Source organism: Thiobaca trueperi (assembly GCF_004342175.1).
GTDB classification, from domain to species: Bacteria; Pseudomonadota; Gammaproteobacteria; order Chromatiales; family Chromatiaceae; genus Thiobaca; species Thiobaca trueperi.
Genome location: NZ_SMAO01000012.1, coordinates 1 through 55262, shown reverse-complemented (window position 1 = coordinate 55262; position 55262 = coordinate 1). Strand labels below are relative to the sequence as shown.

At 60.5% G+C, this 55262-nt stretch carries 62 protein-coding genes; 27 read left to right on the top strand and 35 right to left on the bottom strand.

All coding sequences use genetic code 11. The annotated features are described in order from the left end of the window. The first annotated feature begins 100 nt into the window (after window positions 1-100). The gene (gene bchI / locus EDC35_RS17550) at window positions 101-1129 is read left to right on the top strand and encodes a magnesium chelatase ATPase subunit I (protein ID WP_132978565.1); all 1029 of its coding nucleotides are present in this window, start codon (window positions 101-103) and stop codon (window positions 1127-1129) included. Next, window positions 1126-2949: a magnesium chelatase subunit D gene (locus EDC35_RS17545; RefSeq protein ID WP_132978564.1), complete on the top strand. Its 1824-nt coding sequence runs from the start codon at window positions 1126-1128 to the stop codon at window positions 2947-2949. The genes bchI and EDC35_RS17545 overlap by 4 nt, the downstream gene beginning before the upstream one ends. A gap of 42 nt (window positions 2950-2991) precedes the next feature. Here the strand turns inward: EDC35_RS17545 and EDC35_RS17540 are convergent, their stop codons facing one another. Then, window positions 2992-3435 (bottom strand): hypothetical protein, encoded by a 444-nt coding sequence (locus EDC35_RS17540; RefSeq protein ID WP_132978563.1) that lies wholly within the window; start codon window positions 3433-3435, stop codon window positions 2992-2994. A gap of 136 nt (window positions 3436-3571) precedes the next feature. Here EDC35_RS17540 and EDC35_RS17535 point away from each other — a divergent pair, with 136 nt between their 5' ends. Then, complete coding sequence (locus EDC35_RS17535) at window positions 3572-4114, top strand: hypothetical protein (protein WP_132978562.1); 543 nt, start codon at window positions 3572-3574, stop codon at window positions 4112-4114. A gap of 113 nt (window positions 4115-4227) precedes the next feature. Here EDC35_RS17535 and EDC35_RS17530 read toward each other — a convergent pair whose 3' ends face one another. Further along, window positions 4228-5445, bottom strand: coding sequence for an ATP-binding protein (locus tag EDC35_RS17530; RefSeq protein WP_243651769.1), 1218 nt, complete (start codon window positions 5443-5445; stop codon window positions 4228-4230). Between EDC35_RS17530 and EDC35_RS18630 the strand changes: the two genes are divergently transcribed. The 7 genes from EDC35_RS18630 (at window position 5444) to EDC35_RS17505 (ending at window position 10437) form a co-directional block, all read left to right on the top strand. Continuing rightward, window positions 5444-5689 carry a hypothetical protein gene (locus tag EDC35_RS18630; protein WP_165903466.1) on the top strand — a complete coding sequence of 82 codons (246 nt, stop codon included), beginning with the start codon at window positions 5444-5446 and terminating at the stop codon, window positions 5687-5689. The two genes, EDC35_RS17530 and EDC35_RS18630, sit on opposite strands and share 2 nt — an antisense overlap. 107 nt (window positions 5690-5796) lie before the next feature. Beyond that, window positions 5797-7071 (top strand): glutamate-5-semialdehyde dehydrogenase, encoded by a 1275-nt coding sequence (locus EDC35_RS17525; RefSeq protein ID WP_132978560.1) that lies wholly within the window; start codon window positions 5797-5799, stop codon window positions 7069-7071. Window positions 7072-7134: 63 nt separating this feature from the next. Next, a complete protein-coding gene (locus EDC35_RS17520; protein ID WP_132978559.1) occupies window positions 7135-8592 on the top strand; it encodes an NAD(P)/FAD-dependent oxidoreductase in 1458 nt (485 codons plus the stop codon). 51 nt (window positions 8593-8643) lie between these two features. Continuing rightward, the gene (locus EDC35_RS18625; protein WP_165903476.1) at window positions 8644-8811 is read left to right on the top strand and encodes a hypothetical protein; all 168 of its coding nucleotides are present in this window, start codon (window positions 8644-8646) and stop codon (window positions 8809-8811) included. Between the two features lie 72 nt (window positions 8812-8883). Beyond that, entirely contained in the window at window positions 8884-9531 is a 648-nt protein-coding gene (gene nadD, locus EDC35_RS17515) for a nicotinate-nucleotide adenylyltransferase (protein WP_132978558.1), read from the top strand. 35 nt (window positions 9532-9566) lie between these two features. Continuing rightward, window positions 9567-9923 (top strand): ribosome silencing factor, encoded by a 357-nt coding sequence (gene rsfS, locus EDC35_RS17510; RefSeq protein ID WP_132978557.1) that lies wholly within the window; start codon window positions 9567-9569, stop codon window positions 9921-9923. A gap of 1 nt (window position 9924) precedes the next feature. Further along, entirely contained in the window at window positions 9925-10437 is a 513-nt protein-coding gene (locus tag EDC35_RS17505) for a dihydrofolate reductase (RefSeq protein WP_132978556.1), read from the top strand. A 9-nt stretch (window positions 10438-10446) separates the two neighbouring features. On the opposite strand, the gene EDC35_RS17500 is transcribed toward EDC35_RS17505, so the two are convergent. Beyond that, the gene (locus tag EDC35_RS17500; protein WP_132978555.1) at window positions 10447-11280 is read right to left on the bottom strand and encodes a symmetrical bis(5'-nucleosyl)-tetraphosphatase; all 834 of its coding nucleotides are present in this window, start codon (window positions 11278-11280) and stop codon (window positions 10447-10449) included. A gap of 30 nt (window positions 11281-11310) precedes the next feature. Next, window positions 11311-11682, bottom strand: a complete 372-nt coding sequence (gene apaG, locus EDC35_RS17495; RefSeq protein WP_132978554.1) for a Co2+/Mg2+ efflux protein ApaG — start codon at window positions 11680-11682, stop codon at window positions 11311-11313. Window positions 11683-11840: 158 nt separating this feature from the next. On the opposite strand from apaG, the gene EDC35_RS18620 reads away from it, so the two are divergent. The 3 genes from EDC35_RS18620 to EDC35_RS17485 all read left to right on the top strand — a co-directional run bounded on the left by EDC35_RS18620 (window position 11841) and on the right by EDC35_RS17485 (window position 14560). Further along, complete coding sequence (locus EDC35_RS18620) at window positions 11841-12017, top strand: hypothetical protein (RefSeq protein ID WP_165903475.1); 177 nt, start codon at window positions 11841-11843, stop codon at window positions 12015-12017. A gap of 46 nt (window positions 12018-12063) precedes the next feature. After that, the gene (locus EDC35_RS17490) at window positions 12064-13038 is read left to right on the top strand and encodes a Gfo/Idh/MocA family protein (protein WP_132978553.1); all 975 of its coding nucleotides are present in this window, start codon (window positions 12064-12066) and stop codon (window positions 13036-13038) included. A gap of 64 nt (window positions 13039-13102) precedes the next feature. After that, window positions 13103-14560, top strand: coding sequence for an O-antigen ligase family protein (locus tag EDC35_RS17485; protein WP_165903474.1), 1458 nt, complete (start codon window positions 13103-13105; stop codon window positions 14558-14560). Here the strand turns inward: EDC35_RS17485 and EDC35_RS17480 are convergent, their stop codons facing one another. Beyond that, complete coding sequence (locus EDC35_RS17480; protein WP_132978551.1) at window positions 14561-16633, bottom strand: HD domain-containing phosphohydrolase; 2073 nt, start codon at window positions 16631-16633, stop codon at window positions 14561-14563. 196 nt (window positions 16634-16829) lie between these two features. Here EDC35_RS17480 and EDC35_RS17475 point away from each other — a divergent pair, with 196 nt between their 5' ends. After that, complete coding sequence (locus EDC35_RS17475; protein ID WP_132978550.1) at window positions 16830-17495, top strand: transglutaminase-like cysteine peptidase; 666 nt, start codon at window positions 16830-16832, stop codon at window positions 17493-17495. A gap of 61 nt (window positions 17496-17556) precedes the next feature. Here the strand turns inward: EDC35_RS17475 and EDC35_RS19025 are convergent, their stop codons facing one another. The 5 genes from EDC35_RS19025 to EDC35_RS17450 form a co-directional block, all read right to left on the bottom strand. Beyond that, window positions 17557-17679, bottom strand: a complete 123-nt coding sequence (locus EDC35_RS19025; protein ID WP_279388010.1) for a hypothetical protein — start codon at window positions 17677-17679, stop codon at window positions 17557-17559. Between the two features lie 77 nt (window positions 17680-17756). Further along, window positions 17757-18845 (bottom strand): GDP-mannose 4,6-dehydratase, encoded by a 1089-nt coding sequence (gene gmd / locus EDC35_RS17465; protein ID WP_132978549.1) that lies wholly within the window; start codon window positions 18843-18845, stop codon window positions 17757-17759. A 2-nt stretch (window positions 18846-18847) separates the two neighbouring features. Further along, window positions 18848-19831: a GDP-L-fucose synthase gene (gene fcl, locus EDC35_RS17460; RefSeq protein WP_132978548.1), complete on the bottom strand. Its 984-nt coding sequence runs from the start codon at window positions 19829-19831 to the stop codon at window positions 18848-18850. A 93-nt stretch (window positions 19832-19924) separates the two neighbouring features. After that, complete coding sequence (locus EDC35_RS17455) at window positions 19925-20383, bottom strand: DUF29 domain-containing protein (protein WP_341539449.1); 459 nt, start codon at window positions 20381-20383, stop codon at window positions 19925-19927. A 2-nt stretch (window positions 20384-20385) separates the two neighbouring features. Continuing rightward, window positions 20386-20646: a hypothetical protein gene (locus EDC35_RS17450; protein WP_132978546.1), complete on the bottom strand. Its 261-nt coding sequence runs from the start codon at window positions 20644-20646 to the stop codon at window positions 20386-20388. Between the two features lie 426 nt (window positions 20647-21072). Between EDC35_RS17450 and EDC35_RS17440 the strand changes: the two genes are divergently transcribed. Continuing rightward, entirely contained in the window at window positions 21073-21225 is a 153-nt protein-coding gene (locus EDC35_RS17440; RefSeq protein ID WP_243651768.1) for a hypothetical protein, read from the top strand. Between the two features lie 315 nt (window positions 21226-21540). Here EDC35_RS17440 and EDC35_RS18930 read toward each other — a convergent pair whose 3' ends face one another. Then, window positions 21541-21825, bottom strand: coding sequence for a hypothetical protein (locus EDC35_RS18930; RefSeq protein WP_243651767.1), 285 nt, complete (start codon window positions 21823-21825; stop codon window positions 21541-21543). 51 nt (window positions 21826-21876) lie between these two features. On the opposite strand from EDC35_RS18930, the gene EDC35_RS17430 reads away from it, so the two are divergent. Beyond that, a complete protein-coding gene (locus EDC35_RS17430; RefSeq protein ID WP_132978544.1) occupies window positions 21877-22188 on the top strand; it encodes a DUF4351 domain-containing protein in 312 nt (103 codons plus the stop codon). Between the two features lie 176 nt (window positions 22189-22364). Here the strand turns inward: EDC35_RS17430 and EDC35_RS17425 are convergent, their stop codons facing one another. Further along, on the bottom strand, window positions 22365-23336 hold the full coding sequence (locus tag EDC35_RS17425) for an Rpn family recombination-promoting nuclease/putative transposase (RefSeq protein WP_132978543.1): 972 nt from the start codon (window positions 23334-23336) through the stop codon (window positions 22365-22367). Then, the gene (locus EDC35_RS18925; protein ID WP_243651770.1) at window positions 23258-23527 is read right to left on the bottom strand and encodes a hypothetical protein; all 270 of its coding nucleotides are present in this window, start codon (window positions 23525-23527) and stop codon (window positions 23258-23260) included. Before EDC35_RS18925 ends, EDC35_RS17425 begins: the two co-directional genes overlap by 79 nt. A 378-nt stretch (window positions 23528-23905) precedes the next feature. Here EDC35_RS18925 and EDC35_RS17410 point away from each other — a divergent pair, with 378 nt between their 5' ends. The 6 genes from EDC35_RS17410 (at window position 23906) to EDC35_RS17385 (ending at window position 29926) form a co-directional block, all read left to right on the top strand. Continuing rightward, the gene (locus EDC35_RS17410; RefSeq protein WP_165903473.1) at window positions 23906-24631 is read left to right on the top strand and encodes an FkbM family methyltransferase; all 726 of its coding nucleotides are present in this window, start codon (window positions 23906-23908) and stop codon (window positions 24629-24631) included. Continuing rightward, complete coding sequence (locus EDC35_RS17405) at window positions 24628-25665, top strand: Rpn family recombination-promoting nuclease/putative transposase (RefSeq protein ID WP_132978541.1); 1038 nt, start codon at window positions 24628-24630, stop codon at window positions 25663-25665. The genes EDC35_RS17410 and EDC35_RS17405 overlap by 4 nt, the downstream gene beginning before the upstream one ends. A 110-nt stretch (window positions 25666-25775) precedes the next feature. Next, window positions 25776-26708: a beta-1,6-N-acetylglucosaminyltransferase gene (locus EDC35_RS17400; protein WP_132978540.1), complete on the top strand. Its 933-nt coding sequence runs from the start codon at window positions 25776-25778 to the stop codon at window positions 26706-26708. Between the two features lie 130 nt (window positions 26709-26838). Further along, the gene (locus tag EDC35_RS17395) at window positions 26839-27918 is read left to right on the top strand and encodes a glycosyltransferase family 4 protein (protein WP_165903472.1); all 1080 of its coding nucleotides are present in this window, start codon (window positions 26839-26841) and stop codon (window positions 27916-27918) included. 89 nt (window positions 27919-28007) lie between these two features. After that, window positions 28008-29105, top strand: a complete 1098-nt coding sequence (locus EDC35_RS17390; protein ID WP_165903471.1) for a glycosyltransferase family 4 protein — start codon at window positions 28008-28010, stop codon at window positions 29103-29105. 17 nt (window positions 29106-29122) lie between these two features. Next, window positions 29123-29926, top strand: a complete 804-nt coding sequence (locus EDC35_RS17385; protein ID WP_165903470.1) for a class I SAM-dependent methyltransferase — start codon at window positions 29123-29125, stop codon at window positions 29924-29926. 141 nt (window positions 29927-30067) lie between these two features. Here the strand turns inward: EDC35_RS17385 and EDC35_RS17380 are convergent, their stop codons facing one another. The 22 genes from EDC35_RS17380 to EDC35_RS17275 all read right to left on the bottom strand — a co-directional run bounded on the left by EDC35_RS17380 (window position 30068) and on the right by EDC35_RS17275 (window position 51245). Next, window positions 30068-31318, bottom strand: a complete 1251-nt coding sequence (locus EDC35_RS17380) for an O-antigen ligase family protein (RefSeq protein ID WP_165903469.1) — start codon at window positions 31316-31318, stop codon at window positions 30068-30070. Continuing rightward, the gene (locus EDC35_RS17375; protein ID WP_132978535.1) at window positions 31308-32648 is read right to left on the bottom strand and encodes a lipopolysaccharide biosynthesis protein; all 1341 of its coding nucleotides are present in this window, start codon (window positions 32646-32648) and stop codon (window positions 31308-31310) included. Before EDC35_RS17375 ends, EDC35_RS17380 begins: the two co-directional genes overlap by 11 nt. Further along, on the bottom strand, window positions 32648-33628 hold the full coding sequence (locus tag EDC35_RS17370; RefSeq protein WP_132978534.1) for an aldo/keto reductase: 981 nt from the start codon (window positions 33626-33628) through the stop codon (window positions 32648-32650). Before EDC35_RS17370 ends, EDC35_RS17375 begins: the two co-directional genes overlap by 1 nt. Further along, window positions 33625-35217 (bottom strand): FAD-dependent oxidoreductase, encoded by a 1593-nt coding sequence (locus EDC35_RS17365; RefSeq protein ID WP_132978533.1) that lies wholly within the window; start codon window positions 35215-35217, stop codon window positions 33625-33627. Before EDC35_RS17365 ends, EDC35_RS17370 begins: the two co-directional genes overlap by 4 nt. A gap of 193 nt (window positions 35218-35410) precedes the next feature. Continuing rightward, the gene (locus EDC35_RS17360; protein WP_132978532.1) at window positions 35411-35653 is read right to left on the bottom strand and encodes a hypothetical protein; all 243 of its coding nucleotides are present in this window, start codon (window positions 35651-35653) and stop codon (window positions 35411-35413) included. Between the two features lie 28 nt (window positions 35654-35681). After that, window positions 35682-36077 (bottom strand): type II toxin-antitoxin system VapC family toxin, encoded by a 396-nt coding sequence (locus EDC35_RS17355; RefSeq protein ID WP_132978531.1) that lies wholly within the window; start codon window positions 36075-36077, stop codon window positions 35682-35684. After that, the gene (locus EDC35_RS17350; RefSeq protein ID WP_132978530.1) at window positions 36074-36316 is read right to left on the bottom strand and encodes a hypothetical protein; all 243 of its coding nucleotides are present in this window, start codon (window positions 36314-36316) and stop codon (window positions 36074-36076) included. The genes EDC35_RS17355 and EDC35_RS17350 overlap by 4 nt, the downstream gene beginning before the upstream one ends. Window positions 36317-36815: 499 nt before the next feature. Further along, on the bottom strand, window positions 36816-37760 hold the full coding sequence (locus EDC35_RS17345; protein WP_132978529.1) for an Rpn family recombination-promoting nuclease/putative transposase: 945 nt from the start codon (window positions 37758-37760) through the stop codon (window positions 36816-36818). Next, window positions 37757-39007: a glycosyltransferase family 4 protein gene (locus EDC35_RS17340; RefSeq protein WP_132978528.1), complete on the bottom strand. Its 1251-nt coding sequence runs from the start codon at window positions 39005-39007 to the stop codon at window positions 37757-37759. Before EDC35_RS17340 ends, EDC35_RS17345 begins: the two co-directional genes overlap by 4 nt. A gap of 88 nt (window positions 39008-39095) precedes the next feature. Beyond that, window positions 39096-40559 (bottom strand): undecaprenyl-phosphate glucose phosphotransferase, encoded by a 1464-nt coding sequence (locus tag EDC35_RS17335; RefSeq protein WP_132978527.1) that lies wholly within the window; start codon window positions 40557-40559, stop codon window positions 39096-39098. A gap of 160 nt (window positions 40560-40719) precedes the next feature. Beyond that, entirely contained in the window at window positions 40720-41442 is a 723-nt protein-coding gene (locus tag EDC35_RS17330) for a hypothetical protein (RefSeq protein ID WP_132978526.1), read from the bottom strand. Window positions 41443-41448: 6 nt separating this feature from the next. Beyond that, a complete protein-coding gene (locus EDC35_RS17325) occupies window positions 41449-43725 on the bottom strand; it encodes a GumC family protein (protein WP_132978525.1) in 2277 nt (758 codons plus the stop codon). Window positions 43726-43752: 27 nt separating this feature from the next. Further along, entirely contained in the window at window positions 43753-44280 is a 528-nt protein-coding gene (locus tag EDC35_RS17320) for a polysaccharide biosynthesis/export family protein (protein ID WP_165903468.1), read from the bottom strand. Window positions 44281-44305: 25 nt separating this feature from the next. Beyond that, entirely contained in the window at window positions 44306-45589 is a 1284-nt protein-coding gene (locus EDC35_RS17315; protein WP_132978523.1) for an outer membrane beta-barrel protein, read from the bottom strand. A 95-nt stretch (window positions 45590-45684) separates the two neighbouring features. Beyond that, on the bottom strand, window positions 45685-46458 hold the full coding sequence (locus EDC35_RS17310) for a hypothetical protein (RefSeq protein WP_132978522.1): 774 nt from the start codon (window positions 46456-46458) through the stop codon (window positions 45685-45687). A 171-nt stretch (window positions 46459-46629) separates the two neighbouring features. Further along, on the bottom strand, window positions 46630-47292 hold the full coding sequence (locus EDC35_RS17305; RefSeq protein WP_132978521.1) for a hypothetical protein: 663 nt from the start codon (window positions 47290-47292) through the stop codon (window positions 46630-46632). Between the two features lie 106 nt (window positions 47293-47398). After that, window positions 47399-47782, bottom strand: a complete 384-nt coding sequence (locus EDC35_RS17300) for an Mth938-like domain-containing protein (protein ID WP_132978520.1) — start codon at window positions 47780-47782, stop codon at window positions 47399-47401. Between the two features lies 1 nt (window position 47783). After that, window positions 47784-48719 (bottom strand): 5'-nucleotidase, encoded by a 936-nt coding sequence (locus tag EDC35_RS17295; RefSeq protein ID WP_132978519.1) that lies wholly within the window; start codon window positions 48717-48719, stop codon window positions 47784-47786. A 12-nt stretch (window positions 48720-48731) separates the two neighbouring features. Further along, window positions 48732-49196: a hypothetical protein gene (locus tag EDC35_RS17290; RefSeq protein ID WP_132978518.1), complete on the bottom strand. Its 465-nt coding sequence runs from the start codon at window positions 49194-49196 to the stop codon at window positions 48732-48734. 81 nt (window positions 49197-49277) lie between these two features. Continuing rightward, window positions 49278-49910 carry a ParA family protein gene (locus EDC35_RS17285; protein ID WP_132978517.1) on the bottom strand — a complete coding sequence of 211 codons (633 nt, stop codon included), beginning with the start codon at window positions 49908-49910 and terminating at the stop codon, window positions 49278-49280. 63 nt (window positions 49911-49973) lie between these two features. Continuing rightward, window positions 49974-50744 carry a hypothetical protein gene (locus EDC35_RS17280; RefSeq protein WP_132978516.1) on the bottom strand — a complete coding sequence of 257 codons (771 nt, stop codon included), beginning with the start codon at window positions 50742-50744 and terminating at the stop codon, window positions 49974-49976. 105 nt (window positions 50745-50849) lie between these two features. Next, window positions 50850-51245: a hypothetical protein gene (locus EDC35_RS17275; protein WP_132978515.1), complete on the bottom strand. Its 396-nt coding sequence runs from the start codon at window positions 51243-51245 to the stop codon at window positions 50850-50852. Window positions 51246-51519: 274 nt separating this feature from the next. On the opposite strand from EDC35_RS17275, the gene EDC35_RS17270 reads away from it, so the two are divergent. The 5 genes from EDC35_RS17270 (at window position 51520) to EDC35_RS17245 (ending at window position 55100) form a co-directional block, all read left to right on the top strand. Further along, complete coding sequence (locus tag EDC35_RS17270) at window positions 51520-52002, top strand: HMA2 domain-containing protein (protein WP_132978514.1); 483 nt, start codon at window positions 51520-51522, stop codon at window positions 52000-52002. A 67-nt stretch (window positions 52003-52069) separates the two neighbouring features. Further along, the gene (locus EDC35_RS17265) at window positions 52070-53116 is read left to right on the top strand and encodes a permease (RefSeq protein ID WP_132978513.1); all 1047 of its coding nucleotides are present in this window, start codon (window positions 52070-52072) and stop codon (window positions 53114-53116) included. Window positions 53117-53317: 201 nt separating this feature from the next. Next, a complete protein-coding gene (locus EDC35_RS17260) occupies window positions 53318-53560 on the top strand; it encodes a thioredoxin family protein (protein WP_132978512.1) in 243 nt (80 codons plus the stop codon). A 572-nt stretch (window positions 53561-54132) separates the two neighbouring features. After that, window positions 54133-54654 carry a hypothetical protein gene (locus EDC35_RS17250; RefSeq protein ID WP_132978511.1) on the top strand — a complete coding sequence of 174 codons (522 nt, stop codon included), beginning with the start codon at window positions 54133-54135 and terminating at the stop codon, window positions 54652-54654. Between the two features lie 101 nt (window positions 54655-54755). Further along, on the top strand, window positions 54756-55100 hold the full coding sequence (locus tag EDC35_RS17245) for a hypothetical protein (RefSeq protein WP_132978510.1): 345 nt from the start codon (window positions 54756-54758) through the stop codon (window positions 55098-55100). Window positions 55101-55262: the final 162 nt, after the last annotated feature.

The following is a 55262-nucleotide window of genomic DNA, read 5'->3' as shown; positions in this document are numbered from 1 at the left end:
GGACCGCCTGCGCGTCTGTGCGCGCTTGGTTTGGGCGCTCCCGCTCAACCGGCCGTTTGCGCCACTTAACAGAAGATAACAGCAACAAGGTTCGCCGCGTATGCCCATCCCCTTTCCGTTTTCCGCCGTCGTCGCCCAGGAAGAAATGAAGCGCTCCCTGCTGATTGCGGCTATCGACCAGTCCATTGGTGGCGTTCTCGTCTTTGGCGACCGTGGGACCGGCAAGTCCACGGCGATTCGCGGACTGGCCGCGCTCCTGCCCAAGATGCGCGCGGTCGATTGCACCTACAACTGCGATCCCGAGGCCAGCGACGACTATCTGTGCGCGGACTGCCGCACCAAAAAAGCCAAGAACGGCGGCCTCAAGGGCCGTCAGGTGCCGGTGCCGGTGGTCGATCTGCCGCTCGGCGCGACCGAAGACCGCGTCATCGGCGCGCTCGATCTGGAGCGGGCACTGACCAAGGGCGAAAAGGCGTTCGAGCCGGGTCTGCTGGCGCGCGCCCATCGCGGTTTTCTCTATATCGACGAGGTCAACCTGCTCGAAGACCATCTGGTCGATTCGCTGCTGGACGTGGCCGCCTCGGGCCAGAATCTGGTCGAGCGCGAGGGTCTGAGCATCCGCCATCCGGCGCGCTTCGTGCTGGTCGGCTCGGGCAACCCGGAGGAAGGCGAGCTGCGTCCGCAGCTGCAGGACCGTTTCGGTCTCTCGGTCGAGGTCAAGACCCCGACCGATCTGCCCACACGCATGAAAGTGGTGCGTCTGCGCGACGAATTCGAGCGCGATCCGGAAGCCTTCGCGCACAAATGGAAGAGCAAGGACGCCAAGGTGCGGCGTCAGATCGAAAAGGCCAAGGAATTACTACCCGAGATCGAGGTGCCGGACGCCACCCTGGAAGAAACCGCCAAGCTCTGTATCAAGCTCGGCACCGATGGTCTGCGCGGCGAGCTGACGGTGATCCGCTCGGCGCGCGCGCTCGCCGCGCTCAAGGGGGATAAAACGGTCACGGTCGAGCATGTCAAAGCGGTCGCCGTCTCCGCGCTGCGTCACCGTCTGCGCCGCGATCCGCTGGATGAATCCGGTTCGACCAGTCGTGTCGAGCGCGCAGTCAGGGAGCTGTTCGGCGAATGAGCACAGTCGGCCCGAATCCAGCCGTCGCGGACGGCGGCGGACCGCCCCGGAATCAGCCCGGCCCAGGACCATCACCTTGGGATGATGCGGTGCTGGCGGCGGTGCTCATGACCGTGGATCCGGTCGGCACCGGCGGCGTCTCGCTGCGCGCCCTGCCGGGACCGGTCCGCGATCAGTGGCTATCCATCATGCGCGACCTCCAGCCAGCGGGGACGCCTCAGCGCCGGGTGCCGCTGCATGTCTCCGATGGGCGTCTGCTCGGCGGTCTGGATCTGGCCGCCACGCTCAATGCCGGGCGTCCGGTGGCCGAGCGCGGTCTGCTGGTCGAGGCCGATGGCGGCATCATCGAGCTGGCGATGGCCGAGCGCATCGCCGCCGGCACGGCCGCCCGTCTCACCATGGCCTTCGACTCCGGCGAGGTGGTGCTGGAGCGCGACGGCCTGGCGATGCGCACCCCGTCGCGTTTCGCCCTGGTCGCGCTGGACGAGGGGGTCGGCGAGGACGAAGGGCTGCTCAATGCGCTGCTCGACCGGCTCGCCTTCCATCTGGAGCTGACCCCGATCCGTTATGACACGGCCATTGCCTGCGACTATGCAGTCGAGGACATTCTGGCCGCGCGCGAACGGCTGTCCGCCGTCACCGTGACCGACAAACAGGTCGAGGCGCTCTGCGGCATCGCCCTGGCCCTGGGAATCCCCTCGCTGCGCGCCTCCATCTTCGCCTGCCGCGCGGCCTGCGCCCATGCCGCGCTGGAGGGTCGAACCGAGGTCACGGACGAGGATCTGTCAGTCGCCGGGCGGCTGGTGCTGGCGCCGCGCGCCACCCAACTGCCGCCGATGGAGCCGCCGCCGGACGCCGAACCGCCGCCGCCTGAGCCGGAACAGCCGGATCAGGAGCAGAACCAACCCGAAGCCGAGCAGCAGGAACCCAAGGAACTCGAAGACAAGGTGCTGGAGGCGACCAAGGCGGCGATCCCCGCCGGTCTGCTGGCGCAGCTCCAGATGGGCAAGCTGCGCCGCTCGCGGGCACGCGCCACTGGCAAGGCCGGCGCGGTGCAGAATGCACCAACGCGCGGGCGTCCGGCGGGTGTGCTGCGAGGCGAGCCGCGCGCCGGTCTGCGTCTGAACGTCGTCGAAACCCTGCGTGCGGCCGCGCCCTGGCAGCGTCTGCGTCGTGAGGAACGCGCCCGCGTCGGCGGTCAGGTGTCCACGCGCATCGAGGTGCGTCAGGACGATTTCCGCATCACGCGCTTCAAGCACAAGTCCCAGACCACGACCATCTTCGTCGTCGATGCCTCCGGCTCCTCGGCGCTGCATCGTCTGGCTGAGGCCAAGGGCGCGGTCGAACTGCTGCTGGCGGACTGCTATGTGCGCCGCGATCAGGTGGCGCTGGTGGCGTTCCGGGGACAGGGGGCGGAGGTGCTGCTGCCGCCCACCCGCTCGCTGGTGCGCGCCAAGCGCAGTCTGGCGGGCCTTCCGGGCGGCGGCGGCACGCCGCTGGCGTCGGGCATCGATCTGGGGATGATCCTGGCCGACTCGATCAAGCGTCGCGGCGGTACCCCGGTCCTCATCCTCATGACCGACGGACGGGCCAATGTCGCGCGCGACGGCACCGGTGGACGCACCCGCGCCAACGAGGAGGCGCTGGCCGCCGCGCGCGTGGTGCGCTCGCTGGAGATCACGGCGCTGGTGATCGACACCTCGCCGCGTCCGCAGCCGCAGGGGCGTGAACTGGCGAAGGAGATGGCGGCCGTCTATCTGCCGCTACCGCACGCCGACGCCAACTCACTGACGCAGGCGGTGCGGATGACGGCGAATTAAAAAGATGTAGATGTAGGGGCGATTTAAATCGCCCCTACAATCCTATCCATTAAAGACATTGATTTGCCTGGATTGATCGGTTATAGGCACCTTCAATGCCCTGTCCCGGCAGGCACGCTCGCAGTCGCTGTAACGATTGGTGCAGTAACCGTAGAGATTCTCGGCGCAGGACCACCAGGGATAGCCGCAGTCATTGCGGTCGACAGCGGAGGCGAGACAGCCGCGATAGTTGTGAAAGGATGAACTGTAACCGGCCTGACACTGCTGATAGTCGTAGCGGGCATCCTCGACACAGGCATCCTTGGTTTGCTGACAGTCCGAGATGCAGCGGATGGCCGCGAGCTGCTGCTCTGGCGCAGCGCCCGGCCCCAGCGGACCGGCGCAGCCTCCGAGCAGGAACAGCGACAGCAGCGTCACGCCAGCCATCAGGCCCGACCGCTGGACGGTCAGGCGCTGAGGGCGTACAAATAGTTTGGTTGAACTCATCCGGGCCACTCCAGTTAAGTCTTCGTTTTTAATGATTTAAAACGCGCCTCACCAGTCTCGCTGCCGGGGCCGCAGGATGGAGGCGGACCACAACATAGCGCATGTTATCCGGGCGCGGTTTAAATGGAGAAAATCCATGTCTCGATTGGTCATTATCGCCGGTTTGTCCACCCTGCTCGCGGGTTGCGCGATCTTTCCACCGAATCACCAGGGCGGCATCAGCGCCACGGTCACGCCCGAGGATTACGCGCAGCGTCTCTGCGGTCATCTGGATCTGGAGGACTATCCATCCTGTCTTAGCCAGGTGCTCGATTATTTCGAACGCCCCCGGTCCAATGATCTGCCGCCGGGTCATTCCACCTCCGGTCCCTTTGCCGTGATGATGGGCGGCGAGGTCTACATGGGCACTTACGGCGGCGAATCCCCGCTCCTGTCCAGCTTCCGCGTCTCCAACGGGCGTAAGGGTTGCCGTGGCAGTTATAACGCCGTCAACGGCTCCGCCGACGCGCTCTTTGATGTCTATTGCGACGACGGACGCAGCGGCTGGGCCGACATCATCCTGGACAGCGACGGGCGCAACGGCATCGGCAAACTCGCCCTCAACGACGGCACCAAAGGCGACATCGTCTTCGGCTATACCGCACTCGGACGCGCCGCGCCTTATCCCTATGTGCCTTAAACCGCGTCCAACGCGATATGCGTAATCTTCATTTTGTGTTTAGTTCTGAGGATATCAGCGACATCAGTGGGGACGCGGTTTAAAATTTCATATTATTTATTTGGAATTTAAAATCAACGCCCCGCCGGCCCGCGCAGCTGCTGGGTGAGCTTCTGGAACTCGCGCTGCATCTCCAGATTCTCGAAGGGACGCAGCGCGGGGATCTGGCGGTTCATCAGCCCTTCCAGCAACTGCTGGCTGGATTTGACCAGTCCGACCAGTTCGCCGGAGACGCGCACCGTCTCGTAGGTGTTCCAGGCGGCGGCGATGTCGCGGTCGAGTTCCTCGCGGGCCTTGCGCACCTGTCTGGCCTGGTCGTCGAGATACTGACGATAGACGCCAGCGGCATCAATGGTGAGCTGCTGCGCCTGGAGATTGGCGTTCAGTAGCGCCGCTTTGTCGGGCGAGGTGTGCAGCAGGCGCCGGGTGTCCTCGGCCAGCGTCCGGGCCTGGGCGACGATGCCATCGATCTGCGGCAGATAGTGTTCGCCGATGGCCTCTTCGATCCGCACATGCATGCGGTTGAGCGATTGCAGCAGCACCACATAGAGACCGTAATAGCGCCGCGCGCTGCGCAGATCCTCGCCGCTCTGGGCAACGAGCTGTTCGAGCTGGAGCGTGATGGATTTGACGTTATCGAACAGAATGCCAAGGTCCACCATATTGTCGCCGACGACGGTGGACAGCAGAAATTCCACCTGCTCGTCGCTGAGTTCGAGCCCCATGGCGCGGAGTTCCTGGGCAAACTCGCGTCTGATCTGGCCGATCTCCCGATTCATCCGCTCGATGTCCGTCTCGCGCGCCTTGATCAGCCGGTCATAATCTGCGACTGTTTTGCTGATCGTCGAGTCGGTCGGCGCGGAGACCCGTTTCTGGCGCAGGTCGGCAATATTCGCTCGCGCCCGGTCGATCTCGCCCTGCAGGGTCTGGATACGCTCGCGATGACGCAGCGCGGGCGAAACGGCAAGAATGTCCACGGTCTGATCGAGCAGGGCATTGATTTCGGCACGATTGGAGACCTGATCGGCACCGAACCAGGCCGTTTCCGGCAGCGCCGCCTGACGGTCTTCCAGTACCAGGGCGCGCTCCAGTTTGGGCAGCGATTTTTCCCACACCTGACCGAATGCCCGCTCATCCTCGCCCACAAGACGGCGGGCATCCTCGACGGCCTGTCCGGCGTAATCGCGCGAGCGCTGCCACCAGTCGCTGGCCGTCTCGCGGGTACGTTCCCACACTGGTGGCGTGGTCGGTGTTGCGGCGTCTTCCGCCCATAATGGCGCGACGCCGGGCATGAGCAAGCAGACGAGCGGGATCAGGGCAGTGAATGAGAATCGGCGCATCGTGAAGAACCATGAATTCAGATTGGGGGAACGGGCGGCACCGATATCGGGACGATACGGCGACACATCGATTCCTGATGGTAAGCATATTCTCACTTTGCGACTCAACCTGGAAAAGCCGTTGAACCGCAAAGGCGCAAAGAACGCAAAGAATTTCAGTATCCTGTTCTGGTTGCTGACTGCGCCCGCTGGGTGAATCACAGCAGCATAGCCGCATCTTGCTTGATCTTTGTGCTCTTTGCGCCTTTGCGGTTCAGGCGACCCGATTTAAGATCAAGCCTTCGACGACATCAGGTTTCCAAGATGAGCGACCAACCGATTACCGACATCACTGCCTACATGCGCGATCTGGGCCAGCGCGCCCGCACCGCCTCGCGTGCGCTGGCGCGGGCGAGCACGGCGGAGAAGAACGCCGCGCTGCTCGCCATCGCCGATGAGCTGGACCGCGAGCGCGCCGCCATTGCGCAGGCCAACCGCACCGATCTCGACGCTGGCGCTGCCAAGGGGCTGGATGCCGCGCTGCTGGACCGGCTCGAACTGACGCCGGGACGCATCGACGCCATGATCGAAGGCGTGCGGCAGGTTGCCGCCCTGCCGGATCCGGTCGGTGCCATCACGGATCTCAATTATCGTCCATCCGGAATCCAGGTCGGACGCATGCGGGTGCCGCTGGGCGTGGTCGGCATCATCTACGAGTCGCGTCCCAATGTGACCGCCGATGCCGCCGCGCTCTGTCTGAAATCGGGCAATGCTACGGTCCTGCGCGGCGGCTCGGAATCCTTCGCCTCCAATCAGGCGCTTGCGGCCTGCATCCAGCGCGGTCTGGCCACCGCCGGTCTGCCGGCGGACGGGGTGCAGGTGCTGGCGACGACTGATCGCGCCGCCGTGGGTGTCATGATCGCCATGCCCGAGTCGATCGATGTCATCATCCCGCGCGGCGGCAAAGGACTGATCGAGCGCATCAGCCGCGAGGCGCGGGTGCCGGTGATCAAGCATCTGGACGGGATCTGTCATGTCTATATCGACGACGCCGCCGATCTCGACAAGGCATTCAACATCGCGATGAACGCTAAGACCCAGCGTTACGGCACCTGCAACACCATGGAGACCCTGCTGGTGGACGCCCCGGTGGCGGATGCCATCCTGCCCCGGCTCGGCGCCGCCTATCGGGGAAAGGGGGTCGAGCTGCGCGGCTGTCAGCGCACCCGCGATCTGCTTGCGGATGCCGCACCAGCGACCGAGGCCGACTGGGATACGGAATATCTGGCACCGATCCTGTCCATCCGGGTGGTCGATGGGCTGGATGAGGCCATCGACCATATCGCCCGCCACGGCTCGGCCCATACGGACGCCATCGTCACCGAAGACTACAGCCGCGCCCGGCGTTTCCTGCGCGAGGTCGATTCCAGCTCGGTGATGGTCAACGCCTCGACCCGTTTTGCCGATGGCTTCGAATATGGCCTGGGTGCCGAGATCGGCATCAGCACCGACAAGTTCCATGCCCGTGGCCCGGTCGGACTGGAAGGACTGACATCGGTTAAATTCGTCGTGCTGGGTGATGGCGAGGTGCGATGCTGAGACAATCATCGCGGCGCGGATTCCGCTTGTTCTAATCAATAAAAACCAAAGGAGGACTGTTTTATGGCACGTATCGTGATACTCGGCGCCGGCATTTCCGGACACACAGCGGCAAGATACCTGGGTAAATGGGTCGGCAAAAAACATCAGGTGATCGTGGTGTCGCCGAATGCGAAGTGGAACTGGGTTCCATCCAACATCTGGGTCGGCGTCGGCCAGATGACCGAGCGGCAGGTCACTTTCGAGCTGGCGCCGATCTACAAAAAGATCAATGTGGACTTCCATCAGGCCAAAGGGCTGTCGATTCATCCCGAAGGCGGCGATGGACATGAAAGCCCCTTCGTCACAATCGAGTATACGGACCCCGCGCGGGCCGGTCAGACCGAGACCATCGAGTACGATTTCCTGATCAACGCCACCGGCCCCAAGCTGAACTTCGGCGCCACGCCGGGGTTGGGACCAGAGACCGGCCACACCGTATCGGTCTGCACGCCCGGTCACGCACTGGAGGCGAACGCACGACTGCAGGAGCACATCGCGGCACTGAAGGCCGGCGCACAACGGACGTTCGTGGTCGGCACCGGGCATGGCATGTGCACCTGCCAGGGCGCGGCCTTCGAGTACATCTACAACATCGATCACGCCCTGCGCGAGGCCGGCGTGCGCGACCGGGCGCGACTCGTCTGGATCAGCAACGAGTTCGAGCTCGGGGACTTCGGCATGGGCGGCGTCCACATCACCCGTGGCGGTTACATGACCAGCAGCAAGATCTTCGCCGAGTCGCTGATGGCCGAGCGCGACGTGGAGTGGATCACCCGCGCCCATGTCACCAAAGTCGAGCCGGGCAAGATCCACTACGAGTTGCTTGACGGCACCTATCACGAGCTGGATTTCGATTTCTCGATGCTGATTCCGCCCTTTGCGGGAGTCGGGCTGAAGGCATTCGACGCCGCCGGTGCGGATATCACCGATCAGCTTTTCGCGCCGAACGGCTTCATGAAGGTCGATGCCGATTACAATCCCAAGCCTTATGAAGACTGGGGCAAGGCGGATTGGCCAAAGACCTATCAGACGCCAAAATACAAAAACATTTTCGCCATTGGCATCGCCTTTGCCCCGCCACATCCCATCAGCAAGGTGCTGAAAAGCCCTAACGGCACCCAGATCAGTCCAACCCCGCCCCGCACCGGCATGCCCTCAGCGACCATCGGCAAGGCCGTCGCAACCAGTATCCGTGACATGCTCAATGGCGCCGCCACGCCCACTCATACCGCCTCGATGGCCGAGATGGGCGCGGCCTGTCTGGCCTCCACCGGCTCCGACATCTTCAAGGGCACCGCCGCCACCATGACGGTCTTTCCGGTCGTGCCCGATTACGAGACCTATCCCGAATATGGACGCGACATGGATCTGACCTTTGGCGAGGTCGGGCTGGCCGGCCACTGGATGAAATACATCCTCCATCATGTCTTCATCTATCAGGCCAGACTCCGTCCGGGCTGGTCCATTCTCCCGGACTGATGCCTTCCAGGCCGAATCGTCCACGAATCATTTTCAGCGAGGCAGTGACCCATGGCCGTCAAAAATCGAGAACCCTATCAACCCGCTTATTATCCGCCGGTGCCGACACGCTTCACCAAATACATGCGCACCTCGCTCATCTGGCAGTTTTTCCGTTTCTGGGTGATCAACCTGAAGATCCTCAAGCTGATGCTGAAATCGGCTGCACCGGGCTCCTGATGGCAGTGCATCCTTGATTCAGGCTCTATGTCCTCGGGGGCGTCGGTCAATCCGGATCACGCGCATCGGATCATGATCGGCGTCCTCGGCGGAACCTTCGACCCCATTCATTTCGGTCATCTGCGACCGGCCCTGGACTGTCTCCAGGCGCTGGCGCTTGAGCAGGTCCGTTTCATTCCACTGAACGTCGCCGTGCACCGCCCGCAGCCGCTGGCCCCGTCCACACAGCGTCTGGCGATGCTCGAAGCGGCCATCGCGGATCAGCCCGGCTTCGTCGCCGATCCGCGCGAACTGGCGCGTCCCGGCGGCTCCTACACCTATGATACCCTGCTCTCCCTGCGTACCGAGTTGGGCGCGGAGCGCCCGCTCTGTCTGCTGATCGGGGCCGATGCCTTCGCCGGTTTTCTGGCCTGGTATCGTCCGCTGGAGATTCTCGATCTGGCGCATCTGGTCGTGATGCGTCGTCCGGGTCATGGCTCGATCCGCGATCCGCTGCTGCGTAACCTCTATCTGGAGCGTGGCAGCGATGCACCGGCCTCCCTGTCCGCCAGACCCGCCGGTCACATCCTGTTCCAGGACGTGACCCAGATCGAGATGTCATCGACCCGGGTGCGCCAACTGATCGGACGGGGTCTCAGCCCACGCTATCTGACGCCTGACCCGGTTCTGGCGCTGATCGAACAGGCGGGTCTCTATCGATCGCAAAAGACGCAGAGATAGACAGGATTCCACATTGATTTTAAAGAGAACATCGCATGCAGCTTGAACAACTTCGAGAACTGGTCGTCGAGACCCTGGACGACATGAAGGCCCGCGACATCCAGGTGCTGGACGTGCGCGGCAAGACCGCCATTACCGATTACATGATCCTCGCCTCCGGCACCTCCGACCGGCATGTCAAGGCCATCGCCGAAACGGTCGCCTATCGCTCGAAAGAGGCCGGCGAGACGCCGCTCGGCACCGAAGGGGTCGCCGAGGGCGAATGGGCGCTGGTGGATCTGAACGGCGTGGTCGTGCATGTCATGCAGGCCAAGGTGCGGGATTTCTACCAGTTGGAACGTCTCTGGTCCGCGCCGGAGGCCGCGCCAAGGGCGATGTCCGGACTGAGTTGAGATGGATGCCCTGAAGCGGGACGCCACTCCCATGCTGTCGCTGGTGGCAGCCATCGCCGATAACGGCGTCATCGGGCGTGATCAGAAACTGCCCTGGCATCTGCCGGCGGATCTGGCCCACTTCAAACGCCTGACCCTGGACCGGACCATCGTCATGGGCCGGCGGACCTGGGAATCGCTGCCCGGTCTGCTGCCGCGACGCCGGCACATCGTGCTCTCCCGCGATCCGGCCTTTCGGGCCGACGGCTGCACGGTCGTAACCTCGCTCGATGCCGCCATCGACGCCGCGCATGACGTGCCGGAACTGATGGTCATCGGCGGTGCCAGTCTCTATGCCGAAGCCCTGCCCCGCGCTGATCGTCTCCATCTCACCCTGGTCCACGCCAGCATCGAAGGCGATGTTCGGTTTCCGCCCTGGGATCCCTCCCCGTGGCGCGAAGTGAGCCGGATCGGGCACGCAGCCGACGAACGCAACGCCTTTGCCATGAGCTTTGTCGAACTGCGGCGGGCTTGAAGTCAGCCGTCATTCCTGACCGGGGGTCAGATACCCGTCGCATCCCAGTTGAATGGGTCGTATGGGCCAGTCATCCAGACAGATGGCCGTGAGCGCACCGCCCCAGAGACAGCCGCTGTCGATGGCCCAGACATTGTCGCCATCCCGGTAGCCGAGAGTGGACCAGTGGCCGAAGATGATGCGGTCATCGCGGGTCCGTCTGCCCGGAACCTGGAACCAGGGAATGAGTCCGGGCGACTGGCTCCCGATCTCGCCTTTCTCCCTGGTCGCCAGCGTGCCGTCCGGGGCGCAGAAGCGCAGTCGCGTGAAACAGTTGGTGATGAAGCGCAGACGATCCATGCCGGTCAGGTCGGGCGACCAGCGGTCAGGCTGATTGCCGTACATGGCGAACAGATAATCCCGGTCGCCGCTGCGCAGGACCGCCTCCAGTTCCGCTGCACAGGACCGGGCCTCAGTCAGATCCCACTGGGGCGGCAGACCGGCATGGATCAGGGTGAAGCCCCGTTCCGCGTCATGATGGAGCAGCGGACGATGACGCAGCCAGTCGAGCAGCTCGTCGCGATCAGGCGCCTTCAGCACCGCCTCCAGCGTATTCCCGGCGGCGTGTTTGCGGTTGCCCGCCGCCAGCGCCAGCAGATGCAGATCATGGTTGCCGAGCACGACCAGCGCGGCGTCGCCCAGGTCGCGCACGAAGCGCAGCACCGCCAGCGAATCCGGGCCGCGATTGACCAGATCACCGACAAACCAGAGCCGATCGGCGCCTGGATCGAAGGCCAGTCGATCCAGCAGTATCCGCAGTTCACGGTAGCATCCCTGAAGATCGCCGATGGCATAAATGGACATGATGTGTCTTTGATCCGCCCGGTCAGCCGGTCAGTGAAGGCGCGTGGAGGCCAGGGAAAAGGCCGGAATATCGGCCTCGAATCGTGTTCCGTCGTCACCGATCATCCCATAGCTGCCGTGCATGCTGCCCAGGGGCGTCGTCAGGATGGCGCCGCTGGTGTACTGGAAGCGTTCGCCCGGACGCAGGTGTGGCTGCTCGCCAACGACACCTTCACCCCGCACCTCCTGCGCCTGACCTTCGGCATCCGTGATGATCCAGTGCCGATCCAGTAAGCGGGCCGGTTCGCTACCCTGATTCTCGATGGTGATGGTGTAGGCAAAGACATACCGATTCTCCTCAGGAGAGGACTGCTCGGGTTGATACTGGCACTGCGTCAAGATTTTGAACGAAAACTCTTTCATCGGGTTCTCCAGGGCAGACAAGCGCATCAGAACAGGGTAATAATACACACAAGTGCCTCATCAGCAATCCAGGCTGAGTCAATGGCCCCTGATTTATTCACAATTATTTGATAGATTTACAGGCACTTCATGATAAATCACCTGAAGCGATCACTGGCATGTTGATCCAATCCAAACCCTATCGCCGCAAAACCGATCCATTTTCGCTGCTCCTGGTCGTGGTCGCACTCGGGATGTGCGTCACACTGACGTACCAGGTCGTCGTCTACTACGGCGTGAGCAAGATTCCGATCGCCAGACAGACACCGCCTCCCCCGCCGAGTGTCGGCGGTTGATGCATGTCAGCGTCTCCGGCAACCCTGCCCGCCCTGAGCCATCTCCATGTCTGTCGCGACTGAGTCCGGTCGGCTGCGGGTCGCCGTCGTCGGCGTCGGCTATCTTGGCCGTTTCCATGCGCTGATCTACTCGCGCCTGTCCGAGGTCGAACTCGTCGGCGTGGTCGATACCGACCCTGAGCGCGCCCGTGTGGTTGCTGCCGAGGCGGGTTGCGCGAGCTATGCCACCATTGAGGATCTGTTCGACCGGGTCGATGCGGTCAGCGTCGTGGTACCCACCACGGCGCACCTCGCCGCCGCCGCGCCCTTTCTGTCGCGGGGCATCCACGTCCTGCTCGAAAAGCCCATCGCCCCGACCCTGGCCGATGGCACCGAGATCGTGCGTCTGGCGCAGGCGCATGGTGCCGTGCTACAGATCGGCCATGTCGAGCGTTTCAATGCGGGGGTCATGGCACTGGCCCAGCGGATCCGCGCGCCAATCTACATCGAGGCCCAGCGCATGGGCGGCTTCGTCGAACGGGCGACCGACGTGGACGTGGTCTCGGATCTGATGATCCATGACATCGACATCATTCTCTCGCTGGTGGACGCCGGAATCCGCCACATCTCCGCCGTTGGCGCTTCGGTGCTGACCGAGCATGTGGATATCGCCAGCGCCCGTCTGGAATTCGTCAACGGCACGGTGGCGAACGTGGTGGCGAGCCGGGTGTCGGACAAGCCCACCCGCCGGATTCGGGTCTTTCAGCCCGGTCGTTATCTGTCGCTGGATTTCATCGCCCAAAGCATCGACATCGCCGAGACACGCCCGGTCGCGGACGCCGCCCGCCCCGAGATCGCGCGCGAGCGCATTCAGGTCGATCCGGTCAAACCGCTGGATCTGGAACTGGCCGAGTTCGCGCGCTGCATCCGCGACGGTCAGCCGCCGCTGGTGGACGGACAGGTCGGACTCAAGGCGCTGGAGGTGGCGCTGGAGGTGCGCGCGCGGATTGCTGAAGCGGGTGCCTTGCAAAGAGGAGCCTGATCGACCTGCCGAATCCGTCGTAGCCGTTCGGACTCAGGCCAGAACCGGTATGGAGACTGCCCGTATGTTTGAGACCTCATCAACCCCGCACCCTCGTCGCTCGCTGCTGGCGCGCGGTCTTTCATTCTGGATCCTCGTCTTCATCCTGGCCTTGAGCCCACTTCCTTTCGCCAGCGTGCGCCCGGTCTGGATCCATCTCTCCGGCATTCTGGTCGCCGTCGCCCTGATCGCCTATCTCGTTCAGCGCTGGCAGACAGGGCGCGCCATCCCGAGCATTCCCTGGCCGCTGCGAATCGCTGGCGCACTGGTCGCACTGGTTGCGCTCTGGGGCTATGTCCAGGCCATGCCCGGATGGTTGACCGCCTGGCATCATCCGATCTGGTCAGAAACCGCCACGCTGCTCAACGCCCCGGATCTGATCGGGTCGCTCTCGCTCACGCCGGAGCGATCCATCCTGAACGCCAACCTCTTACTCACCTATCTCGGATTCGGCCTGCTGGTGGTCTGGCACAGTCGCCGTCAGCGCAATCTCGATCTCCTGCTCAAGATCTTTGTCGGCGCCCAGGCCGTCTACGCACTGTACGGCCTGAGCGTCTATTTCTCGGATCTGGAAACCATCCTCTGGTTCGACAAGACCGCCTACCGCGACGTGCTGACCAGCACCTTCGTCAATCGCAACAGTTATGCGACTTACGCCGGGCTCGGCGCCCTGGCGGCGTTGGTTCTCATCCTGCGTTTTCTGCGCCAGACCCTGACTGCCGACAAAAGCCATCGCACCCGGATCCGCGAATTCGTGGAAACCCTGACCTCTACCGGCTGGCTGACCCCGGTCGCGCTGCTGATCTGTCTGCTGGCCGTGCTGCTGACGCAGTCCCGGATGGGGCTCACCGCCCTGCTGATCGCCGGCACGGTGCTGCTGATCGGCTGGACCATGCGACTGCCAGCGGGACAGACGCGCCGCCTGGGTTCGATTCTGCTGTCGCTTCTGGTCGTCCTGCTGGTCGTCAATTTCGTTCTCAGCGGCGGACTCACGGCCGATCGCTTCGCCCGGCTGTTCGAGCAGGGCGACGGACGTTTCACGGTCTATCCGCTCATGCTCGACGCCATTGCCGAGCGCCCGCTCACCGGTTATGGACTGGGATCCTTCGAGAGTGCCTTTCGTCTCGTGCGCGACGACACCGTCATGGGGTTTTTCGACCGGGGCCACAGCGATTATCTGGAGCTGATCATGACCATCGGCTGGCCGGCCGCGCTCGCCCTGATGCTGGCGTTCCTGGTTCCACTGCTCGCCGCCTGGAACATGAGCCGCCGCCGCACCGAGATCGAACCGGCACTGCTGTCCGTCGCCGCGACTGTCCAGATCGCCGTCCACTCAACGGTCGATTTCAGCATGCAGATGCCCGCTGTGGTCTTTGCCTATCTGCTGCTGGCGCTGGCGGCGTTCGGAACCTGGCATGACAGCGCGTCGTTGCCGGCAGAGACTGATCAGCGCCCGCCGGATGCCGGCATCGCACCAGCCTGATCAGCCATCACGCTGGCTCATCATCGCCCAGGCTTCACGACCGCCCCTGTTGTTCAGGTAGTTGAGCAGACTTAAGACCGCCCGTCGGTCGAAACGGCGGTCGATCTCCCGCATGAGGATGGCTTCCGCTTCATCGAAAGACTTGCCGTCGCGGAACGCCCGCGGACTGAGCAGGGCCACGAAACAGTTGGCGAGCGCCACCGCCTGCGCGGAGGGCAGAATGGCATCGCCGCTGAGTCCGGCAGGACGTCCGCTGCCGTCCACCCACTCGTTCATCTGGCGCAGGGTCTCAATCACCGGGCCTTCGAATTCGATCTCTTTGAGCAGTTCCGGGCCAGCGTCCATCGCCGCCCGTACCAGGGTCAATTCCGCTTCGGTCAGACTCCCCTGCCTGGTCAGCAATGATCGCGGAATGCGGATCTTGCCGATATTGACCAGTCGTGCGGCCTGATCGGTTGCTTCAATCAGCGCATCGGCGAGCCCCATCTCTTCCGCAATGCGCCGGGCGACCAGGGCGACATAGCGCGACTGATGCGCCGAATCCGGATCGCGCTCATCGACCAGCCCGACCAGGGTCTCGATCAACTGGCGCGTATTCCGCTCGCGCCGCGCCCGCTCACGTACCAGATCGGTCAGATCCTCGATCGTCATCAGCACTGAAGGCGGCTGATCCGGCGTTGCGACAAACAGACAATGATAGGATCGCCAGACCTGTTCGCCACCCTCGTCATCCTCAAAACAAGAGGTTTCGATCAACGCCTGCCCGGTCTCCAGAACCCGCTGATTGATGGCGTTATAGCGAATCCCCTTATCATGTCCCAGCACGCCCACCAGCGAACGCCCGGACAGTTCTTCCTCGGGGATGCCGCTGACCTCAGCGGTGCGCCGGTTGGCAAAGGTCAGGGCATTCGACGCATCGGCGACCAGAATCGGATGCGGCTGGCTGTCGGTCACGACATCCAGAAAGCGCGACAGCATCTCGAAACGCTCCGACGAGAGTCGGAACCGACGGGCCGCCTCCTCCGCCCGCTGCGAGGTCGCCACCCGCCAGACCACGATCAGCGCCGCGCCGAACACCACCAGAATCAACGCCAGCACACTGACCAGCGCGGTGCGCCGGGCATCGCTCGCCGCCAGCGCCTCGGCACGGTCGATCTGATGCACCAGCACCCAATCCGTACCGCCAATCCGCCGACTTACAGCGAACGACTCTTTCGCCGCGCCATTCCTGCCGACATGAAAACGGCCGGGATCATGCAATGCGGCAGCGTCCACCAGCCCCGGCGTATTGATCGCCAGCCGTTTGGTCAGCGGGGCACTGCCATCCAGCAGCGGCGACAGATAATCGATCAGATGACCGGAGCGACGGATCAGATAGGATTCAGCCGTCGCCGCCGTGGCGCCCGGCTGTTTCAGCGTCGCAAAAAACCGTTCGTCAACAGGACGCAGACCCAGAATCCGGGCAATCACAACAGACGCCCCCTCCTCGCCCTGCTGCGCGAAGACCGGCACCACAAAACCCAATGTCGGCTGTCCGGTCGGTCCAGGATGAAGATCCAGGAACCCCCGCTCGGTCAGTGGTGTCTGCCGCAGAAACTGCGCCAACTGGCCCTGGATTGGCGGCAGACCGTTGGTCGCGACGATGATTTTGCCCTCGGGATCGACCAGCGCCAGTCCGGCCAAGCCCAAGGGTTTGACATTGGCAGGCAGCGCCTCCGCCTGCTGTGATGGAGACAGGAATCCGGAGCGCTCGGCGGTTGCGGTCAACAACGTGCGCAGATAGGTGAGCTGCGCCGGATCCTCCTCGAACGGCTGGCCCGCGCCGCTCATTCCGACCACCGCCGTATAGAGTTGCAGCGACTCGTTCTGCGCCAAACCCGACAGCACATCGTATTGCGCCTCCAACCAGCCATGCACCGCCTCCGCACGACTGTCCGCAACCAGATTCATCTGCGCTTGCAGGATCTGCACATCGCGCTCTTTCTCGGCTTCAGAAAACAGCAGAATGCCGGAAAGCCCCAGCCCCATACTGATCACAAGTACCGCCAAGGCGATCTGAATGTGTTTTTTCATCTCCATCCTCTCCTGGAATCTGCCGGACAACACCCCAATCGAACACCCATTGCAGGCCTGAATTTGGCGTTATCATGCCTGACCGTTCAGCCTGCCCGGCCCCTCCCGCCAGGGGCGGGGGAAACGCTAAAGCCTGAAGCCACCGCGCTGGCCACACCATCACCTTTAGCATGACCTGAGAACACAACCCATCGCAATGACCTTTCAATTTCGACTTGTCCTGCATTGGTGCCGACTGGCTCTCACCATCGCGTTCGCCATCTCCGGACTCATCATCATCACGCCTGCGGCTGCCGATTTCGCGTCTGGAACCATCTTTGGACAAACGGGCAAACGCTTCACCAATTTCAAGCCGATCCCTCAATGGACCACCCTGCTCAAACGCTATCGGGATGAAGAAGGGCGCGATCAGACCTGCCGTACCGGACAGCGCGGCAACTGTCCCTACACCGAATGGACGAATCTGATTGCGCGCCTTCAGAACAAGGACCGCACAACGCAGATCGAAGAAGTCAACCGCTTCGCCAATAACTGGCGTTACGTCACGGATCCCATCAATTGGGGCAAAGAGGACTACTGGGCGACTCCCGGCGAATTCTTCGCCAAAGCCGGCGATTGCGAAGACTACGCCATCGTCAAGTTCATGAGCCTGCGCGCCCTGGGATTTGACAACGATGAACTGCGTCTGGTCGCCGTCATGGATCTGAATTTAAACATCGGACACGTCGTCACCCTGGTCGATCAGGGAGGCCGGGCGCTGCTCCTGGACAATCAGATCAAAAGAGTCATCCCCGCCGACAGCGTGCGGCATTACAAACCGGTCTTTTCAGCACATGAAAACGCCTGGTGGCTGTATAAGTGACCAATCGGCATCCGTGCCAGCGATCAGCGTCAGCCGTGGTCGGTCCGCCCATCGATGCTGTCTAATCCGCCTGATCACGCAGTTGCGCCTTGAGGCGCCTGATCTCGGCAAAGGCCGCTTCCTTCGCTATCCGCGCCTGCTGCGTCTCGGCCCGCAAGATGTCGAGATGGCGCTGGATACTCATCTGCTGACGCAGGTAGTTCTGCCGCGACTGATAGGCATGGCAGGCGCGTTCTTTTTCAGAGAAGGCTTTCAGTGGCTTTATTCTTCGTTGTGCCGAAGCGTCATGAAGCCTTCGCGCCTGCACAACTGATCGCGCTCGGCCTCCCTCATGTCCTCCCTCACCATTTCTCTGACCAGCTCGCCGAAACTGACCTGTGGCGTCCAGCCGAGCCGCTCGCGAGCCTTGGAGGCATCACCAAGCAGGGTCTCGACCTCGGTGGGGCGGAAGTAACGCGGGTCGATGGCGACGATGCAGACACCGGTGTCCTGGTCATAGCCTTTCTCATCGACGCCTTGACCCTCCCAGCGGAGGTGCAGTCCGATCTCGTGTGCCGCAACATCGACGAATTCACGCACACTGTGCTGCTCGCCGGTGGCGATCACATAGTCTTCGGGTGCCTCTTGTTGAAGCATCAACCACTGCATGCGCACATAATCGCGCGCATGGCCCCAGTCACGCCTGGCGTCCAGGTTCCCCAGGTAGAGGCGTTCCTGCAACCCCAGTTTGATGCGCGCCAGGGCGCGGGTGATCTTGCGGGTGACGAAGGTCTCACCACGGATCGGACTCTCGTGGTTGAACAGGATGCCGTTGCAGGCATAGATGCCATAGGCTTCACGGTAGTTGACGGTGATCCAGTAGGCGTACAGCTTGGCGACTGCGTAGGGCGAGCGCGGATAGAAGGGCGTGGTCTCGCGCTGGGGGGTCTCCTGCACCAGTCCGTAGAGTTCGGACGTCGATGCCTGGTAGAAACGGGTCTTCTTCTCCAGACCGAGGATACGAATGGCCTCCAGTACCCGCAGCGGGCCGAGCGCGTCGGAGTTGGCGGTGTACTCGGGCTCCTCGAAGGAGACCGCGACATGACTCTGGGCGGCGAGGTTGTAAATTTCGTCCGGCTGCACCTGTTGGATGATGCGGATGAGGCTGGAGGAATCCGTCATGTCGCCATGGTGCAAAACGAAGCGACGGTCTGAAGCGTGAGGATCCTGGTACAGATGATCGATGCGGTCGGTGTTGAACAGAGAGGAACGACGTTTGACGCCATGCACCTCGTAGCCCTGCTCCAGCAGCAATTCGGATAGATAGGCGCCGTCCTGCCCAGTGACACCCGTGATCAAGGCTTTTTTCACGTTCAACTCCTGATGAATGACTGGTTGTCGAGGAACCAGGTATGGGTTTGCTTCAGCCCTTCAGGCAGATCAATCCGGGCCTGCCAGCCGAGTGCTCCAAGACGTGAAACGTCGAGCAGTTTCTGCGGTGTCCCGTCGGGCTTGCTGGTGTCGTACTTCAGTTCGCCCCTGTAATCGACGATCCCGGCGATAAGTTCGGCCAGCTCGCGGATGCTGACATCGCGCCCGCTGCCGATGTTGACGTGCGAGAGCCGAGGCCGGGTGTGAGCCTGGAGGCTCGCCAGCGGCAGCCCCATGACATGCAGGCTGGCCTCGGCCATGTCATCGACATGCAGGAACTCACGCCGGGGCGTCCCCGTGCCCCAGATCTCGACACTCCGTGACTGCTGCTCTCTGGCCTCGTGCAGCTTGCGCATCAGGGCCGGGATGACGTGACTGTGCTCCAGGTCGAAGTTGTCGCCCGGACCATAGAGATTGGTCGGCATGACACTGCGAAAATCCGTGCCGTATTGGCGATTGTAGGACTCGCAGAGCTTGATCCCGGCGATCTTGGCGATGGCGTAGGGCTCGTTGGTCAGCTCCAGGGGACCGGTCAGCAACGCCTCCTCGGCCATGGGCTGAGGCGCCAGACGCGGATAGATGCAGGAACTGCCGAGCAGCAGGAGACGTTTGACGCCAGCACGGTGGGCCGCGTGGATGACATTGGCTTCCATCATCAGGTTCTGATAGATGAACTCGGCCGGATACTGATCATTGGCCCAGATGCCGCCGACACGGGCGGCGGCCAGGATCACATGGTCCGGCCGCGCGGCGGCGAAGAAGCCATTGACGGCGGCCTGATCGGTCAGATCCAGCTCGGCATGGGTGCGGGTGATCAACTCAACCCCATCGGTCCGTGCCAGCCGGCGACCGATGGCCGAACCCACCATGCCACGGTGGCCAGCAAGATAGATCCGGCCAGTCAGTCGTTCATCTTCAGTACGCATTGTCGTCCCTTTTCAATAGCTGTTGCGTCCTCTGGGATTGTATCCCGAACAGGAGCTATCCTTTGCTCCAGAGCCGCAAGACGCTGCGCACACTCAGCGATGGGCCGAGTGAGAGCAGGCGTCCTCAGGCCACCAATCGTCATCCAGCAAGGGCGCCAGCGCATAAGGCAAGGTCTCAGGAAACTGCACCAGCGGTAAACCGGTTTCTTTGCTCGCCAGCTTCATGCCATCGCCGTAAGCCGCCGTGGCTGCCTCGCCCAGAAAGGGTTTGAGGCTGGGGCAATCCTCTAGCAAATCCCGAACGCGCAGCCGTTGCTCAAGGATGGAACCGCGCCAGGAGCTGGAGCGATGAGCCGGCTGGTACTGCCATTTGAGCAGATGCCCCAACAGGATTTTCAGCCGACTGACCAACTCCTGGCGATCACGACGCCCCATGGTTTCCAGCTCCTCGACCAAGTGCTCGATATCCACCTCCTGGAATCGGCGTTGCCTGAGCAGGTCCACAGTCTGTTGTGTCCAGGCATGGATGTCGTGCTCGTACAGATTGGGCATGATCATATGAATCTCGGCGCATGCACGGAAGGGTGCAGAGGCGGTTGCTCATTGCACGCCGGATCCCAGAAAGGGTCAGGCTCGGGCGCGTAAGCTATCTGGGTTTCAGCAAGCGTGTCGGTCTGGATGCCTTCCTCTGCAATGCGCTTTTGTAGCTGCCGGGCTTGCTCATCATCCATTAGCTCGTCTTCATCGGCATCCGGGCCAGGCGCATCTCTCTGAAGCAGATTCTGCCCAGCGGCATCGCAGAGTTCGACGGCCACGTGATATTCGTACCAACCGCGCGTTGACATGTTTCTGGCCCTCGGAAGATGAATCCGTTAATTCCTTGCAACCTGCTTTGGCGAGCGGCCGGTTGGCCACAGCCGGAGGCCTTGTCCGGACGGTGCGTCCCCCGCGCCCGGCTGCCGAAGACAATGGCTCCCGCCATGTCATAAACTCGACGCCACTGAAAATATCAAAAACCGTCTCCTCTGTGTATCATCCGTGCCTTCGGAGGATCCAGGGTCTCCGTGATTCAATGGTCCGTGGTTTGACAGTTCGCGAGAGGGAATCGTCACATGTCACCGCGTCTGCGCAGATACGCCAAGCTCTTACAAAGCCCCGCCTGCTGACCCGCTCTGACTCAGGGCCAGGACTGGCTCTACGTCTATCTGCTGCTCGAATTCCAGTCCAGCATCGATCCCTGGATGGCCATACGCATCCAGACCTACATCGGTCTGCTCTATCAAGATCTCATCCGCTCCGAGCAACTGAGTCTCGCCGGCCACCTGCCGCCGGTCCTGCCTGTGGCGCTCGCTCTACAATGGAGCCAGCACCTGGACCGCCGCCGAAACGCTTGAGCCATTGATCGAGCCCGCGCCGCCAGCGCTCATGCCCTATCGCCCCCGACAAGGCTATCTCCTGCTCGACGAGCGACGCCTCGCCAAGACCGAGAACCTGCCGACACGCAATCTCAGCGCTGCGCTGTTTCGGCTTGATGCCAGTCGGGGCTCGAGCGAGACAATGGCCATCGTGCGCGCCCTGATCGATTGGCTGGCCGATCCCGGACAACTCGGCCTGCGCCGCGCCTTCGCCATCTGGTTTGGCCGGGTTTTTCTACCCAAGCGGCTGCCTGGCGTATCCTTTCCACCCCTGAGCGATCTGATGGAGGTCTATCACATGCTGGCCGAAACCTGGACGCCTGGACCAACCAATGGAAACAGGAGGGTCTGGAGCAAGGTCGAGAGACCGCGCGCCACATCCTTCTGCGCCTGGTCCGCCGTCGCTTCGGCCCCGCGATTGCGGACCAGAGCGCCCCAGCGCTCGCGCGCATCCGCGACCTCGGCGCGCTGGAAGAGCTTGGCGATCAGTTGCTCATCCGCGCCGATGGAGAGGACTGGCTGCGCGCGGTGCGCGAAACCGGTGCGGATCCAGACGCGAGCAAGGACACGAACGGACATGATGCAGCGGTTTGATGAGCGACGGAGGCGCGCGACCGGCTCGCGCAAGTCATGGAACTCTGGTTTTTCGAACGCTTTCGCGGTCTGACCGCACAGGAGATCTGGGCCATGTTGAATCTGGTGACCCCCATCCAAGAGACACGCGCGTATCAATCCATCTTTGCCGAGGGCAAGGCCGAAGGCAAAGCCGAGGGCAAGGCGAACACCCTCAAGCGGCAGATCAAACGCCGTTTTGGCCGTCTGTCCGCCGAGGCCGAGCAGCGCATCGACGCGGCCCCGGTCGAGCAGCTCGATGTCTGGCTCAATGACATCCTTGACACCGACAGCGTGGACAGTCTGCTCGGGGTAGTGCCCGATCGGTAGGATGCCCGCCAAGCTGCCGCCGTCTCGCGTGGTGGAAGCTCATCACCACGCGGCTCAAGATACAAGGAACCCGCTGGCGGGCGAACGGCCCCCGAAATAGCCATCTCACCACTGCGTCGCCCGCCAGCGGGTTCCTACGGATTAGTGCGCTAACCCGATCGGCGCCACTGCGCTGTCTAATCCGCCTGATCACGCAGTTGCGCCTTGAGGCGCTCGATCTCGGCAAAGGCCGCTTCCTTCGCTATCCGCTCCTGCTCCGCGAGCCGCTGCGCCTGCTCCTTCGCTGCCCGCTCCTGCTCCTTCGCTGCCCGCTCCTGCTCTTTCGCTGCCCGCTCCTGCTCTTTCGCTGCCTGCTCCTGCTCTTTCGCCGCCCGCTCCTGCTCGGCGAGCCGCTGCGCCTGCTCTTTCTCCGCCTGTGCCTGCTGTGCCTCGGCCTGCAAGGCGTCAAGATGGCGCTGGATGCTCATCTGCTGACGCAGGTAGTTCTGCCGCGACTGATAAGCATGGTAGGCGCGTTCTTTCTCAGAAAAGGCTTTCAGCGTGCTCATGGCTTGTTGCATCTCTTTGGTTTGCATCCACTCGGGCAGGTGAGACGCGTCGAAACGGGGTGCTTCAATGAAGAACTTCAGCCAGCGATCCAGTTCGGTCACCACGGTCTCGGTGGCAAATTTGCTCAGTTCCAACAGGTAGAGACCACCGTGGTCAAGCAGTTCCCGACCCTGGTCGTCGCGCAGCCGAAAGCGGTGAAACCACTCGGAAAGGCCGGGACGCAGAGTCTGTCCCAGAAGCCAGATGGCGTAAGTCGGCTGGAGACGGTCATAAGACTCACCGTCCTGCAACTGCGAGCTGTAGAGATCGGTCCAGCCATACAGCATGCGCGCGGGAAGTTCAGGGAGATTGAGCAGTTGCAGTTCGATCTGATAGAGCCGCCCGGCCTGATCGCGGGCCTTGACATCGACGATGCTGAGTTTGTCATCGAGAAACTCGCGCTCGTTGTAGGGGTTGAGAATGTCAACCTCCGTCAGGGGGCTGGCAAGATCCTGGCCCAGCGTGGCATTGAGGAAATGGATCAGCAGTGCACGGTTCGCTTCCGACCCGAGCAAGGCCTTGAACACACAATCAATCTTGGGGTCGATGGGATGGCGCATGCCGCCAGTTTAATCAGCCTCAGCAGCGCAGACAATCGCGCGGCATGCCGAGAAAGTGTTTCAGGGCGTTTGAGCACGGCTTCGTATTCCAGGAGCAGTGGTACGGAGGCCGCCGCCGGCAAACGACCGAGACCGATCTCATGCAGCAGGAACCGGGACGCTCCAGTCGGACTGACAACAGCGGAAACGATGACATCTGTATCGAGCGCAACGATCCTATGGCATAGCCTATGACGAAAGCGGCGTCAGTCAACTGGGACCAAACCACGTCCAAGGTGAAATGATTGCGCGCGATGAGGGGCGGATGGGAGTTGGCGGGGCGGTCACGAATTGATCCAGCTCCAGAGGCCGAGTGAGAAGCCTGGGAAGAGGTCGATGCCAGCGGCGGATTTGGCGATGTAGAGCGCCAGGAGTCCGAGCAGAAGGCCAGGAACAGGAACACGAAGACCGCTTGCAACCAGCGTCCGAACCAGTTGACACCCCCAACCACGCCCATGTTAAGGTATCGCCCGCGCCAGGATCCCCGCCCACACCCCGCGATCACGCTCGACCCGACAAGGAACCGCCACATGTCGCCGCGTCTGCGCAAATACGCCAAGCTCCTGCAAAACCCCGCCTGCTGGCCCGCTCTGACCCAGGGTGTGGCAGCCACGCTCGATCATGACGTCGCCCTCGGGCGCGATCAGTTCGCCACCGTCATCGATGTCGGCGCCAACAAAGGCCAGTTCGCCGTTTACGCCCGTCTGCGCTGGCCGCAGGCGCGGCTGATCTGCTTCGAGCCGCTGCCAGCGCCCCGCGCCAAACTCGCCCGCGTCACCGGCGGACAGGCCGAGATCCACGCCTGCGCCCTCGGCCCCACGCCCGGCAACGGACAGATGCACCTCGCCACCCGCGCCGACTCCTCCTCGCTGCTCGCGCTCGGCGCCCGCCAGAAGAGCATCTTCGGCATGGCGGAATCCGGTGTCCTGTCGGTGCCCATCCAACGCCTCGATGCCTGCGTCAGCCTGCCCCTGGCCCGGCCCAGTCTGCTCAAGATCGATGTCCAGGGCTTCGAGCTGGAAGTGCTCAAGGGCGCGACCGCTCTGCTCCCCGAAATCGACGCCGTTTATGTCGAAGTCTCCTACATCGAGCTGTACGAAGGCCAGGCCCTGCACGGAGAGATCGAACGCTTTCTGGAGCAGGCCGGATATCGGCTGGACGGACGCTTCAATCTGCATCGCCATCAGGGCGAGCCGGTGCAGGCGGATCTGCTGTTGCGGCGAGCGCCGACCGCGTCGGACCCCGCGCGGCCGTGAGCGTGAGCAAGCGCCAGCCGACCCACGACAGCGGCTACAAGCTCCTGTTCGCCCATGCCGCCATGGTGCGCGATCTGCTGCGCGGCTTCGTGCCCGGCGACTGGGTCCAGATGCTGGATCTCACCACCCTGGAGCGCTGTAGCGGCAGCTATGTCACCGACGACCTGCGCGACCGTGCCGACGACCTCGTCTGGCGTCTGCGCTGGGGCGACGACTGGCTCTACGTCTATATCCTGCTCGAATTCCAATCCACCATCGATCCCTGGATGGCCGTGCGCATCCAGACCTATCTCGGCCTGCTCTATCAGGATCTCATCCGCGCCGAACAATTGAGCGCCGCCGGACGTCTCCCCCCGGTCCTGCCGATCGTGCTCTACAATGGCGCCCAGGTCTGGAATGCCGCCGAGACCCTGGAGCATCTGATCGAGCCCGCGCCGCCCGTACTCGCAGCCTATCGCCCCCGGCAAGGCTATCTCCTGCTCGACGAGCGACGCCTCGCCAAGGCCAAGCGCCAGCCGACACGCAATCTCAGCGCCGCGCTGTTTCGGCTCGAAGCCAGTCGCGGCTCGGGCGAAGCGATGGCCATCGTGCGCGCCCTGATCGACTGGCTTCAGGATCCCGCGCAGACCAGCCTGCGCCGCGCCTTTGCCGTTTGGTTTGGCCGTGTCTTCCTACCCAAACGGCTGCCCGGCATCCACTTTCCACCCTTGACGGATCTGATGGAGGTCTATCACATGCTGGCCGAGAATCTGGAAGCCTGGACGGATCAATGGGAACAGCAGGGCCTGGAGCGGGGCCTGGAGCAGGGCTTGGAGCAAGGCTTGGAGCGCGGCCTGGAGCAAGGTCGTGAGGCGGCCCGGCACATCCTCATCCGCCAAGTCCGCCGCCGCTTTGGCCCGGTCATCGCCGAGCAGAGCGCGCCGCTGCTCGCGCGGATCATCGACCTCCAACAGTTGGAAGAACTGGGTGATCAACTGCTCCTCAGCTCAAATGGAGAGGAATGGTTACGTCATGTGCGCGAGGCGGACGCTTGATGAAACGGAGGGCCTCATGAGGCGTCCGCCAAAGGTGTGCGAGACCTGACCCCGGCTCCTTGACCCCGGCTCCGCTTTTCTGTCACTCAATAATCAGTCGCCCACTTAAAATGAAAATCGCTTATCTCATATCGGCTTATAGTGATCCAGTCCATCTAAACCGCTTGATCGGTGCGCTTTATAATGAAATGTCTTTTTTTTATATTCATGTTGACAAAAAATCCGACATCAACCGCTTTGAAAAAATAATATCCGAAGAATATGAAAATGTGGAGTTCATAAAGAATAGGATATTCACGCAATGGGGCGGGTGGAGCCAGGTAAGATATCAACAAGAATTACTTAAGGCAGCAACGCAATCCAATAACCGCTATGATCGTTATTTTATAATAAGCGGGATGGATTACCCAGTAATCTCTAACGCTGCCATTCAAAGCGAGCTAGCTGCAAATCCGGATAAAGAATACATCATAGGTCTAAACATCACGCCAATTAAAACGCCAAAAATAAGAAACAAGCTAGTTCTTTATCACTTTTTTAGAGACCTGAGAACCAAAAATCGGACGATACTGAGGATATTTAGGGGTGGTTCCCGCTTAGTCATGACAGTGCTACCCATAAGAAAAAAGCCTTACATCGAAATCGATGGGAAAAAACTCGATGTTTTTATGTCTTCTTCCTACATGTGCATAACAGACAATCTAGCAAAGTATATTGTCGACCAGATGGAGAAAAATATCTCCATTATGCACTATTTTAGATATTCATTTGTTCCCGAGGAATTAGTTATCCCAACCATAGTATTTAACTCCGCCTATGCCTGCAACGCAATGCTATATTCAAGTAATCGCTACGATGGGCTAATCACGCTCGCGGCTATCCATCAGTTCGAATATAGAGACTCGATTAAAATATATAATGAGAGTGATTTTGATTTTCTCATGGAGATGAAAATTAATAATAAGAAATTTTTTATGAGAAAGGCAATAACCGGAGTTTCAGATAAATTACTAGAAATGATTGATGAAAGTAGAATCGCATAGCATTTCATCTTGATTTTTATTAAAAAATAAAGAATTTTTCGATGGAATTTTAATGGCAAACTCAATATCATCAACAAGAAATTCTCGGTTAATGATCTTAAGCGGACCATTGCCACCACCGATGCACGGGATGGCAGCCGTTAACGATGCTGTCTTTAATCTATTGGCAGACAGAAAACCGATCGTTATCAACCTATCTAGTAACCTTATCGGCAAATCTTGGCTGGGCTATCTCACAAAAGCCATGCGTGCCCTGATCGGATGCCTGCGCATTCTTGTGCTTCCGCTCCGACGGGAAAAAACCTTCTATTCCTCGGTTGATGATGGTTTAGGCAGCCTGTTGAGCGCCCTGTTGACCCTGATGGCACGGCTCCGCCACTGCCGCATTATCCTGCACCATCATTCCTATAAATACTTAGCGCGCAGTGTCTGGAACATGCGCCTGCTCGTCAGGGTTGCGGGGCGAGGGGCAACGCATGTCTTCCTCTGCGACCGGATGGAAAGCGCCTTTCGCGCACTCTACCCGAGGCCGTTTAACGCGCTCATCTGCCCCAATCCAGTGACCGATCCAGTGCTGATCGCGCATTTCAGTAAACCGCCTGACCCAACCCCCCAACCGATCCTGACCATCGGGTTCCTATCGAATTTGATGTTCGAGAAAGGAATCGGGGAGTTTATCGACGTCATTCGCCAGGCTCCCGCGCAGGGGATCGAACTGCGCGGAGTGATGGCGGGCTCCGCATTCAAACCGGAGGTTCAAGCCTTTCTCGATGACGCGAAGCAAGAACTCGGTGAGCGGTTAGAACTACTGGGGGCGGTGCATGGCGCACGCAAGGTGGCGTTTTTCGAGTCGATCGACGTACTGATCTTTCCCACACGGTATCCAACCGAGGCATTCAGTCTCGTCCTGATGGAAGGGCTGTTAGCCGGCTGCCCGCTGATCGCCTACGGGCGTGGCTGCATCCCGATCCTATCCCACCTCGACACCGCGCGCGTCTTGCCGCCCGAGGTTGATTTCCCTACGACGGCCCTACCATTGCTGGAGGAATGGGCCAGGACGCGCGATGGTCTCTCCACGCTCAAGGCGCAGGCACATCAGGATGGCGTGGCGATTCACCGCAGACACCTGGACGCACGCGATACGCTTATAAAGGCGATTAGATTGTCGGGTGATGCGACCCTAACCCGACCGCAGCCAGTGAACATCTAATCCACAATTTGCCGAAGCAACTGCCAATGCCAAAAAGGATGACACCAAGTACGCTCGTTTTTCTCTGGGACAACTTTGGCCCCTATCACATGGACCGCATGGAGGCGTTGTATCGGCATCTGTCGGAGCGGGTGGCGGTCATCGGGATCGAACTGACGCCCACCAGCACCACCTACGCCTGGGCCTCCAGGCCGTCCGAAACCTTCGAGAAAAGAACCGTGTTCACAGACACCGCGCCGCGCTCCGCGATCGCACGAGTCTGGCGAATCATCGCCCATCTACCGCCACCACGCGAGACTTGTTTTTTCCTCTGCCATTATCAAGACCCCGCCATTTTCCTGCTGGCCGTCGTTCTGCGCGCACGCGGAGGCCGGGTCTTCACGATGAACAATTCAAAATTTGACGATAAGCCACGGCATGTCTGGAAAGAGGTCGGCAAGTCCTTTTTCCTGCTGCCTTATCAGGGCGTGCTCTCCACCGGGATACGCTCCAAAAGCTATTGGCAGTTTCTGGGCTTGAAAGCAGGGACGGTGCGAGGGGAATACAACACGGTCAGTCTCGACCGCATTCGGCGTCAGGCCGGTGTCCCGCCAGCACCGAACGGGCCGGCTTTCCAGGATCGTCATTTCACGGCGATTGCGCGTCTCGTGCCGAAGAAAAACCTGTCCATGCTCCTCTCGGCCTATGCGCTCTACCGACAGACCGTGAGCGCGCCGCGCCCGCTGCATCTCTGTGGGTCCGGGCCGGGTGAAGCCGCCTTGCGTCAGCAAGCGGACGATCTGAGTCTCGCCGAGTACATTGTCTTTCGCGGCTGGCTCCAAGATGACGCGATCAGCCAAACACTCGGTCAAACGCTGACTCTCTTGCTGCCCAGCGTCGAAGAGCAATTCGGCAACGTCGTCATCGAGGCGCAGGCCATGGGCCTGCCGGTCATCCTGTCCGACAACTGCGGCGCCCGTGATCTGCTGGTGCGCAGCGGCGTCAACGGCTTTGTCATCGAGCCAGACAACCCTCGTGGAATGGCGTATTTCATGCGCTTGTTGAGCGAGGATGAAGCATTGTGGCGTCGGATGTGCGACGCGGCGACCGCCAGCGCACTACAGGGCGATGTGCAGCGGTTTGTGGAAGGGGTCGAAGCCTTCTTGGTTGAAGATCCAGTAGAATGCCTCGCGCACAACAAACACTGACTCGGAAGGAAAGCGTCATGCAATGTCCTATCTGCGGTAGCCACGAGAAAGAAGTCTTTGCGGCAAAATATGTCAGGGCCGCGTGTTGCAGTAACGCACTGTGCGGGCACATCTGGGCGGTCGATGCCCTTCCTGACGCTGGTGTGCAAATAAAGATCTCGCCAGAACAAGAAGAGAATCGGTATCGGGCTCGCAATAAAGACTTAGCGCAATTTCTGATCAAGAGAAGACTGTTGGCGCCCGATTACCGCCTACTTGATCTGGGATCTGGCGCAGGTCATATATTGGCCGCATTGACTGAAGCAGTTGGATCATTGCAAATCGTTGCCGTGGAGCCAGACCCCAGCGGCCTCGCCCGGCTGCGGGCACAAGGCTTCACCGCTTATTCTTCACTCGCGGATGTTTCAGACGGTGATTTTAATTCCGTGACGATGATTGAAGTCATTGAGCATTTGTCCGATCCGATCGATGTGTTGACGCAAGTCCGTAACCGAATGGCGGATGGCGGAATGATCTTTTTTACAACGCCAGTTGGTGAGACCCGATACGGAGGCCGAGGCACGAACGCTTATGATACGCCGGAGCATGTTCATTTTTTCACAGAAAGATCCCTGGCTCTAGCTTTTGATAAGGCCGACTTTACTCAATTTCGACTTGAAACCGTTAACGAAATGACGGGCGTTTTAACTGCGGGCGCCAAAGGTCAGTTGAAGAATCTACTGCGCCCGCTTCGCGCACGGGTATTGGGTCATCGTCATTTGACAGGATTTGCGATGAAGGGCCAGAAGTTGAATAGAGCGACAGCGAAACCGAAGCCATAGCTGCGCGAGATTGTCAGGGTTTCACGCTATTCATTCCAACCGCTGCTCAGAGTCATGACGTACCATCTTCCGAGACCTGCGAACCGAATATTGCGCGTTTTTTCGGAGGGATGAGCACGGTAAAGGACTCCTTGATTATGTTCACTGGGGAGGGTGAAGTCCTCGAGTGCTGGGTAGCATGGGCAGAGACTGGGAACTGCAGATTCCGGGCTTGTAGGCGTGGAAGAAGGTTTCGGCATAAATAAACAATAACAGCAGCGAGACGGGGTTACCGACCCCTAGCAAGTACCGGTTGAACATTGACTGGAGCAACGCGAAAGCCAGCAATATAGAAGCGGCTGATTTCCAAGGAGTCTGTGGGTCACGCGACACCCCGAGGCGAAGCATTGCGTCGATGCTTGCGAACACCCAGAGCGCAGCGAGAAATAAGCCATTTTCCAGTGCTAGCGTAAAGTATGAACTTTCAACACTGTATCCGATTTTATCGGCGCTGCTTGAGCGAATTCCCGTGCCAAACAGCAATTCCAGAAGATCCCTCGAGTTAATTACATCTATGCTCAAGAGCCACTTGTCAGTACGCCCCGTACCGCCGGACTCGAGACCGCGCAACGGGTTGTCTAGGTCGGTAATACGAATGATGTATTCCGTAATGGTTGGCAGATATACCAACAAGCCAATGCCCAAGATACCGAGAAGTGAACCGACCACGATCATCTGGATTGGGGCATTCTTGCTGAAGCGCAATTTGACGCCGAGCATCTTGTAGATCACGAACGCGCCCACTGTGGCGAGCATCCCCGCCCGCGACGAGGCGGCAAGGACGAAGCTGAAACAGAGTAGGCTAGCCGCGAGATAGAACGCTTTCATCGGACCCTGTTTCGTGAGGCCAATCTGGTAGAGGAGCACAGCCCCTGCGCCGAAAATGAAGCCTACGAGATTTGGGTGTAAATCGAACGGACTGTAACGGAAAAGGCCTATGCCATAGACCACGTCCCCGGTCAAACCGCGGAGAAAACTGGGCAAATCGGTGACGATCACGGTCGCCATTACGATGAGAAACGAGAGACCGCAAACTTGCATCACTTCTGCGAGGGTCATGTACCGGCGCAAGATGCCCACCGCGAAAAACACTGCACCGAAAATGAGAGAATAGAGGACGGTTTCATGGTCTAGCGCCCAGATGCCTGAGAAACTCGACAAAGCGACAATAGCGACCATCATCACTTCACCCGGCGACATTGGTTGCCTGCGCACTTGACCCGTGAGAAGAGAAAATAGCGCCGCTAGAATAGTCAGGCTTACGCCTAGAATTTGAAAATGGGTCGCTAATCCCGCTAGGTTGGAAAAGAACAGTACATAAAAGGCGAGGAAAAGAGTGGCTCTAACAACCATTGGTGCCCCCCGCTTTTGATCCATAGTTGCCCTGCGTCGACAGCACGAGCCACACCAGCATGGCACCCTCCACCAAGGCCATGAGCCCACCAGCCAGAAGCAACAGGCCACCGGATATCAGCACGACCATAACGGCGGCGAGCGACAAAACCAGATAGATATAGGAAAACTTCGCCTGCAAGTTCATCGCGAGCAACGGTGCGGAAAGGGCTGTCCAGGTCGCGTTGAAAACACCCGCCAGAGCCAGAACCACGAACAGAAGATGCGGAGCTTCGAGGTGGCCGCCGCTGATCCAATCCAGCAGCGGAGCGCCGAAGGCCATTATCGCAAGACCGAAAGGCAGCGTGGTGACCAGCGCTGCGAGCAGGTTGATCCGCGTCAGGCGCCGCTCCAGCGCCTGATTTCCTCCGCTGATCGCCCGGGTTAGTTCCGGTATGCTGGGTCGTACGAACATCCCAGAGAGTTGCAAGGGCGCGCGGCTCAGCGTGCGCGTTGCACCGAAGACGGCAACACTCGCGGCCCCTGCCGTGGATCCGAGCGCCAAGATCATCCCTTGCAGGATCACCGCGGTCGAAATCGTCAAGCCGAGCGCCGCGAGAGATGGTTTGGTCAATGCGCGGATCGTGGCCCGCGACGCGAGCGAGACACCGATCGCCACCCAGGGTTCGCGCCGTTTGAGCAGGGACACGAAAAGCAGGTAGCCACAAGTTCTGATGATCAGGATGCCAAGCGCCACCAGCGCGATTCCGCGCCCCATCGTCGAGACAAGAGCAATCGTCCCCCCCTCGAGCAGGATCAGCGTTCCGGCGAACATCATCGCAAAGGCGAATTTGTGCGTGCCGCGGTAGATCACGGTGACGATGCTCATCTGCGTCATGACGATCGCATAAAGCGTGATCAGCACCGTCGCGGTGGCAAGCTCGCCCGGGGAAAAGCCGCCGCATGCGCCCCCGAAAGCCGCGATCCATACCGCGTAGCCCAGGACCGGCAGCGCGGCGAGGCACACCGTGCCGAGTACGAAGGCGATGGTGCTATGAATCGCGTTCAGCGCGGTCTCATAATCTCCGTCCACGGCACAGCGCGTCACCACCACGCCAGCGGCTGTTCCGAAACCGAGATCGGAGAGCGCTATAAATGTAGGCACCGTCATCAACATCAGCCAGATGCCATAACCATCACTGCCCCAATGCTGGGTTAGCAGGGGAATCGTCAGCAACTGGACGCTGGTCACGGCCCCTTTGTCATAGACATTGGCCAGAACGCCTCGAACCATCCGCCCGCGCGGCGTCGGTTTCGACAAGCTGCTCAGAAGCGTGGCGAACTGTCTCATCAGAGGTCTTGCGCACGCATTGTCTGGACCATACCCGCAGCGTGAACCGCTGCAAGGAATGCCGCGCCGAGCGCGGCTGTTTGCGGCGATTGGCCTAGTTTCAGGTTTTCGACGGTGCGCGGGATCGAGCGGGAGGCCAGCAAGACTAACCCGCCTCGATTTTCCGTGATTGCAGCCCCAATCAGAGCTTGCGAAAGAACACGCGGGTCGGCGATATCTGCACCGCAAGCTTCGGCAATCTGGCGGGTCCGCGCGGGATCGGCCGCAAACTGCTCCGTCAAGGTAGCCAAAGTCCGACCAAGCACGCCGTGAAGAATCCGCTCGCCGCTACCGGAAGGGTAGGCTGGCAACGGCGCATGAAGCACAACCCATTCGGTCTGTTCCACATCGAAAAAGTCGGGGATGTCCTGAAAGATACGCGATGTCTCGGCACGCGACGTAGCAAGCCCGATTTTGCGCGTTTTGCCCTCCTCGCGCGCACGCTCCATAACCCGCAGCAATTCGTCGGTCAGGTCCTCGCGCGCTATCATGTGCAGCAAGAAACCGTCCAGGTAGTCGGTTCGAAGCTCGGAAAGGCTGCTGTCGAGGCTGCGCGCGATGGCCTTCGGCGCAAAATCGACCTGACGCTTGGGGGCCGAAAGCCGGATTGCTGTCTTCGAAAGCCGTGAGCCCCGGATGTGATCGCGCAAGGGTGCCAGCGCGCCACGCAGCACCAGCTTCAGCCGATTGACCTTCGGGCGGTTTATCCCCGCCTTGGAAAAGATCCGGACCTCGCCGCGCAAGGTTGACCCAAGCGCACGGCCAAGAACATGCTCGGCGGTTCCCAAGCCATAGCTCGGCGCCACATCGAAATGACGCGCGCCTGTATCGAATGCCGCCCGGATCAGCCGGTCTTCATGGCGCGTGAAGCTGCCGTCGGTCAAATAAGCACAGCCGATGCCGATGGGCGACGTGATTTCGCTCCCCTTGTTTTCGATCATCGCGTCGCTCCGATGGCGTGTCTGGCCAGGGTCTCGGACAGGCGCAGTCCGAGCGCGATGGCGGTAAAAGACGGATTGGCAAAGCCGCTCGCCGGATAGACCGCAGCACCGGCGACATAGAGGTTTTGCGTGCCGAACACCGCGCAGGACGTATCGACAACACCCTTGTCGGCGGTTTCGGCCATGCGCGCTCCGCCCATCTGGTGGTTGGCGTCGTCGGTCTTCTCCAGATAGGCTGGGTCGCGCGCCGTGAGTTGCGGATCGAGCTTCACATGCGCAAGCCCCGCCTGCTCCAGATAGTCGCGCACATATTCGCCAAAAGTGGCGAGAGTGCGCACTGTGTCGGGGGCAATCTTCCAATCGACATCGACCTGGGGCATGCCGAAATCGTCCAGATCCCCCGAGCGATGACGGATCCGGCTTTCAGTGATCGGCGCCTGTTCGGAGGTCAGCCGCAACTGGATGCCGCCGTCCGAGAGGTTCATTATCCTCCGGTATTTCAGGTAGCGTACCGCCATCGGAACGATAAAGTGCAGCGTGCGCAGAAGCGCGAGCGGATTAGCAAGAGCCGAGCGCTCCATCCGCCCCTTCATCAAACCCTTGATCACGATCTTCAAGTTCTGGATGTTCTCCGCCATCGAACTATTGAAGATGAAATGCGAGGAAATATCGAGCAATTGCTCGCGTTCCTGAATTTCGTCGGCTAGACGGAGTTTCGGGTTGTATTTCAACCCGTCGATGAAGGCGTTGTCGAACAGATCGGAGAAACGCTTCTTGTCGATCGGGGTCACGGAGCCGGCATAGCAGTCGACATGGTCGATGAACCCACGGCCGATCCACGAATTTTCGGCCCAGGGTGCAGGCGCACCCGAGGCAAGCGGCATCAAGAGGAGGCGCGAAATCTCGATCGTTCCATTGGCGAGCACAACATTGGCACCGCGCAACGTCTCGCGATGTCCGTTGGCGAAGCGCAATTCAACCCCGCTCACATTCCCGGCGTCATCGCAAACGAGCGCCCCAACCTGCGCGTCGAGTAGCAGGTGCAGGTTTTCGATTTCCAGGATCTCCTTGCGAAACAGGATCGCGAAATTGGGCTCGGGCGTCCAACGCGTGAAGATCGGCTGGATCATCGGGGTGCTCGGAGGGGGCACGACTCTGAGCCTTTTCCAGACATCGTCATCGGTGCGGATCACCTGCTCCATGCCGAACAGATGAAAGGCGCGCTCGTAATAGGGCGCGATGTCGTCATGGCCGATAGGCCAAGTCGCATCCGTGACCCAGGGGCGCTGTGTAAACACTATCGGGGCAAAGGGCACAAGTTGCCCGCCCCAGAAACTCGTCGTACCGCCAAGACAACGGAACCGCCCGACATGCAGGCCCGGCAGGTGATAGCCGATTGCCCGCGCCGCCTCGAAGTATTTCTGCGAAGATTGCGCGGGTTTGGCGGCGCCGGCCTCAAGCAGCGCCACACGCAAACCGCGTCGCGCCATGTCGACCGCAGCGCACAGTCCGACGGCCCCGGCACCGACCACGATCGCATCGAACGTCGGCGCTTCCTGAAATGCATAGGTATCTGCATGGTGCAGCATCACTTTACTCCTGGTAACTGTGGCGCGGTCACGCTATTCGAGCAAGGGTGGGTAGAGTGACCACGGCATGACGCCGAGCGTTGGCACAGATGCCGCTTGGTCACGAAACCCACGGGCAAAATGCCGGGGTCAGGTCTCCCATTGCACATCCTTGCGCAGCAGACAGGAAAAACCCTCTTGTGAGAAATGCCCGTCATTGGTGAGCGCGAGGCGCGCTGGCCAGTATGGGGCCTGGCGGATCGCCGATCAGGGCGCGATAGGCGCGGGCGGCGGCGTCTCGTCCGGCGTGTCGTTCGACATAGGCGCGGCCATTCATGCCCAAGCGGGCGCGCTCGGCGGGATCGGCCATCAGACGCTCGACCGCATCGGCCAGTCGGTCCGGCCGGTTGGGCGGACAGGTGACGAAGGCGTCGGACTCAAAAAAAAGCAAGAACACGGGGTCAGGTCTCCCATCGCACAGATCCTCATGACCCAATCAACGTGCCAGGCGATTCAAAGTAGGCCGGAAACGCACCGTCCAGGCTCATCAATCGGGCGCGTGTTTCAATGGCCGTTGCGATGATCAGGCGATCGGCGGGATCGCGGTGGTGCTCCGGAAGATTGGCCGCGCGGGCGGCAATCCGCCGGTCGATCGGGAGACACATCACGTCGGACCCCTCAAGCGCCTGCTGAAGCCAGTCGGCTAGGCTCAACCGGAGGTCGAGACGGCCTCGGCGCGTGAGCCAGGCGACCTCCCAGCAGGTGATCGCGCTGACCGCGAGCCGATCCGCCGTCTCAATCGTCTCGATCAATGCGGATGGCAGGGGATTGGCCTCGGCATCGACCCAGCGCACCCAGATGTGTGTATCGAGCAGGATCACGGCAGCGCGTTCCAGTCGTCTTCGGGCGCGGCGGGCGTGAGCAGATCGTCCTGCATAACGACCGAGCCAGCGAGCCGTGGTGAGGGTTGGCGACGTGGTCTGACAACGGGTTTGGCTGAGGCGTCGCCGATGTCCTCGTCCATGAGCACCAGGACGCGCAGCCGGATCCCGTCGGGCACCTGGTCCGGTAGTCGCAGGGTGTGATGTTGCGCGACCGCTTCGAATTCGATGGCTTGCATGGTCAAGTTCTCTTGGGGAAACGGGTCAGCCAGGGTGGGTAGAGTGAGCACGGTCTGACGCCGATCATTGGCACGGATGCCGATTGGTCACGAAACCCGCCGACCCCACGCACCAACACTTGATCGTTGCACATCCTTCGACTGCGCTCAGGGCAGGCCGAGGGCATTTGGGGTTGGGGGCGAATTGGCCGTGTCGGTGCGCGCGGCGGGGAGTTCCGGCGGAGTTCCGGGGACAGTTTACTGAATTGCTTCAAGGTTCATTCTCCCGATGCCGATCGGATTATCGGCATGATCAGTCAGCTATTCTCATCGTGTCGGCGGCCCGCACGGCGCAAAAACAACTTGCCCATGACCCATGGCGGTTCCTGCTCCCCCTCTCCCCAACCCCTCTCCCGCGAGGGGAGAGGGGCTGAGAGCTGCGGGTATGCTGAGATCCGTCGCACCAAAGACATCTGACGCCCGGAAGCGCGATCCATCGGCGGTTGATCCGGCGACCCCATCAATGCAAGACCTCGTCCAGACTCCGCGCCTCCAGAATCCGCTCCGACCATTCCAGGAGCCTGTCGGATTCGGCTTGAACGATACGCTCGCGCACCGCTGCGCTGGGTGGGCCGAACTTGCGCTCGATCTGGTGCAGAAGAATTTTAGCTTCGCCACGCTGTTCGCCAAGCTGCTTGCCTTGCGCAATGTATCTGTCGATGAAGGTCTCCATCAGAGGCTCTCCGGATAAGGTTTGTTCGAGGAGGCGACGCACCTGCGGCTCATCGAGCCGCCCGGTACCTTGGACATAGTAGCGCAGCAGGGATTCGAGGATGTCGAGCGCGGTGGGGTCGCGGCTAACCTTGGACATCAATTCGAGCAGTTCGCGGAAGCGTTCGGCGGGCTGGTCGCTGTAGATATGACGCAGCGCGAGCTGAACCAGTCGGGACAAGACCTCGCCCTTGATCTCGGTGCTGCCCTTGGCCGAGATGTCGTGCAGGGCATAGCCGAACTGAGGCACATAGGGTTTGAGCGCCTCGGGCAGCGGGGCGATCAGGTCGTGGAAGCGTGCGGGAGCGCGCCAGCGTCCTTGTCCGTGATACAGCACCAGCGGATAAATGGGCGGCAGGGTCTTGGCCTTGGGGTTCTGATCGCGGTACAGCTCGCCGCTGGCGACGATGTAGCGCAGCAGTTGCAGCAGTACCCAATGCTCGGGCTGGCTCTTGTGCTCGAAGAGCAGATAGACCGAGAGCTGGGTGTCGCGATAGGGGATCTGGTAGATCAGGTCCGAGTAGACCTTGCGCAGCGCCTCGGTGACGAAGGTATCCGTTGAGATCGTCAGCCGCTCCAGGTCCAGCTCCGCGAGCAAGGCCGGGGGCAGGACATGGCGCAGGACATCGCGTGCGATGCCGGGACGTGCGAAGTTCTCGCGAAAGAAGGCGTCGTGCGGTGTGGGCGTCGTCATGCGGACTCCGGCTCCGTTCCGTTGACGTGCGCCGGCAGTGCCTCATCGACCAGGGTTCGGTAAGCGCGGGCCGCCGCGCTGCGTCCAGCGCACCGCTCGACATAGGCCCGCCCATTCCGCCCCAGGCGGGCACGCTCGCCCGGATCCGCCATCAACCGCTCGACCACCTCAGCGAGCGCCTCGGCCCGGTTGGGCGGACAGATGACGAAGGCGTCCGACTCCACACGCAACCGATCGAGCGGCGAATCCACCTCAGCCGTACAAACGAATGTCCGCCCCGCCGCCATGATCGAATAGATTTTGCTCGGCACCGCAAAGGCGGCGCCAGCGGGGTTCTGGGGGACCAGATGAATGTGTCCCTGGGCCAGTCCGGCGGACAGTTGATCGACTGGGAGCAGTGGCTCGAAGCGCAGATTGTTGAGCGCGCGTTCCTGCGCGAGCCGCTGGAGTTCCTCGCGGTAGTTGCCGTCGCCGCGAATGATGAGCATGGCGTCAAGCTGTCGCTGCTGGAGATGCCCGGCGAGGTCGATGAGTTGTTCCAGCCCCTGTTTGCGTCCAATGTTGCCGCTGTACAGGAGTGTGATGGGGCCGGGGTTTTCCGGCTGCGGCTGGATGAGATCGTCATCCACCGTGGGCGGGATGATGTCGATGGGAGCGGTCACGCCAATCGCTCGGATAGCGTCTGCCATTGCGTCCGAGAGTGTCACGATGCGCTGCACCCGATTCAGGATCAGGCGCTCAAGACCTTCGAGCAGTCGGATCGTCAGCCCCTGACGGACGATGCCCAGAGAACGGGCGAGCCCGGATTGCAGATCGTGCATCACAGCCAGGCGTTGTACGCGACTGGAGACCGACAGCAGCATGGCGCCGACGGCCAGAATACTGGGACAGACGGCGATGACGGCATCGGGACACGGACGCCGGAGCAGAGACCACCAGGCCCGAAGTGCAAAGGGCAGTTCGGTTTTCAGGCGTGACAGCGCCCCGCCGCCGGGATGCTGCGGGGCGACGGCGAAGCGGACGATGGAGACGCCCTGGTGCTGCTCGATGTCTCTGGATCCATCGCGATACGCAGGGAAAACCACGCACTCGGGATAAGAAGGTCGCGCGGTCAGCACGGTCACCCGATAGCCGGAATGGGCGAGGATTTCGGCTGTTTGCTGCACAGGGGGCGCGCTGCCGGTCTTTTCGGGCCAATAGAGCAGCGACACGATCACGATGTGCTTGGGCGGTTCCTCAGTATGCATCTGTATCCTGCTTTGTTTCGTTTCCAAGCCAGAGCGCGGGGATGTCGCGGAATTTTTGCCCAATCTCTGGAGCGTAGGAGCCAGCGGTTTAATAGGCGTTTTCCTGTTTTTTGAATAACAGCAGCAGGGTCTTGACGATAATCAGAATGTCCAGAAAGACACTCCAGTTTTCGATATAAAAGAGATCATGTTCGACCCGTTTGACGATCTTTTCGCACGTATCGGTCTCACCACGCCAGCCATTGCATTGCGCCCAGCCGGTGATGCCGGGTTTGACGCGGTGGCGGCTGGCGTATTCGCTGACCACGTCTTCCAAAAGACGCCCCTCCGACTTCGTACCCTTGGCATGTGGACGCGGCCCGACAACCGACATACTGCCCTGAATCACATTGAATAACTGCGGCAATTCATCAATGCTGGTGTAGCGAATGAAACGCCCAACTCGGGTGACACGCGGGTCGTTTTTGACGGTCTGGCGCTCACAATGATGATCGGTCATCTCGGTATACATTGAGCGAAACTTATAGACCTTGATCAGATTATTGTTGAAACCGTAGCGATCCTGGACAAAAAGCACCGGCCCTCTGGATTCAATCCTGATCGCAAGCGCGACGATGACCATGAGAGGCGAGAGCAAAACGAGCGCCGGGATCACGAGACAAAGATCCTCAATGCGTTTGACGACAGCATTCCAGTCGCTGATGGGGCGGTCTTTGAGACTCAGGACATGCATGCCGCCGACGCGGAGCACCGGACGGTCGGCGTACCTCAGGCCCAGTTTGTCCGGGGCCATATAGATGTCCACCGCCCAGGATGAGAGTTTCTGCAGCAGACCGTCGATCCGCTCATGCGCGGTCCAGGGCAGCGCCATGATGATGAGATCGATGCCCTGCTCGCAGATCAGCGACTCCGCCAGGGGTGTCGCCCCCAGCACGGGAACGCCGCGATAGGAGTCTGAGAGCCGGGTCATGCGGTCGTCCAGAAAACCGATGACACGAATGTCCTGATCGTCGAACCGGATCAGGTGATCCAGCACCTCGCGGCCATTCTCACCGGCCCCCAGAATGATGGCCTGACGGCGTCGCACGTTCCGGGAAGCAGGACTGGACAGATGCCAGACCAGAACCACGCGGCTGATCAGGATATAGCCGGCGAAGGTGAGCAACCAGAATCCCAGCCAGAGCCGTGAATAATCCGCCGTGATCTTGAAGGCGAAGATGACGAGGATCAGTGCGCCAAAGCCGAAGATGATGCCGCCAAAGGCAACGTAGGGCTGTTTGATCTGCTGGTGGAAACGGTGCCAGTCGTAGAGACCGTTGGCAAAACCGAACACGCTGTAGGCCAACATTGTCAGCGTGACGGCGAGACCATAGCGCAGCCAGGTTTCCGGTGAGCTTGAGATGTCCAATAAAACATAGACGACGAGCGAGCTGACGATCAGCGCGGCCATGTCCAGAAAATACAGATACAAATGGAAATAAAGATGGATGGCGTTGCCGCGATGGGCGGATTGCCGTTTTTCATGTCTCGCTTCGATGATTCCTGTATTCATTCAGCAGTCCCTGTTCAATCAGATTAAAGATCACTCGGCGTATGGGCTCGGCCCTCTCTCCCCGGCCCTCCCCCGCCAGGGGAGGGAGATGAATCGCCCCTCCCCTGGCGGGAGTTTGTAGGGGCGATTTAAATCGCCCCTACAGTGGGCATACCGGAAATCACCTCAATTTCGCCTCAAAGCGTTGGAATACGCCTTCATCCGGCTTGAGGATTCGCGTCACAAAGGCCATCAACCGAGGATCGGACTTGATCGCGCGAATGAATGGCTGGGTATTCGGGTTGGTTCCAGACTCTGGAAACAGCGATTTGATTTCGGTCCTGATCACATCCAGAAAGGCGGCATCCCAGACGGCCCGGCATTGCAGGGCCAGATCCAGACGGTAAAAGAAAAAGTCCGGCTCGATCAGCGCCACTCGATAGGATTGCTTGAGATAGCGCAGGGCTTGCGACAGATCGCCACGGCGCATGATGTCGGCTTCCGCCAGATAGGCCCAGGTCAGTGGATGAACGGGTTCCTGCCGCAGACTGGCGGTGAGAATCTGCACGATCTCTGCCTGAGCATCCGTTTGGGCTGTCGGCGCGGATGCCTGATTTTTGTGCTCCATCAACCGCAGAAAACCAAGCCGGCGCTGCTCGACCGCTCCCTGTGTCCAGGCCGGCATCCGGGCATAGAGTTCAGCGGCCTTGTGCAGGTGGCGTTCTTCGCCGGCCTCCAACTGGGTGTCATGCAGTGCGAAATAGCGATTGGCGGGGATCCGGGTCAGTTCCCTGGTCAGACCGAAACCGGCGCTGGCCAGCAGAGCCACAGCGACGAGACTCAGCAGCGAGCCCTGAAGCGTGTCCCGGAGGGTCCAGACCGATGAGGGATGCGCGTTTCGCATGGCGCATCAGTTGGCGTAATAGTCGCCGTAACGCCCGTAATAGGAGGCGTAATCGCCATATCCGTAATAGGCGTGTTTTTTGATGTCCACCTGGGTCAGCACCGCGCCACCCAGTGGCGCACCGGCCTTGCGCAGGAGATCGAGCGCATTCCTGACCGCATCCCGCGCCGTCGATTCCCATTTGACGACGAAGACGACGGCATCGACCACATGGCTCAGCACCACGGCATCCGACACCGCCAGCAACGGCGGGGTGTCGATGATGATGAGATCGTACTGCTCGGACGCCTCGCGCAGCAGACTGCGCATTTTGTCCGATTGCAGGAGCGCCTGCGGATTATCGATTTTGCCACGGGCCAAGATGATGTCGAGCGCAGAGGTCTTGTCCGTGACGAGACAGTCCTGCCACCTGTGCCCGGTTTCGACCAGATACTGCGACAGCGAAGGTTTGGTTGCGTCAAGCTCGGCCATGGCCTTGCCCACATTTGCACGTCTCAGGTCAGCTTCGATATAGAGCACCCTGAGATTCCCGGCCCGCGCGAGCAGCAGCGCCAGACTCAGACAAAAGGTGGTCTTGCCTTCACCAGGCAGCGAGGACGTCACCAGGATGGTTTTGGGCTTGCTGTCGCCCGGATGGCCGAACATGAGCGAGGTATAAACGGATCGCAGCGATTCGGAATACGCCGACGTGGGCTTGTTCAGGGCATACTGAAATGGTTTCGAGCCTTTGAGCTTCAGGTTCGTCAGTCTCGGAATCATTCCGAGACCTTTGATTTTATTTATCTTCTGTAGATGTTCCAGGGCGCGGTAGCCGTTATCCAGCGCCTCCAGCAGAAACGCGAGCCCGAGCCCGACCATCAGCGACAGAACCAGGGCGACGGCGAGGATCAGCCTGGTCTTGGGAAAGGATGACTCGACCGGCGTTTCCGCCTTGGAGATGATGCGGGCATCCGCCTGCTGAAGGTCATTCTGGTTCGAGGTCTCCTTGAAACGGGAGAGGAAGGTTTCGAGCAGCACGCGGCCGGACTCAGCCTCGCGCTCCAGTTCGCGAAGCTGGACCCGCGCCTTTTCGACCCCGGTGCTCTCCCGCTTCAGCTCTTCAAGTTTTTGCGACAGGGTCGTGACCCGCGCCCGCGACACGCGGACCTCGTTTTCGACGCTGTTGGTGACCTTGCTGACCTCTTCCGCGATTTTGGCGCGGATATCGCTGAGTTCCGCATTGATATTGACGGTATCCGGATGGCGCGGGCCATAGCGTTTGGAGATTTCGGCCTGTTTGCGACGGACTTCGGCCTCCTGTTCGCCCAAACGCTGGATGAGCGGTGATTTCAGCACCTCACCCAGGGAGGCGGCGCTGTTGCGCCTGCCAACCTGCGCCTGGACCTGGCTGTAGCGCGCCTCGGCCTCGGCCAGATTGGTTTGCGCGGTAATGAGCTGGACATTGAGCTCGGCAAGCTGCTGCTCGCCAACGGTGCCCTGATTGCCCGATTGGATGATTTCGTTCTGCTCACGGAAGGCTTGAACGGCGTTCTCGGCGGTCAGCACGCGCTCTTTCAGGTCGCCGATCCGCTCGCTGAGCCAGTCGGTGGCGCGCTGCGTGGCCTCGAATTTGGCTTCGAGCTGGTCGGTGAGATAAAGCTCGGCCAGGGTGTTGGTCAGAAGCGCGGCCTTGGCGGCGCTTTCGGATTCGAATCCAATCCTGATCGTATAGGAGAGTTTTGGATTCGAGGTCGAGAGTGCTTCCGTCACCTGATCCACAACCGCCGCCTGTTCCAGGGCGGCCCGCTCCGCTTCGGTCAGGAGTGCTTCATCCTCGGTGACGATACCGAGCGCCAGCAGCCAGTCATGCGAGAGATAGGTTTTGGGATTGAGCGCCAGCGCCAGGGGATTTTTTTCGCGCAGTGCGGCGTTGAACTCGGGGTCTTTCGTCAATTGCAGTTTATCGACCAGCTTGCCGATCAACCGGCGCGAAGAGATGACATCGAGTTCGGTGCGGATGACGCTGGCGTCGGCGGACAGTCCCGACATGACGGCCTGAATATCGACGACCGATTCATTGCGCGTTTGCAGCGTCAGCAGTGCCGAGGCGGTGTAACGCGGCGTCAGTTGCAGGGTGAACAGCAGGGCGATGCTGGAAATGAACAGCACCGAGCCAATGATGACACCCCGGCGACGCCAGATGGTGCGAAGAAGTTCTTTGATATCGATGAGATCGGCGTCTGTCTCGACAACCTCGTACTGAATCGGCACACCGGGCGTCACCTTGTCATCACTCCATTGCATTGGGTCAGGAAAAATCCGTCAGGCGGTTTAGAAGAAGCGTTCTTCCACGGTGATGATGTCGCCCGGCTGCACAATCGTACTGTTCTGTACCGGAATCCCCTCCTGCGCGCCGCGCTGGATGAAGATTTTTTTCTTGGCTGCACGCGGCGTGAAACCACCGGCAATGGCGACGGCGTGCAGAACGGTCATGTCCGCGACATAGGGGTAACTGCCCGGCTTGATGACCTCTCCAATGATGAAGAATGGGCGATAGTCGAGAATATCGACGCTGACCTTGGGATCTTCCATGAATCCGGCGGAGAGTTTTTGCTTGATCAGCGCCTCGGTTTCGACGAGCGACAGCCCCTGTACCGCCACCGGCTCAATGAGTGGGAGCGAAACCGTACCGTTTGCGTTGATGTTGAACTCGCCGGACAGATAGGGTTCGCCAAAGACGGTGATGCGGATCTTGTCGCCGGGGCCAAGCTTGTAGTCCTGTGTCTGGGCGAGCGTCTGAGATGACCAGGTCGCGCCGGCAATCAGGACGGCTGTCAGAAAATAAAGAATCGTCCGCATCGGTTTTTCCATGAGTTGGCAGTCATCAATAGTTCAGACGAAGCTGAAGCGAAGCCAGGTGTTTAACATAGCTGCTGCCGGCTTCTGAGCTGTCGCGTTCACTGAAATCATAGGCAGCGCGCAGGCTGACCAGCCGGGTAAAGAAATACGACAGACCCAGTCCGGCAGCATAGGTCTTGTCCTTTCTGGATGAACCATCGTACTCGCCATCAATGAAGCCGAGGCGGGTGTCGAGCAGGAGCGTCCGCATCAGTTTATGCTCGACCCTCAGTGACACCGAGGTGTTGATCAGCGCGGATGCGCCGGATTCGGTGGTTTCCTCGCTGCGACGATCCAGGTTGCCGATCACCGAGGTGAGTGAGGTGGGATTCCAGAGCAGATCACCGCCGATCACGAACGCTTTGCCGCCAGTCACATCCGTTAATGAGTCATCGGCATAAAAGCTCGGCGCATAGCCCAGATAGCCGCCGACCACCCAGAGATCGCTGACATTCTTTTTCACGCCAAGCGTGAGATTGTAGCCCCAGTTATCGCGATCCGGTCCACCGTATTTGGTCGGATCGTCATAGTTGACATCTTTGAGGCGGGCGCTGAAATAGGCTTCATTGCCGGGGACACGCTGATAGCTGAGTCGCAGACCGCCATCGAGAACAACACGGTCGCGCGTTGAGTTGTCAATGGTTCCACCGCCAAAGCGCGGGCTGTTTTCGTATTTGATGTCATCGACCAGGCCATCGACACGCAGCCCGAGCACACCTACCCGATGCTCAACACCAAGCCCGCCTCGCAACAGATCGTAAACGACCGGCTCAGCGGCGGCGCCGATGTTATCAGCCGAATCGCGCGGCTCATGGGCGTGCCGGTAGAGGAGTTCCGTGAGCAGATTGGTGCCACGACGGACCTCAAATTTGTTGGTGTTGCTGGCGTAATAGTCCTGATAGTTCTCATCCGTGAATTGCTTGTAGAAACCGAAGTCACCGCCGACCTCCAGGTTGATCTGATGCACCGACCAATCGGACTGGAGTTTGGCGCGCGGCTTGAGGATGGTGATGAAGTCGCTCTCTTCAGCGTCTTCGGTGGCGTAGATATTGCTGTCGTAGGTCTCGGCGAGTTCGATGCCCGGAAAAAGCTGCCAGGCGCCGAGCCGGATCGAGGTCGCGCCATAGGCCTCGACCGGACGCTTGGCAACGCTTTTGGAATAATCGATGTTTTCCCGCACGCCCTGATCGGGAGGTAATTCCTGGGCAACGACCGAATAACTCAGCAGAGACAGGCCAAGGGTTACAGACGAACGGATCCATTGCTTCATTGTTCAAGACTCCTTGATCCAAGGCGGCCGGCGCGCGGGAAAGCCGCGCCGGTCGCATGGGACTATTTTGAACGGGTCGCCGAGGCGACTGGCGGCTAGATGGCTGGACTGGCCGGGGTCTGGGTACCGCCGCTACCAGTGCCGCCACTGATGTTGCCGAATGATGCAAAGCTGGAGGAACCCAAGGTTCCTGCGCCGCTCGTCGGACCAGCTGCGCCAGTCTCGGCTCCAGGACCGGCTGCGGGGGCAAAGCCAGCAAGATCAGCCTGAGCGTTTGCCAGTTCGACCGCGCCCTGGATCTGTGAAGCCACATCCGGCGTGGCGCTGAGCACGGCTGGATTGGCCGCCAGCGCGGCCAGCGCACTGGAAACGGCAGCGCTGTTAGCCAGCGTGATCCCTTTGGCCTCGGCGGAACGCTGCGCCAGCGTGCTCGCCTCGGACAGGGCGACGGTGGCTGCGCCGACCACGCTCGGAGCAGCGGCGATCACAGCGGGGTTACTGATGACGCCGATCGCCATCTCAGCGATTGACATCGCCGCCTGTGGATTGTCAGCCGCCAGCGTCGATGCGATGGATCCGGCTGCAACAGCGACCTGCGCCGCCAGTGCGGGTTTCGATGCCGCAAGCTCAGTTAATAATGTGTTGAGCGCTGCCAACTGCTCCGCCGTCGGGTTGGCGCCAAGCCAACTGGAAAGCAGCGCCTCCAGGTTTCCGTCTTTGACGGCCTGCTCAATCTGGGTCGCAGTGAGCGGCGAATTGAGAGTGGCGGACGATGCATCAGGCGTGTTTGCACCCTGCGCCTGAACAAAAACCGGGGTCGCCACCGCCAGCGCAACGGAAAGTGTCGTGATAAACAGAGAGTTTCGCATTGTGTTTAGGCTCCTTGATGTTGAGTTCAAATCATCCAGCGAGAGGCAAAGCCAAATTCCATCGTTTTCCAGCAGAGATTATGGTGCATCAGCGTTGCGACGGGCAATTTTATTCTGTGCCAGACAAGTCGGTATGTGTAAATCAACTATCATTCCCACTTTGATGTTGGACTATTCAAGCGGCGCCCTGAGCCGGGCGAAATCGTCCCGATTGACGTACTGGATGATGAGATGACCAGCGGGATCGCGCCCGATGTCCAGTCCGCGTTCGGGATAGAGCCAGTGGACGATACCGGTTTTGGTTTCGGTCAGACGCTCGGTCGGCACGCCGAAGCGCTGCTCGATCAGCGCCGGATCCAGACGCGCCTTGGGCAGATAGCCGATGCTGCGGATGGGTCGGCGGGCCAGGGTCTCGGCGTCCAGCGGGTTCAGCTTGACCTTTTTGCTGCCGCTGGCGAGCTGGCTGATGCGCAACCCGCGATCATGCATGGCGCTCAGGGTTGACTGATCCACATCCAGGGTGATGACGAAATCGGCGCGCAGTCGCTTGAGATAGATCTGCTCGAAGAAGGCCTCGACGCTATAGGCTTGAGCGGCGTCCGGGGTCTGGAAGAGATTGATCTCGCCGGTTTCGCCGAAGACCTCGCGCACCTCGGCGAGCGTCGTCTGACCCAGCGTGAAGCCGAAGACCTGCGTGCGGCCCGATGCGTCCTGAGCGATGCGCCAGGGCAGCCGGTCGATGCCGTCATCCACCGTCGGCGGCATCAGCAGCAGCACGGCGAAGAAGCCCAGAATCGCCGCACCCAGCACGGATAGGAAAATCTTGCGGTCCATGGCAAGCGAGCACTCCAAGAGGGGAATGGACAGGATTAACAGGATTTTTCAGGATGGACAGGACTTTTTAAATCCTTGTTTTGCGCTGGGCGCGGTTTAATCCTGTCTAAATGGGCGATATTTGAGGCAGCAGCCCGGCGACGACGCGACGGCCTTCGCTCATGAGGATGTTGCAGGTGCGGCAGGCGGCGCCGGTGTCCATGATCTCGATGCCGACGCCTTGCCGCATCGCCCGGACAGCGATGGCCGGATCCGGGAAGACCTGTGCGCCACCTGTCCCCAGCACCATCACCTGAGGCGCCAGCGCCAGCAGCTCATCCAGATGCGCGACGGTCAGGCCGGCGACATCGCGCGGCCCCCAGGGCGCGATGATCCGCTCGGGGGTGACAATCAACCCCTCTCGATACAGCCGCCCGCCAATCAGGATGCCATCCGCTCCATAGGCCTGGATCAGATAGCCGCTGCGGTCGTCTGCTTCGCTGAATTTCATGCTACTCCTCACTGGCGACGAGATTGGCGACGCCGTGCGGAACATGCCCGGTCGCGACATGCAGACGGGCCGCCTCGCAATGGCTGGTCTGATCGTCGAAGAAGATGTCGGCGTCGAAGGCAGCCAGGAAGTTCGCTTTGCTGAGTCCGCCCAGAAACAGGGCTTCGTCGATGCGGATGCCCCAGGCGCGCAGGGTGCGGATGACCCGCTCATGCGAAGGTGCACCGCGCGAGGTGACGAGTGCGGTCCGCAATGGCGAGGCATCCGGCGGGAAGAGCGCCTGGAGCCGATGGATCGCGACCAGCAGACCTTTGAACGGCCCACCGGGCAGAGGCTCGTGGGCGGCGGCGAATTCGCTGGCGTTGAAGACCTCAAGCCCTTCCTGACGGTAGAGTCGCTCGGCTTCATCCGAAAAGATCACCGCATCGCCGTCGAAGGCGATGCGCACCTGTGCGTCGCCATGTTCGGCGGTCGGCGGGGAGGCAGGCAGCAGCGTGGCCGCCGCGCAACCGGCGTCGAGCGCCAGACGCACATCCACGGGGTCGGCGGACAGAAAAAGATGCGCGCCGAAGGCCGAGACATAACGATAGGGACTGGCGCCGCCGGTAAAGGCGGCGCGGGCGATATCCAGTCCGTGGTGATGCGCGGAGGTCAGCACCCGCAATCCGGTATCCGAGCTGTTGCGTGAGAGCAGGATGACCTCCACCCGTCCGCGCTCGCCCAGCAGGGCGTTGAGGTTCATCAGCTTCTTGACCAGCGGAAAGGCCACGCCCGGTTGCAGCATATCGCCCTCATGGGCGACCTGATACTCGCGATAGGCATCGACCCCCTGGGTCTCGAAGAGACGATGGGATTCGCTCAGATCAAAGAGCGCGCGCGAGGAGATGGCGACGATGAGTCGCACGGTCGGGACGGACTGCGCTGCGTCATGTGGCATGGGATGGACGGTCTACCAGGGCATGAACTGGTTCATGAAGTGCATGGGGCGTCCGACGCTCTGATTCATGCCCGCCATGTCGTGACGCATGGAAGCGGTCGAAAGGGTCATGTTCTGCATGGAACGATCCATGTTCTGCATGCTGACCAGCATCGGCGTCAGGGTATTCACGTCGGTCGCCATGCTGTCCACACTCATCGCCATGGTCTGGATATTGACGTTCATGTGCGAGATGTTGTCCGCGATCGACTGCATGTTGCCGGACATCGCCATCATGTTGCGTTCAACGACGAGCGACAGCGAATGCACGTCCCTGGCGAGACTGAAGATGAGATAAAAACCGTAAGCGGCCAGGATGATGAAGGCAAAGAGTGAGGGATAAACGATGAGTTCCCAGCGTTTGGCGCTGGTCTCGAAGGCTTGAGAGAGTCGCTCAATGGCAAGCGCATTGAGCTGGGGATCTGTCGCCCTGTGCATGAGGGCGTCCGCAGCACCGGGCTCCGCTGACCCCTGCCCGTTGGTTGGAAGCTCTTGATTCGGCATGATGGGCGTGTTGTCCTAGCGAATGAGTTGCGGATAAAGAACGGCTGCCAGCCCCAGAAATTCGCGCGCCGCCTTGCCGCGCGGTTCCAGCTCAAAGACCGCCAGACCTTCACTGAATGAGCGGCGAAAGACGGTGCGCTGGGACAGGCGCGGCTTGATGAAGCGAATCCCCGGCAAGGCAATGAGCGCGGCGGCGGTCTCGTTGGTCTCCTGCACCGCATGATGGGTATCGCCACGGTTGATGAAGCCGATGAGGTCAGGAGGCGTTGCGCGTTCGACCGAGGCGATGAGCTGGAGATAACGCTGCGTCGACCAGATGTCGGCCTGCGAGGGTGGCACCGGCACCACTACCCGATCACAGAGCGCCAGTGCCCGGCGCATGCTGTCCATGTCCGCCGCGCCGACATCGATCAGGGTCTCATCGGCGTCACGTAACGACTCTTCGTTCAGACCGCTCTGATCGGCGACCGTCAGCAGCGGCTTGAAACCCTCTTCCCGGCGCACCGCCATGACATCGGACAGGGTCGCCTGCGGATCGGCGTCCACCAGATGCACCCTGGCCTGCGCTTGGGCGAGCCAGACGGCCAGATTGAAGGTCAGGGTGCTCTTGCCGGAGCCGCCTTTGAGACTGCCGATGATGGTGATCATGATGCCAAGCGAAGGTGATTTCCGGAAAAGGACGTATCCCTGTAGGGGCGATTTAAATCGCCCCTACTGCGAAGCCGGCGGCAGCGTCATCCGCGAATAATCCGACGGAACCTGAAAGAGTTCGTCGGGCTGCGGGCCGGGTTGGATGTTGACCAGCTCGCGCACATTGCCGCCGGGAAGCTCCTCGCGCACCGCCAGCTTGAGTTCGGGATCGTACCATTGAAAGCTCTGCATCGGCGGCTGGTTAGGAAGCGTGGTCGTCATCTCCCATTTCTCGACCGCCCGCCCGCTGTAGGTCTCCTGACCAAGCAGTTTCAGTTCCATGGCCTGACCGTTCGGCATCTGATATTTGAGCGGCAGCCCCCGTTCCACGTCGAGCCACTGGGTGCCGGTCAGGGTTCGACCCTCGCGCGTCACCGACATTTCCCATTTGATCGCGGGACGACCGGCCACCGACTCCTCGCCGATCCGCTGACAGATCACCTCCTGCAAACCGGTGCAGGGATTGGTTTCGGCTGAGGGCGGCGTCGGGGACGCGGCAGTATCGACGCCCGGAGGCGCCGCATGTTCCACATAGCTTTTCTGTTCGGGGAAGAGGATCCATTCCATGCGGCGCTGGTGGTCGCTGATCCGCACGATCTGGCGCCCTTCCTGCGACATCTCGATCCGCACCCGCCCGTCACCGACCGACATCCTGCCAGCGGTCGGCGGCGCATCCGGCCCGCGCGTGACCATCTCCGCCGAGAACTGCATGCCCCCGGTCTGCGCCTGCGCCGCGACCGTGAGCGTCGCGCCAAGCACGGCCACGATCTGTAACTGTCTCTGGATGCTCATCCTGTTGTCTCCGCTGTCTGATGATGGGTGATCGCGGCCTGAACAGACGCGACGTTTCCAAGGTCGATCCAAACGCAAAACATCACATACCGCACCGGGCGCGATTTAATCCTGTCGATACCGCCAGTCCGAGTCCGGCGTCTGCCCCATACGCGCCTTTTCCTGCTCCGAAAGCGGTCTGAAACGATAGACCTCCTGATCATCCGGCGCCCGCCAGGCTTCTCCAGGCAACACGGGGTCGCCCCGGAAGCGATAACCGCGAATATCTTCAGGGGCGGGCGCAGGTGCGGATGGAAGACGGTCAGGCGGCGTCTGGATCTGCCAGACATCCGGCGCTCCCCGCGACCAGAGATCGCCGTGTCTGTCCACATCCGGCGATTGCGCAAAGGCTCCGGCGGCACTCACAATCCCGATCAGGACGCACCCTGTTTTCAACGGACTGAACCATCCGGGTCGTGCGATATCTTCCAGCACCATCGGGGTGGCCTGCTCTTTGCCCATGCGTGACGTTCCTCAAGAGCCTGAATCCCCGCGAGTACGGGGAAAGCGTTTCGCGTCGGCGGATAGGGATCCTGAACAGCGCGTCCGCAAGTATAGACTCCCTCGCCGCCCCAACTGAACCGCTATGAATGATCAGAACCTCAACGTCTCCCGCCTTCATCGATACAGTGAATCCGGCTGATGAACTGAATTTATGCCACCATTCCGCTAAAGTATCATTCGTCATCCTGGCCGATGGCCGGGCTCTGTTTTTCCACCGCCCCGAGTTCCGGTCATGAGCCTCATCGTCTCCTCCATCCCTGGACGCCTGCGCCTGCGCGCGCGCGATCTGGACCCTGAACAGGCGGCGGCGCTGCCGGTCGCCATTGAGGCCATTGCCGCCCTGCCCGGCGTGCGGGAGGTGACTGACAACCCGCGCACGACATCGGTGCTGATCCATTACGATCCCCGGATTCTGTCGCAAACATCAATGGAAACCGCTGTGCTGACCCTGCTGGGAGCGGACGATGAGATCGCGCCTGCCGCATCCGCCGCCACCGACGAGGCCAGAGTCGAAGCGACCAAGATGCGCTCACCACAAACGAAATGGCGCTCCCACATCAATCGCGGCGCCAAACTCGGGACGATGACGGCAATGGCGGTTTCGCTGCTGGCGCTGCTGGCGCGTTACAAGCGCGTGCACGCCAGGGCCGGCATCCTGGCGCTGGTTTTCGTCAGCGTTCATCTGTACATCCAGCGGCGCAGACTGCTGCGCTGATCTGCGTCCACTGATACGCTCCCGAAGTCGCTCACTCCCGAGACGATCATCTTTTTTATCATTGTCTATGAACCACCGTCCCGCCGCCCTGCCCCACCGCCTCGCCCCCTGGCTCGTCGGCCTGCCCGTCGCCGCCGCGCTCTGGGTGCTGGCCTACGCCCATCTCATCGAAGTCGCGGATCTGATGATCGGCCTGTTCGGTCTGAGCCGGACGACCCATCTCGGCGGGGCGCTGCATTTCTTCCTCTACGACACGCCCAAGGTGCTGCTCCTGCTGACCGGCATCGTCTTTCTCATGGGCGTCATCCAGACCTTCTTCGCCCCGGAGCGCACCCGCGCCCTGCTCGCCGGACGGCGGCTCGGGGTCGGCAATGCCATGGCCGCAAGCCTCGGCATCGTCACACCCTTCTGCTCCTGCTCGGCGGTGCCGCTCTTCATCGGCTTTGTCTCCGCCGGCGTGCCGCTCGGCATCACCTTCTCCTTCCTGATCGCCGCGCCCATGATCAACGAGGTGGCGCTGGCGCTGCTGCTGGGGCTGTTCGGCTGGAAGGTCGCGCTGCTCTATCTGGGACTGGGACTCGCGGTCGCCATCGTCGCCGGACTGATCATCGGTCAGCTCAGGATGGAGCGCCATCTGGAGGACTGGGTGCGCGCCATTCATGCGGGCGAGACGGCGGCGGCGTCTGGCGATGACCTCACCTGGCCGGAACGTCTGCACGCCGGCCTCAGACATGTCCGCGAGATCGTCGGTCGGGTCTGGCCCTATGTGCTGATCGGCATCGGACTCGGGGCGCTGATCCACGGCTATGTGCCGGAGGACTTCATGGCTGCCTTCATGGGCCGAGATGTCTGGTGGGCGGTCCCGGCGGCGGTGGTGCTCGGGGTGCCCATGTACACCAATGCCGCCGGCATCATCCCCATCGTCGAGGCGCTGATCGGCAAGGGCGCGGCACTCGGCACCACGCTCGCCTTCATGATGAGCGTCATCGCGCTCTCCGCCCCGGAGATGCTGATCCTGCGCAAGGTGCTCAAATGGCCGCTGATCGCGACCTTCATCGGCGTGGTGGCGACCGGCATCCTGCTGGTCGGCTATGTCTTCAATCTCGTCCTTTAAACCGCGTCCAGCGCGACATGCATTATTTCAGTTTGTGTTTAGCTTTGGGGGTTTCACCAACCTCAGTGGAGACGCGGTTTAAAGTTTGATTGTTCAATGTTTTAAACCGCGCCAGCTCGGAATCATCGTCGATTCTGACAAGGCTGACCCGATCCACCACATCGCATACCGCGCCGGGCGCGGTTTAACGGAGTCCATCGCATGAAAAACATCAAGATCCTCGGCACCGGCTGCCGCAACTGCCAGACCACGCTGAATCTGGTCGAGGAGGTCGCCCGCGCCCAGGGCGTCGAGATCGAACTGGAAAAGGTCGATCAGATCCAGGACATCATGCGCTACCGCATCATGGCGACGCCGGGGGTGGTGATTGACGGCGAGGTCGTGCACTCGGGTGGGGTGCCGGATCGCAAAAAGGTAGAGGGATGGTTCGAGAAGTCGGCTTGAAGCCGCACAGGGTCGCTTCCTCAAAGCTCGTTAGCCGCCAAAATGACCGACCAGGATCACCGCATAAGCCAATACAACATCGCCGCTGCTCTCCGAACTCGCCCGGCATGCCATGGCCGGCAAGGAGATCATCATTGCCAGGGGCAACCGCCCGCTGGTCAGGCTCGTCCCGGTGGGTTATCCAAGCGGACACGCCAGCCCGGCTCCGGCAGGGGACGGTTGCTCTGGATGGCCCCGGATTTCGATGACATTCCGGAAGGGTTCGAGGAAGACATCTGATACGGCTCCTGCTCGATACCAACGCACTCATCTGGTGGATAGACGGCGGGATCCGACCTGGAAAACGTCCATGTTTAGGCTGGATTTTTGGCGGAAGCAGGGAGTATATTCCACTCGGCAAGACATGCCTTATGGTGCAGAACGTGTTGCCGAGAGCGGCGGGATGGACAGCCGGTTGGTTCCCGGGATCTTCAACAGGTCGGCTTGATAGGAGATTAGGTGTTTAAACGGATCGCCGTCTAGCTCCCGAGAACTCTAATGCAGTCTAAATAAACTGTTGGGCGCAATAGGAAATGAGTAATCGCTATTTTTTCGATGTTCCTGTCTACAGGCTGCCAAGGGAAAAATATTATCAACAGCGTCAGAAATATATCGAAGATGTGATGTTTCCGAAGGATTCGCAAGATTCTGAAGCGCTGAAAAAATTAGATGAGGAAGACCCGAGTCAAAACACGATGTTCAGGGACCATCTACAAAAATCTTATGGTGGGTGTTGGCGTTTTAATGAAATTATTGGATACATAAGGCTCTATTTTCTAGGCTCCCAGGTTCGGGGGGAATATTATGGAGTGAGGCAAAACAGAATTGTTAAAACAAGGAAAAAGACGCTGGAATTTCAAACATGGAAATTGGCGGCAGAAATGGATGTTCCTTATCCACCGAATAAAAGTGAAATACTTGGCGTGGTGCGCAATTACCTAGAAAACTGCAAGAAAGAATTGCCGAGAAGATACATCGATACAGAAATATTTGAGGCGGCAGCGCCTTATATTGACTGGAAGAAATTATATGAAAAAGGCCTCGCCCAACAATAGCCCGTGTAGGTTGGGGTGAGTTTACGAACCCCAACAATTCTCAGGCATGATGTTGGGATTCGCTCTTGCTCATCCCAACCTACGGTCCTAGGAGACATTTTTTGAACGACAAAAAATTTGAGTCTATCGTTACAGACATTCTTAAAAGCGATTTTAGATCGCTTGATTGGGCCATTTATCATGACGCGCATGAACGCAGAAACTTTGAGGAAGAAGCGATTTCCGTGGTTGTCCGCATTACCGCTAACGATTCCAGATATTACCTTTGCCTCTCCGTCAGTGAAGATTACAGAGAAGACACTCCGCGTGAGAACCTCGAAGTCAATGTTCGGTCTTTTGTCAAGAAAGTAATATTGCAATTTAATCCAGAAAATTATAACGCCCCGAAAGACGGTCGCATCTGTGAGCTTTGGATGCTTTGCAACAAAGGAATAATGCGCTATTGAGCACCAAATCGCCGAACGCAATAATTCAGAGTCCTTTGGGATAGGCGTTCCGCCAAGGCGGCTGAAGCGTCGGTCTCCACCCGGCCCGGCGAGACCCGCACCACGCAAATACCCTTCGGAGTGACTTCTTTCGATAGGCTCTTGCTGTAGCTCGGCATTCGG

Coding starts and splice junctions, on each gene's coding strand:
- bchI (WP_132978565.1), top strand. CDS start 101: ATGCCCATCCCCTTTCCGTTTTCCGCCGTCGTCGCCCAGGAAGAAATG.
- EDC35_RS17545 (WP_132978564.1), top strand. CDS start 1,126: ATGAGCACAGTCGGCCCGAATCCAGCCGTCGCGGACGGCGGCGGACCG.
- EDC35_RS17540 (WP_132978563.1), bottom strand. CDS start 3,435: ATGAGTTCAACCAAACTATTTGTACGCCCTCAGCGCCTGACCGTCCAG.
- EDC35_RS17535 (WP_132978562.1), top strand. CDS start 3,572: ATGTCTCGATTGGTCATTATCGCCGGTTTGTCCACCCTGCTCGCGGGT.
- EDC35_RS18630 (WP_165903466.1), top strand. CDS start 5,444: ATGAGCAAGCAGACGAGCGGGATCAGGGCAGTGAATGAGAATCGGCGC.
- EDC35_RS17530 (WP_243651769.1), bottom strand. CDS start 5,445: ATGCCCGGCGTCGCGCCATTATGGGCGGAAGACGCCGCAACACCGACC.
- EDC35_RS17525 (WP_132978560.1), top strand. CDS start 5,797: ATGAGCGACCAACCGATTACCGACATCACTGCCTACATGCGCGATCTG.
- EDC35_RS17520 (WP_132978559.1), top strand. CDS start 7,135: ATGGCACGTATCGTGATACTCGGCGCCGGCATTTCCGGACACACAGCG.
- EDC35_RS18625 (WP_165903476.1), top strand. CDS start 8,644: ATGGCCGTCAAAAATCGAGAACCCTATCAACCCGCTTATTATCCGCCG.
- nadD (WP_132978558.1), top strand. CDS start 8,884: ATGATCGGCGTCCTCGGCGGAACCTTCGACCCCATTCATTTCGGTCAT.
- rsfS (WP_132978557.1), top strand. CDS start 9,567: ATGCAGCTTGAACAACTTCGAGAACTGGTCGTCGAGACCCTGGACGAC.
- EDC35_RS17505 (WP_132978556.1), top strand. CDS start 9,925: ATGGATGCCCTGAAGCGGGACGCCACTCCCATGCTGTCGCTGGTGGCA.
- EDC35_RS17500 (WP_132978555.1), bottom strand. CDS start 11,280: ATGTCCATTTATGCCATCGGCGATCTTCAGGGATGCTACCGTGAACTG.
- apaG (WP_132978554.1), bottom strand. CDS start 11,682: ATGAAAGAGTTTTCGTTCAAAATCTTGACGCAGTGCCAGTATCAACCC.
- EDC35_RS18620 (WP_165903475.1), top strand. CDS start 11,841: ATGTTGATCCAATCCAAACCCTATCGCCGCAAAACCGATCCATTTTCG.
- EDC35_RS17490 (WP_132978553.1), top strand. CDS start 12,064: ATGTCTGTCGCGACTGAGTCCGGTCGGCTGCGGGTCGCCGTCGTCGGC.
- EDC35_RS17485 (WP_165903474.1), top strand. CDS start 13,103: ATGTTTGAGACCTCATCAACCCCGCACCCTCGTCGCTCGCTGCTGGCG.
- EDC35_RS17480 (WP_132978551.1), bottom strand. CDS start 16,633: ATGAAAAAACACATTCAGATCGCCTTGGCGGTACTTGTGATCAGTATG.
- EDC35_RS17475 (WP_132978550.1), top strand. CDS start 16,830: ATGACCTTTCAATTTCGACTTGTCCTGCATTGGTGCCGACTGGCTCTC.
- EDC35_RS19025 (WP_279388010.1), bottom strand. CDS start 17,679: ATGAGTATCCAGCGCCATCTCGACATCTTGCGGGCCGAGACGCAGCAG.
- fcl (WP_132978548.1), bottom strand. CDS start 19,831: ATGCGTACTGAAGATGAACGACTGACTGGCCGGATCTATCTTGCTGGC.
- EDC35_RS17455 (WP_341539449.1), bottom strand. CDS start 20,383: ATGCCCAATCTGTACGAGCACGACATCCATGCCTGGACACAACAGACT.
- EDC35_RS17440 (WP_243651768.1), top strand. CDS start 21,073: ATGGCCATACGCATCCAGACCTACATCGGTCTGCTCTATCAAGATCTC.
- EDC35_RS18930 (WP_243651767.1), bottom strand. CDS start 21,825: ATGTCCGTTCGTGTCCTTGCTCGCGTCTGGATCCGCACCGGTTTCGCG.
- EDC35_RS17430 (WP_132978544.1), top strand. CDS start 21,877: ATGGAACTCTGGTTTTTCGAACGCTTTCGCGGTCTGACCGCACAGGAG.
- EDC35_RS17425 (WP_132978543.1), bottom strand. CDS start 23,336: ATGCGCCATCCCATCGACCCCAAGATTGATTGTGTGTTCAAGGCCTTG.
- EDC35_RS17410 (WP_165903473.1), top strand. CDS start 23,906: ATGTCGCCGCGTCTGCGCAAATACGCCAAGCTCCTGCAAAACCCCGCC.
- EDC35_RS17400 (WP_132978540.1), top strand. CDS start 25,776: ATGAAAATCGCTTATCTCATATCGGCTTATAGTGATCCAGTCCATCTA.
- EDC35_RS17395 (WP_165903472.1), top strand. CDS start 26,839: ATGGCAGCCGTTAACGATGCTGTCTTTAATCTATTGGCAGACAGAAAA.
- EDC35_RS17390 (WP_165903471.1), top strand. CDS start 28,008: ATGGACCGCATGGAGGCGTTGTATCGGCATCTGTCGGAGCGGGTGGCG.
- EDC35_RS17385 (WP_165903470.1), top strand. CDS start 29,123: ATGCAATGTCCTATCTGCGGTAGCCACGAGAAAGAAGTCTTTGCGGCA.
- EDC35_RS17380 (WP_165903469.1), bottom strand. CDS start 31,318: ATGGTTGTTAGAGCCACTCTTTTCCTCGCCTTTTATGTACTGTTCTTT.
- EDC35_RS17375 (WP_132978535.1), bottom strand. CDS start 32,648: ATGAGACAGTTCGCCACGCTTCTGAGCAGCTTGTCGAAACCGACGCCG.
- EDC35_RS17370 (WP_132978534.1), bottom strand. CDS start 33,628: ATGATCGAAAACAAGGGGAGCGAAATCACGTCGCCCATCGGCATCGGC.
- EDC35_RS17365 (WP_132978533.1), bottom strand. CDS start 35,217: ATGCTGCACCATGCAGATACCTATGCATTTCAGGAAGCGCCGACGTTC.
- EDC35_RS17350 (WP_132978530.1), bottom strand. CDS start 36,316: ATGCAAGCCATCGAATTCGAAGCGGTCGCGCAACATCACACCCTGCGA.
- EDC35_RS17345 (WP_132978529.1), bottom strand. CDS start 37,760: ATGACGACGCCCACACCGCACGACGCCTTCTTTCGCGAGAACTTCGCA.
- EDC35_RS17340 (WP_132978528.1), bottom strand. CDS start 39,007: ATGCATACTGAGGAACCGCCCAAGCACATCGTGATCGTGTCGCTGCTC.
- EDC35_RS17335 (WP_132978527.1), bottom strand. CDS start 40,559: ATGAATACAGGAATCATCGAAGCGAGACATGAAAAACGGCAATCCGCC.
- EDC35_RS17330 (WP_132978526.1), bottom strand. CDS start 41,442: ATGCGAAACGCGCATCCCTCATCGGTCTGGACCCTCCGGGACACGCTT.
- EDC35_RS17325 (WP_132978525.1), bottom strand. CDS start 43,725: ATGCAATGGAGTGATGACAAGGTGACGCCCGGTGTGCCGATTCAGTAC.
- EDC35_RS17320 (WP_165903468.1), bottom strand. CDS start 44,280: ATGCGGACGATTCTTTATTTTCTGACAGCCGTCCTGATTGCCGGCGCG.
- EDC35_RS17315 (WP_132978523.1), bottom strand. CDS start 45,589: ATGAAGCAATGGATCCGTTCGTCTGTAACCCTTGGCCTGTCTCTGCTG.
- EDC35_RS17310 (WP_132978522.1), bottom strand. CDS start 46,458: ATGCGAAACTCTCTGTTTATCACGACACTTTCCGTTGCGCTGGCGGTG.
- EDC35_RS17305 (WP_132978521.1), bottom strand. CDS start 47,292: ATGGACCGCAAGATTTTCCTATCCGTGCTGGGTGCGGCGATTCTGGGC.
- EDC35_RS17300 (WP_132978520.1), bottom strand. CDS start 47,782: ATGAAATTCAGCGAAGCAGACGACCGCAGCGGCTATCTGATCCAGGCC.
- EDC35_RS17295 (WP_132978519.1), bottom strand. CDS start 48,719: ATGCCACATGACGCAGCGCAGTCCGTCCCGACCGTGCGACTCATCGTC.
- EDC35_RS17290 (WP_132978518.1), bottom strand. CDS start 49,196: ATGCACAGGGCGACAGATCCCCAGCTCAATGCGCTTGCCATTGAGCGA.
- EDC35_RS17285 (WP_132978517.1), bottom strand. CDS start 49,910: ATGATCACCATCATCGGCAGTCTCAAAGGCGGCTCCGGCAAGAGCACC.
- EDC35_RS17280 (WP_132978516.1), bottom strand. CDS start 50,744: ATGAGCATCCAGAGACAGTTACAGATCGTGGCCGTGCTTGGCGCGACG.
- EDC35_RS17275 (WP_132978515.1), bottom strand. CDS start 51,245: ATGGGCAAAGAGCAGGCCACCCCGATGGTGCTGGAAGATATCGCACGA.
- EDC35_RS17270 (WP_132978514.1), top strand. CDS start 51,520: ATGAGCCTCATCGTCTCCTCCATCCCTGGACGCCTGCGCCTGCGCGCG.
- EDC35_RS17265 (WP_132978513.1), top strand. CDS start 52,070: ATGAACCACCGTCCCGCCGCCCTGCCCCACCGCCTCGCCCCCTGGCTC.
- EDC35_RS17260 (WP_132978512.1), top strand. CDS start 53,318: ATGAAAAACATCAAGATCCTCGGCACCGGCTGCCGCAACTGCCAGACC.
- EDC35_RS17250 (WP_132978511.1), top strand. CDS start 54,133: ATGAGTAATCGCTATTTTTTCGATGTTCCTGTCTACAGGCTGCCAAGG.